We start from the raw sequence: 57,671 nt of genomic DNA on the forward strand, positions 1-57,671 counted from the left end.
ACTGCGTAACGCAGGAAGTGTATTGCTGACAAGTTGCTCCCCAGCAGAGCCTGTTTCCTCTTCAACTTCCTGATACAAATGTAGTTGTTTTTATGAAAAAAAAATAAAAACGAAAAATAATACTCCGAATATTTGGATTACAACATAGAAGTAACTGTTTAAATTTTATACGAATATTTTATTATACCTTTTTCTTCGTTCATTTTTAGTCTGTTTTCGGCTGTTTTTTCCTTTCTCTCAACTCAAATAGCCCGCTATTATCGTTTCGCGGAAGAAAAAAACATCTCCAAAACATCTCTAAAAATTTGAACGAATAAAATTTAAACAATTACTTAATGAAAAGAAATTATTATCACATTTTCTATCTGCCATCGCTTTGCAACTCTCTCCTCGCTTCTCTCCCTTTTTGGGGGGCAGGGTGGGGCAGGGAGTGCCCAAAGGGTAAGGGGCTGATAACTGTGTAACAAATCTTTCTCATTGCTTTAACAAAGATTAGGACATAAAGTTCTAATTTTAAGAGTCTGTTTAAATTTTATAGCAAATCTTTTTTATAGCTATTTTTAGATGGATTTTATCATTTTTGCTAGCCGGTTTAGCGGGCTAAACCAAGAGTAAAAAGGGAATTGAAAATCGGCGGAGCCAAAAATCCGCTAAAAAGAGCATAAAAAAATTGCTAAGAACTATTGACCTGAACCTGTAATAAAAATTTTCGCTAAAATTTAAACAGGCTCTTAATATGAAAAGGCTGCCCTTTTCTATTTCATATTTCTTGTTTCAATTACTTGTTGTAAATTCAGCGCTGGATATTTTACCCGATTTATTATTATAAGAATCTACTGCCGTTATTTCTATCGTATATTTTGTTCCAGACTCAAGTCCTGAAATATTAACATCAAGCGGATCAGGCGTTTCGCTATTCAGATAGAACTGTGAGAAGATAGTTATGGTTTTATATGCTTCTCCGTTGCCGTTCAGTATTTGCACAATGTAATGGTGAACGACTTCATCGTCGGTGGCCTGAGGAAACGAAACAACACATGCATTTGCTGTAATATTGCTTATCGCTGGTTTGTCTCCGCTGCTAAAGGATGGATTACTTCCTCCGGTACGGTTTGCATAAGTAAATGCTGTCCCATTATGTGGCGCTTTCACTATCCACCTGGGAAGAATCTCTTCATTACGGAATGTGTCCCATCTTTCCATTTCCACATCAAGGTTTTCTTTTGTTGTGGCAATGATACCTTCGGTAATCATTTCGTTTCCGGGAGGATGAACGCCTTCTGTAAATCCGGCTTCTATCTCGCTATATGAGGTATTACCAACATTTACAGACGAGAAATATCCCTGATGAATAGAGCGGGGATCGCTTACCGGAAAATGTGAGTGTCCGGAAAAAAGAATGACCTGAGGATATTTATGTAATATCGAAGATAAATCATTGACACCCCATCCTTCGGAAGATCCGGTTCCATATACTGTATTAAGAACACCTGCATGGGTAAATACAAATATAGGGCGACCGGGATATTTTTGGCTGGCATCTTCCAAAGAATCAGAAAGGAAATCTATTTCACTTTGAGTATAAAAGTAATTATCGTATGCACCTCTCAGGCTGATGGTAATGAATGGGAATCCTTTTATTTTTATATACTGATTTATCGGTTGCTTAAGTTTGTTCATAAATATTGATACCGGATTACCATCGTGCCATGCATGGTCGTGGTTTCCAAGCATATAAAATACGGATGTTGTCTTTGGTACATTTTCTTTAAAAACCTGTATCAATTCATCATATTCGCTTAGTCTTGAAGAATTAGTTAGATCTCCCACAACAAATATTGCATCTAATTGAGGGCTTTTACTGGTCATATTTTTCAGCGCCCTGCTTACTCTTTCCTTGGAATCGGAAAATAATCCGAAATGCGTATCTGAGATAACAGCGAAGCGGGGATAGGTAGTCCTTTTCTGTAATACGGGTATTACGACCGGGGCAATTTCTATCTTGGGATTTGTTGAAGTAATGGTCACTTCACCTGTGCGTTCAATATCACTGTCGGGCAATCCAGATGCTGTAAATTTGTAAATTCCTGATAACCCGCGATCGGATATTAATGAAGCTGTAATCCAGTCGGGAGTTTGTGGTTCAATTTCTATGTTAGTTAGTATATTGAGAGAGAATTCCAGATTTTCATCTGTTAACTCGATATTTTTTTCATCGATGAGGATAGTTGGGCTTGTTCCGAATTGGTTTACTTTTATTGTTATAGGAGAGAGTCCATCTGTTTTTACCGTTATTTCAGCTGAACGGATATTCGGGTTAGGATTGTTTGTTACTGAGATTATCAGGTTGCCCGTTTCTTTTTTGCTGTCTGTTTCGGTACGACACCAGTCTGTAGCAGAAGATGTAGTTGTAAATTTAGTGTTTGATTTTACAGTTATAGAGAAAGAGGAGGCTTCAGTTCCTACATAATGTATTGTCTCGTTTTGATCAATTTCTAATGTCGGCTGAATTATGTCTTTACTTTCACTGTCGCTGCTACAAGCTACTATAATAATAAGGCTAAAGATGATGGAAAGCAGGTATTTTGCATGTTTCATAATGATAAATGTAGTTTTACGCTAATACTAGTTTGTGAAAAAACGAAACTTTATATATGTCAGGTATGGTCAATATAAATCAGAAGATTCAATATTGGGCTTTTCGGCTTTTGTTTGAATTAAAAAGACTACGTCTTCACGTAGTCTTTTCATTCAAAAAAATGACTGTTATTTCTTTTTCCCCTGATTAGCGACAGCATCCATCAGCTTTTTGATTTCTTCAGGATCGCCAAGGAAATAGTCTTTTACAAGATTCAGGTCATCGTCGAATTCAAATACATAAGGTACGGCAGTAGGTAAGTTCAAACCTACGATATCTTCGTCTGAAATACCTCTCAGATATTTGATGATACCGCGTAAACTATTACCATGTGCTGCAACGATGATTTCGTCGTGACACATCAAAGATGGGTAAATAACTTCCTGCCAGTACGGAAGGATGCGATCTACTGTTTCCTTCAATGCTTCTGTTTCCGGAATATATGCTTTAGGCACATCTGCGTAACGAGGGTCTTGTGACGCAGAACGTGGATCTGACGGATCTAGTGGTGCTGGCGGAACATCATAGCTGCGTCTCCATACAAGAACCTGTTCGTCTCCGTATTTTTCTGCGGTTTCGGCCTTGTTCAGGCCTTGGAGCATACCATAATGTTTCTCGTTCAAACGCCATGTTTTTTCAACCGGAATCCAGTCCAAATCCATCTGGTCAAGGATGTTGTTCAGCGTTTTAACAGCTCTTTTGAGATAAGAAGTATAAGCAAGCGTGAACTTGTAACCCTCTTTTTTCAACAGTTGTCCTGCTTTAAGAGCTTCCTGAACTCCTTGTTCCGACAAGTCAACATTTGTCCATCCTGTAAAGCGGTTTTCTTTGTTCCAAACGCTTTCTCCATGGCGAATCAATACTACCTTTTTCATCTTTGTTTTTTATTTTAATTTGTGATTTTTCTCGCAGTGCAAAGTTATTTAAAATAGTTATAAGTTGCAAGTTATAAGTTATGAGTTAACGGGTAATTTAGCCGGATAAAGCAAACATTTTTCGGGCGTAATTCAGCTACATTTACATAATAGGATAGAGCTAATTTTAACTCATAATTTATTACTCATAAGTACAGAACACGAATTAGTTTATATTATTTTTAAATGTATATGTCTGATTATAAGCATTAATATAAATGCGAATACTATAAACTAATTTCAACTTAGTACTTAATTTATAATTATCTTATAAATACCCATTCTTTGTCGTCCGAAAGCTGCGGTGCAAAACAGTATCCTTCGGTATCGAACGCTTTCAGGTGCTCAATATCCGTTAATTGGTTTTGGATGATAAAGCGGCTCATCATGCCTCTCGCTTTTTTAGCATATACTACTATTTGCTTGTATCCTTTATCTGTCTGCTGTTTAAAAATAGGGGTTATTATTCGATGACCTTTAGGCAATAACTTTTTATTCACGGCCTTGGCGTATTCCTTCGATGCCAGATTTACCAGAATATTATCATCCCCTTTCATCTGTTTGGCGAGGTAGTTACTGATAGTATTGCTCCAGAACGCATACAGGTCTTTACCTTTATTGTTTACTACAGGTATCTGCATCTCCAGACGGTAGGGCTTTATCAAATCCAGCGGGCGCAGTACTCCGTAAAGCCCTGATATATGCACTAAATGCTTTTGGGCGAAGTCCATGTCTTTCTTTGAGAATGTTTCGGCATCCAGCCCTTTGTAGGCGATGCCGTTATAAGCAAATGCCGCCTGTTTCTTTGGCGTTTTGCTCAGGGGAAACGCATGTATATACTGATATACGTCGTGTGCCAGCTGAGGATTGATACTCATCAGAGAGGCTATTTCTCCGGCAGTGATACCTTCCATCGACTTATACAATTCTTTTGCTTCCTTCCCGTATAGCGGGTTAGTAGCGTCTTTTACCGGTGCCGGCGTTTCAAAGTCCTGCAACTTGGCAGGGGACATTATAATAATCATATCTTATTTTTTTACAAGTTCGTGATAATGCATATCAATGACTTTATTATTTTTTATAGCTGCATTCCTTAAGATGGCGATCTTTTGAAACCCTGCTTTCTGTAATACCCGCATCGATGCGGTATTATATTCAAATACAGGCGCAAACAAGCGAATGATAGGGGTATTGTTAAAAACATAATCAACCACGTCTATTACAACGTTTGTCATAAGCCCTTTGTTCCAAAAATCTTCTCCCAGCCAGTAGCCTATTTCGGCACTTACACGTTCTACGTCAGTTTGCGGCACAATGCCTACCATGCCTGCTACATTCCCGTCTATTGCGATGGCGAAATCCTCTACATTCTTTTTCTGATTAACAAATGTGATAAAGTCAATGGCATTCTGTCTTGCATAGGGATGTGGAAAATAGTCACGTACATTATTCCATATATTTATATTGTTGGCGTGTTTCGCTATTGAGTCCGCATCATCGATATTTAGCTGCCTTAATGTATATTTCTCCCGCCTGATTATCATAACTATCGAGGTAAAAAATTCCTTATTCTTCTTTTTATATAATATATGTATGCCCGTAATGAGTCTGTAGCTGTAAAAGTAAAACCGGCATCAGGCAATACTTTTTTCAAACCGGAAGTATTCACTATCCCTTCCCTGCCCATATACCTCAGGAGGGATTTCCTGTATTTGGAAGATTTCTTCTCCAAATAGTATTTATTGTATAAATATATCTTTTCCGAGATACGGACTTTGCTCTCTGTCAGGCATTGTTGCGTTATCTGAAATTCGCTGACGCCAATATTTACCAATATTTCCTGTGTGATGCCGAATGTATTGTTTCCGGCTGCAATAAGCCGTATATAGAAATCTATGTCAACAAGCCAGATAAGGTTCGTATCGAATGAATAGCCTTTATTCCTGAAAATGCAGACACTGGGTGCGCCAAACCTATTTCCTAAATATATAGATTCTGCTTCTTTGGCTACATTCTCTAAAAAAGCGTTACCGGCTATATGTACTTTTTGCTTATTATTGCTATCAATATCGCAGCTTGCCGAAAATGCGATGTCAGCTTGCGGGTTTTCATCCAGCAGTTTGACAAACTTACCTAAACTTTTGGGAGAGGTAAACCAGTCGTCATGATGCAGTATTTTAATATATTCGCCTGCCGCCTTTTTTATTCCTTCATTCCAGTTCAGTGGAGAGCCGAGGGCTTTTCCATTTCTGAAATATTTTATTCGGCTATCTGAATATCTGTCTATGAATTCTTGTAATGAGTTGTCAGGAGAATCATCGGTAATTATGATTTCATAGTCGGTAAATTCCTGTTCGAGAACAGAATCCAGGCAACGCCTGAGAAAGTCGATATGCTTGTAAGCCGGGATACAGATACTGACTTTCATTTTTTTATCCTTTTATTGGCAATATATTCAATCGCTTCCCTCAGTATTCTCGCTTTAGAGAAGTATAAGGAGCCTATGTATAATATCCCTACGAATATAATCTGGCAAATCATCAGAATAATAGGTTGAGATACGATATAGCACAGCAAATAACCACAGATGATACAGATAAGGGATATGGCGAAATATGGCAGCAAATCCTTGCCTAATTCTATAAGCCTGTAATTGATAAGTTTGCTGGAGATAATGCTGGAGATAATGTACCTGATAATATATGTTGACGATATGCCGGCAATGTAGTACAGGTAATCGAGCCCGAAGATAAAAGGAATGCTTATCGACCCGAATATGAGGATAGCATGGATTATTGTTAGTATAAGGATTATACCTGATTTCCCTTTAATGCGGAGTATATCCCCATTAGTGGTTTCCAGTCCCGAAAAGATACCGCCGATACATAGTAATTGCAGTATAGGGGCGGCAGACAGCCATTGTTCGCCTAGAATATGCATAAACGATTCGGCTACAAGTATTATCCCCATAAACATAGGAAATATAATAAAGGCCTTAATCCTGATAAATTTCCTGAATATATGCTTTAGCCTGTGCTCATCATCATGTATAGAGGATAGGATAGGGTAGGAGACACTATATACAGACCCATTCAGGACGTCATTTGCCGAATTGTAGTTACGGTATGCCAGATTGTATAGTCCGCCTATTCCCAGCGAATAGTACTTTCCTATTATATTCTGGGGTATATTTACCATAACAGAATTTATGATGCTGCCCAATACGAGTTTAGAACTAAAGCTGAATAGCTCCTTGAAAGATTCCTTACTGAATGAGCCGGAAGGCTTCCATTTACTAAAAATCCAGAGGCAACAGACTTTCAGGAAAGTCCATATTACCACCTGTGCAGCCAGTGCCCATACTCCGAAGCCGAAATAAGCAAGGACTAAAGTAATAGAGTATGAAACAAATACGGAGAACGTATTGATTTTAGTAATGAGTTTGTAATTGATTTCTTTAACGAGCCGCGCATTTTGTATTACGGCGAAAGAGTTGAACAGGAACGACAGGAATAAGAACCGGGACAAAGGCGTCAATATAGGCTTTTCGTAATAATCACTGATGAATGGCGCAAGGAAGAATAAAAGTAGGTATAAGCTGATACCAATAGATATATTCAGATAAAATACTGTTGTGTAATCTGATTGGGTAACATTCTTTTTCCGTATGATGGCGCTGCTAAAACCGCTTTCGTGCAGAATGTTGGCTAACCCTGTAAAGATAGCCAGCACTCCCATCAGTCCATAATTCTCTCTGTCTATCAGGCGCGCTAGCAGTATCCCTGCAACGAAGACAAATGCATTCTGGAATAGTTTGTCGAGAACACTCCAGCTTAGTCCTGAAACGGTTTTATCTTTAAGTGATTTTTCTTTCATTTGCAGAAATCAGTTCTGATGCAAAACTACTAAAAAAAAGCGATATTATATGATTGTAATTTATGAGAGGTGAAAAAGTGACAGGCTTTAAAAAGGCCGTTTGTCTATACTCAATCTCAATATTGTTAAAAAGTGACAAAAGTGACTCTTCTTTTATTGTTTTTATTGTTACTTTTTATCTGCAACAACAGAAAATTAAAATTCAAAACCGGTTCTTGGGTGAACAGAATATTATTTCAAAGATCTCTTTATATTAGACAATTCCAAAGCTTTATCATCACAAAATCAGAGTTAGTTTTCTAATAAAAAAAGTGCAACCATTTCTGATTGCACTTTCTTTTATAATCGAATAGTTGATTATTCAGCGTTCAATGTATAACGTTTGAAACCTGTAACAGCAAGTTCTTTATCGTGAGATTCAAGATATTGAGCTACTGTTTGCTTCGGATTCTTGATAAATTCCTGCTGAAGCAGTGTGAATTCTTTATAGAATTTCTGTAGTGCACCTTCAGCTATTCTTTCTATCAGGTTTTCAGGTTTTCCGGCTTCACGGGCTTTTTCTTTTGCGAGATTAATTTCTCTCAATCTTATTTCTTCAGATACATGTTCAGCCAGAAGAGCCACAGGATTCATTGCCGCGATCTGCATAGCAACGTCCTTCGCTACTTGTTCGTCAACATTTGGTTTGTTGAACCCTACGATTGCAGCAAGCTTGTTACCCGGATGGATATAAGCTACTACGGTAGGAGCTGTGATATGTTCGTAAATATTGAATTCCATTTTTTCGCCTGTAACACCCATTCTGTCTGTTACAAGGTCTGCAACACTGCGGCCATTAACTTGCGCAGCCTTTAATGTTTCAATGTCAGCCGGTTTGCTTTCCAAAGCGGCATCAAGGATAGATTTTGTCATTCCTACAAAATCAGCGTTCATTGCTACGAAGTCAGTTTCGCAGTTTACTGCTACTATTGCAGCAAAATCTCCTTTTGTTGCAGCAAGTACACATCCTTCAGATGCATCACGGTCTTCACGTTTTGCAGCGAAAGCCTGTCCTTTTTTACGAATTATTTCGATTGCTTTGTCAAAATCTCCTTCTGCTTCTGTTAAAGCATTTTTGCAATCCATCATACCTGCACCTGTCATTTTGCGCAGGTGTTGGATATCTGCCATAGAAACTGCCATATTCTTTCTCCTTTTATTTTGGTTTATAATTTTTATTATGGTTAACAAGTAAACAAAGTACGCGATACGAGTTTTGTTTTATACAAGCCAGCTTGTTAACCTGTATCCTGTCAACTCGTTTACTATTAAAAAAAGACTAAGTAATAATCTCTAAGAAGACAATCTTAGAGGCTATTTACTTAGTCTTTTATACTATTATTCTTCGTCCTCTTTCGCAAATTTGCTGGCTACTGCAGCATTTATTGCGTCCTGGTCTTCTTTTGTTACAGCTTTTTTCGCACCTGCTTTTGCTTTGCGCTCTCTTCTAGGAGTACCTTCTTCGTCCTGAGCTTCGGCAGCAGCGCTGTCAGCTTTTTCTATCTTTCTTTCCTCAAGGCCTTTTTTGATTGCATCGCAAAGGCTACCCAAGATAAGTTCGATAGATTTTGCAGCGTCGTCATTAGCCGGGATTACGAAATCGATATCTTCTGGATTAGAGTTGGTATCTACCATTGCAAATACCGGTATTCCAAGGCGGTTAGCTTCTCTTACGGCAATGTGTTCTTTCATTACGTCTACTACGAACAGGGCAGAAGGAAGACGTGTCAGGTCCTGAATAGAACCTAATGTTTTTTCAAGTTTAGCGCGTTGGCGTGTAACCTGAAGTCTTTCTCTTTTCGACAATGTGTCGAAAGTTCCGTCTTTCACCATTTTGTCGATAGTTGACATTTTCTTAACAGCCTTACGTATTGTAGGGAAGTTAGTCAACATACCACCTGGCCAACGTTCTACAACGTATGGCATATTAATGGATGTAGCCAAGTCGGTAACAACTTGTTTCGCTTGTTTCTTAGTGGCTACGAATAATATTTTTTTTCCGGATTTAGCTATCTGTCTCAGAGCGGCAGCAGCTTCTTCGGTCTTAGCTATTGTTTTATATAAGTCAATGATGTGGATACCATTGCGCTCCATAAAGATGTAAGGAGCCATAGCCGGATTCCACTTTCTCTTCAAGTGACCGAAGTGTACACCAGCGTCTAATAATTGGTCGAATTCTAATTTTGCCATTTTTAGTTTTTTGTTTCGTTTACTTTCTTTTTCTGTTAGCGAATTGTCGGGTAGCTCATTTGCAGAAGTCCCGGCAATTTAGATACTAAACGTAATTTCAGAGATGAGGCCGACTCATCATTATATATTAACCAACTTGTAACTTTTAAGCGGCATAAGCCGACAAAGCGCAATTGGGTAAGATAATATCCAAATTAACGTTTTGAGAATTGAAATCTTTTTCTTGCTTTTGGTTGTCCCGGTTTTTTACGTTCTACAACGCGTGGGTCACGAGTCATAAATCCTTCGGCTCTGAGAGCAGACTTATCTTCCGGATTGATCTTAACCAGTGCGCGGGCGATACCAAGGCGTGCAGCTTCTGCCTGTCCTTTATATCCGCCACCGTTAAGGTTAATCATGATGTCGTATTTTTCGGCAACAGCCAATTTGCTTAGCGGTTGTTTTACAACATACTGAAGAATAGTTGAAGGGAAGTAATTGTCTAGTTCACGTTTGTTGATAACAATTTTTCCGGTTCCTTCGCTTACGAATACGCGAGCTACAGCAGCTTTACGTCTTCCTATTGCATTTACTACTTCCATTAATTATTATTTAAGAGCGTTAATATCTATTGTTTTTGGTTGTTGAGCCTCATGTTTGTGCTCTGTTCCTGCATATACATAAAGGTTTTTAAGAAGGGCAGCACCAAGACGGTTTTTAGGTAGCATACCTTTTACAACCTTCTGTACTAAGCGGTCAGCTCCTTTTTCCATCAATACGGCAGGAGTTGCTTCTCTTTGACCTCCAGGATAACCTGTATATCTCAGATAAACGCGATCGTTCCACTTGTTACCTGTAAGCACTACTTTATCAGCATTGATGATGATAACATTGTCGCCACAGTCAACGTGCGGAGTAAAACTTGGTTTGTACTTCCCTCTCAGAAGTTTTGCCACTTTGGAGGCCATACGTCCCAGAGTCTGGCCTGTTGCGTCAATCACAACCCATTCTTTTTGTACGGTTGCTTTATTCGCTGAAATGGTCTTATAACTTAAAGTATCCACTTAATTAAAAATTAATTTGGTTAATGACTTTTTGATTTACACAACTTTTATCCGCTTATCGAGCTAAGATATAATAGGCGATAATCATTTGCAAATCAATTTTTTACGTTTTATTTCGTAATAATCGGCTCGCAAAATTACTATTTTTCATTGGATTAACAAAAAATAATGAAGGATTTTTGATGTGTTAGTGGTATATAAACTGTATTTGCAGGCAGTTATCATTTATAAGGTCAATTCATAAAGGCGGAACCATTTCAGGTGTTCATATCCGAGCCCTAAATCCACTGTTCCTATATATTCGTATCCATGCTTTTCGTATAAGGCTATCGCTACTGTATTATTTATGGAAACATCCAGCCGGATGGATTTCATATTCAGGCTGATCGCGTATTCTTTTGCGAAATTCAGCAATTGGGATGCGACCCCCTTATTCATGCTATCAGGTTTTGTAACGAGCGTATGGACTACTATGATATCCTTATAATCCGCGTCAATCTTCCATTTAACCTGATTGTACGCGTCTTCCGACTTATGGTTGAGGATAACGCTCCCGATGATTGTACCCTTATTTTCCAGAACGAAGAGGTTATTTTCTTCAATCCCTGTTACTGCGGTTTCTCTGACTGGATAGACGTGCTTTATCCATCCCGGATAGTTTATATTCGATTCGAGATAGTCATTCAGATCGTTATATAGATTTTCTAAATTATCTATATCTGAAACGATTCCTTTCCTGATAGTCATATCATATCGTAGAAACCGTTTATACAGCTACTTCTCCCTTTATATGCGGATGCGGGTCGTATCCTTCGAGCTGGAAGTCCTCATATTTAAAGTCGAAAATACTTTTTACATCCGGGTTGATAATCATACGTGGCAATGGGCGAAGGTCGCGCGAGAGTTGGAGCTTTACCTGTTCCAGATGGTTAGTGTATATATGCGCATCGCCTAGTGTGTGGATAAAGTCTCCCTCTTGTAAACCAGTTACCTGTGCCATCATTTTCAATAGCAAGGCGTAGGAAGCTATATTGAATGGTACACCCAGAAAAATATCAGCACTGCGCTGATAAAGTTGCAAACTCAGTTTACCATCCGCCACGTAAAACTGGAAAAAAGCGTGGCAGGGTGGGAGGTTCATATTCGGCAGATCGGCTACGTTCCACGAACTAACTATTATGCGCCTCGAGTCGGGATTATTTTTTAATGTATCTACAACGTTGGTTATCTGGTCTATATGCCCTCCATTATAATCAGGCCATGAACGCCATTGATAGCCGTAGATATGCCCTAGATCTCCATTCTCATCTGCCCATTCGTTCCAGATGCGTACGCCGTGATCCTGCAAATATTTTGCATTGGTGTCTCCGGCAAGGAACCAGAGTAGTTCGTATATGATTGATTTTAAGTGTAACTTTTTAGTTGTGAGCACAGGAAAACCATCGGCCAGATTGTAACGGCTCTGATGCCCGAAAATACTGATTGTACCTGTTCCTGTACGGTCGCTTTTCTCTACACCTTCCGAAAGGACACGTTTCAACAGGTCGTGATATTGTTTCATTTGTTTCTCTTTTAATTTTTGAATACAAAAGTAGGGGATTAAAAGTGAAAAACGAAATAAATAGCCTATCTCAAAAGTGAAAAATTATTTAGGAAAAATTTAGACCGGTTCTTAAAATACAAAAGCCCGGTTGTTTTTAAATTAACCAGGCTTTTTATCATCGTTCGCTTATTTATTCAGCGCTTTCTTCTTCGCTTACAGGTGCTATTAATTTGTAGCCTTTACCATGTATATTGATAATCTCGATACTTGGATCCGGCTTCAATAGCTTACGCAACTTAGTGATATACACGTCCATACTGCGGGCATTGAAGTAGTTATCATCTACCCAGATTTGTTTCAGGGCATGATTCCTTTCCAGAATGTCATTAGCGTGAGCGCATAGCAGAGCCAGCAGTTCGGCTTCTTTGGTTGTCAGTTTAGTACTTTCCCCGTTGATCGTCAAAATTTGCTTTTGAGTATCGAAGTTCATATTACCAAACTGGTAAATTTGCTGTTCTTTACTTCTTTTACCTTTCACACGGCGGAAAATGGCTTCGATACGAAGTACGAGTTCTTCCATACTGAAAGGTTTGGTGATGTAGTCATCTGCTCCGGCTTTGAATCCTTCCAGAATATCGTCTTTCATATTCTTTGCTGTCAAAAATATGATAGGTATTTCTGTATTGATCGCCCTGATTTCTTTTACCAGAGTGATACCGTCTTTTTTAGGCATCATGACATCCAGTATACACAGGTCATACTTTTCTTTGACAAAACCTTTGTAGCCGACTTCCCCGTCGGTATAGAGGTCAGTGTCATAACCCTTTGCCTGAAGATACTCTCTTAGCAACATACCAAGATTTTCGTCATCTTCACATAAAAATAATTTCAATTTTTCTTCCATAACTTACTTATTTACAGTTTACTTCTTGTTTTGTTTTTGTCGGACTAATCTTTAGTTTTCCTTATTGGCAGACAAATAATAAATTTAGTACCCTTTCCTAAATCACTTTCTGCTTTTATAGTCCCTTTATGATCTTCTATTATCTTTCTCACGTATGCCAATCCGAGTCCAAATCCTTTAACATCGTGCCTGTTACCTGTCGATACACGGTAGAATCGTTCGAAGATCTTCTTTACGTATTCTTTTTTTATACCGATGCCATTGTCTTCTATCGACATATATAGCTTATTATTGCTATTCCATGTTCGAATCATCAGCTCCAAAGGCACATCTTCCTTTCTATATTTTACAGCATTATCAAGCAGGTTGAACAAGACATTCGTAAAATGCATCTTATCGGCTTCTATTGTAGAATCGGTAGCCTCCAGGTCTATATCCAGATTTCCTCCGAATTTTTCTACTTTTAGCTGGAATGTATTGGCAACGCTTACGACTATATCATTCGCGTCTAATTCCTTCATTTTCAACGTGGCTTTCTGTTTCTCAAACAGGGACATCTGGAGTACTTTTTCCACCTGGAAACTCAATCGTTCCGTTTCATCATTTATTACGCCTGATATATGTTTAAATACTTCGGGAGACTTGGTTATCGACCCGTCTTTTAACATCTGGGCTGCCAGCGATATGGTTGACACAGGGGTTTTTAGTTCGTGGGTCATATTGTTCATAAAGTCACTCTTCATTTCCGATAAACGCTTTTGCCGGAATGTGATATAGATCATGATTATAAATGTAACCAGCAGGATAAATGTGAATATAATAGCCGGATACAGAAATGATACTTCACTGGACAGATAATGTCCTCTATCTGGGAAATAAACCTTTAAATAGGTCACTTTGTTTTGTGGATCGTTAGGAAATAATACTTGTTGATAGACATTTTTTTTATCCTTATCCAAAAAACGTGGCTGCCTGTACACCGGTTTATCATTTTTATCTACAACTTCGTACTGAAACGGTAACTCTATATTATTATTTTTTAATTCATACTTTATGTTGGTTTCCATATCCTTAAAGTTTATTCTTTCTTCCAATGGTACATCACTGGCAGATTTGAATATCCTGTTAAGAACATCGTTCATAATGTCTTTTTCGTAGAGATATCGCTTCATTTGCTCTTCCTGTAGGTCGAAGAACGTCTTAGAGATGGCATTTGTGCCTCCTTTTGGCGACTGAAACACCTGTTTAGGTGGTTTTGTCTGTACTGTGGTTACATTGTGTTCCATATAAATTTCAGTTCCGTCAGGTGCTGTTACTTTTGCTCTTTGCTGATGGGTAACAGTTTCTTCCTGGGGCTGATTTTTTAATGCCAGGGAACGTTTGTAGGCCGCTGCGTCTTTTTTCTGAGTTTCAATGAACGCTTCATCCAGATATTTTTTTGTTTGATCTAGTTCCAGATTTCTGGAAATTTGAGCTAAACTCCGGTTGACCGCTTCATTAAACTGATCACTCCTCAATCTGATAGATTCGCGGAGATAGGTTATTTGTAAGTACAACAGGCCAAAGAATGTAACAGCCATTATCGCTGCAAGTATCCAAATAGTTGATTTTTTCATTTTTCTTTGCTCCTCTTTCTACTTCAATCTTCTTTAGTCAGTTAAATATACGCTAAAATTATCAAACATTAACTTGCTTTGCTCTGAATAATTATTTAACAAATGAAAGTAAGATATTGTTTAACATTTGAAAAAATAAACATAAAGGATTTTTTTTCTTATGCAAACTTATAAATATTTTTTATTGTATAAGCGTAAATTTTAGACTAATACCAAAGTTACTGTTTGTTGTAGGGTATGAAGATGATGATATTAATGGTTTATTCAAAATACGATCGTAAAAAGCCCTCAATGTTAAGGCTCTGCTTAGTGTATAATCTGCCGATAGTTTTAGTGTAAAGATGGTTACTCCACTGGTTGCCTGTGTGTAGCTTTCTTCTATCTTACGCAGCAGCGATTCGGTTGTTTTGTACGACACATCCGCTTTGATATTCAGGTCGTTGTTGAAGTTTTTCGGAGTTCTGGAAGTGAGTCCGATGACACGGTTAAATTCATTGATACGGTACCCGAATCCCAATACGAATTCTTTTTCAAGGTATTCTATTATTTGATAGGACGACATATTCAGTGTAATCGTACGCGAATGGTTGTACTGGCTGTTTATGTTCATATTATTGTTCAGAATACCTTCTGCACCGATGAGCGGCCTGAATAGCTCCGTAATACCTACCGATGAGATATTGTATGGCGATGATGGGGTAGGGTTACCGCTGAGGATATCACGTATATATCCGAGGTCGCCACCTCCTCCGTCGGCCTGCATCCAGTCGGTAAAAGAGCTGTAGCTGCCCACCTGATAAAAACAACTATACAAATGGTTTAACCTCAACGACTTGAATTTCGACTTAATGAAAGGTATATTAATCAATCCGTCGTAGGTTATAGTCCAGTTGGGTAATAATGACAGAAGGGACGGGAACGCAGATAGCGAGGTTTTGCCGGCATCCTTCCCTGTATAAGCTGCTATGAAAGCGGGTATCATAACATCTGCCGAGTTAGGGTCTACAGCCCCGATTGCCGAAGAGTACTGTAATCCGCTATAACCTGTTTCACCCATAAATCCACCCATCGGGTATCTTGTCTGCGAATACTGTGATTCTAAGCGGTTTGTTATCGTTTCCCTGTTTTTCAGAAATTGGTCGAACGCGTCGGATTGGTAGTTGTTTTTGGCATTACTGCTCCTGAGCGCAGTCTTCAAGGCAATGGTGGTCATTGAGAAATTCCCGCCTAGTGTGCGAGGCATACCTTCGTACATGTATTGAAGTTCTGTTCTTTTATTATTTTCATAACTGGCGTTCAGCTCTATCTTGAAATCCTTGAAGGGCTCTATCTGCGCTCTGATGTCAAGCTTTTCGGCGCTGGAGTATACGGCAGGCGAAATGTTCATGGTGTCGTTCATCAACAGCCAGTCCCTGTTTAACGACTTATTGATAAATTCTTCCCCGCCCTCAAATCCGAAAGCAAAACCCAACCCCGGTACCAGCCCGTATTCATCAGAGCTTTTTTGTCCGAACATGTCTCCAACCCCGGGTATGAAACCTGAAATGTGCGTTTCCTTACGTTTTGAGTAATTGATATTTATCGTGCGTAAAGACATCAATCCCCTGGCTGAGTATTCGGCAATGTCAGTCAGTATTTTGGACGTACCGGAGTCCCCCGACTTATTTTCTATGTTGATTTGTATATTTGCAGAATCTTTGTTCGTTATCAGTATCGTATTTTCGTCCGTCTTTTTGTATTTTATGGAATATGGTTTCCCGTCCTTTTTTGCTAGTACTTGTATATTTTTCGTGTTTAGCCCATGCTTTAAAGTGTATGTAGTATCTTTTCGCAAAACTATATCTTGAGAAAAGCGTCTTTTTTCGGGCTGGCGTTTTGCTTGCTGGCGTTGGCTTGGCGACTGCCTTCGTCTGGAATCGAACCGCTCGTTAACTCTTTTGAGGAATCCCCATTTGTTGTACAGCGAAACCATATCGAGCCTGTTTGTAAGCTCTACGGTAATATTGTTGCTGATGGTATTTCCTATTTCAACATTATCTACTTCTGCCCCGCGATCCCATTGGTAGCCGCTTGTATAGCTTGCATTGGATGTGAGCCAGTCCATAGCAGGGATGTTGCGGAACGGGAACTGGTAAGTCACACGCGCTATCTGCCTGTATGATAGCGGGCTTCCCAGATTCTTGATGCTGTGCATCACAGAGTCTTTCCATATTTCGTAGTCGCCACGGTTAAGCTGTTTATTCACTTGCAGGAATGGTTCTTCTATTTCGGCTCTGGTTCCCGACTGGAAGGAGAATTTCAGGTTCTTTGTGAAATCCCAGCTTATGTTGAAATCCCTGTCCCAGAGGAATGACTGGCTCCATGATAAGAACTCGCTATTGTTTTCCCCTCCAAGCGAATAGCTTTCGATGTCACGCAACAATGTTTCGGTATAATAGCGGTTGATCCTGGAATCGAAAGATATATTGCTGGGCAGATAGTTGAAACCAAGCGATTTCGCAAATTTAGCTGCCCCGGATTTACTCTTCGTATTTTTGAATGGTTCCCATGTTTTTGCCAGTGGAACATAATTATAGCTGAATGTCAGGTTGTAATTCTTCGTAAGATCATAGACCGTACTCGGATCTTTTCTCTCTGTCTGGCTATATGAGTAGCCGAAACTAAAGTTTGCCGGGTCGTAAGGCATCGGTGTCTTACTTTGTATGTTTACTCTTACATTATTAAGGCTGAAACTTTTCGTTGTCGATTTTTCCTGCGCCAGGCTCTTTATCGAATCTTTCTCAGCTTTGGTATCTACCAGGCTCATCGATTCTTTTAGCGTAACGTCCTGATCAAAGGGATCATATTTAGGTGTTGTCGTTTCATTAGAGTAGGAGTAATACATGGGCATGCTCACTTTGGCCTTTTCGGGGAAGAACCGGCCTAATTCTAAATTGGCGGCAATGCTGTATGTATGGTAGTCATCCTGACGCCTTTCCATCAGGCTCTGGTCTAATGCTCCAAATCCGGCAGTCTCTTTTCGTCCTGATACGCTTATATTCCCTATGTCGGAAAGCGCTACATTCAGATTCCCCTGAGCAGCCCATCCGCCTTCTTCGTCATAATCGGTCAGGCGGAGTTCGTTTATCCATACTTCGCCCGATTTAACCCGCTTAGAGTCATTACGCACACCTATCATGATTACATATACATCAGACAAGGACGGGTTACCCATGACGCTGATTTTGTTATTCGGCTTGTCAGGGTCATATTCTGTGTATTCCGTTGTATAAGACACGGTTGAGTTGGCTTTGCGCTTCTCCCTGTTTCTGTTTAGTTTTATATCTTTTAGCAATTCAAGAGAGAGGTCGAACATATTATCCTGTGGCCATACTGCATACCTGTCATTGGTGTTGTTGTTGCTATAACTGCCTTCGGGTGTGATTGTCAGAGGGATTTCATATTCGTAATAGTTGTTCTTATAGTCTGAGCCTAAACGCATAAATACGGTCAGTTCGCCTTTTTGGAGGTCGGTTTCGTTTATCAGATTCTCTGCATGGACAAAGAGCTGTATGCGTTTGTAACGTCTCAGGTCGTAAGATGTATTTTTGTATATAGCGCGGGAATCTTCGGGTGTCAGATTTAAGACGCGCATTGATAGTGATTGCTCGTTTTCTTTGGTTACTTGAGTCTGGTCTGGGTCGATGGAACGGCTGATCCCCGGAGGCAATACATAATTGACCGGCTTACGGTCGGCGTTTTCTTCTATATTGACAGTAGAAACATCGATAGTACCGTTACCCAAAGCTTTGCCGTCAGTCAGGTCTTGTTCGTAGATGCGCCAGTCGCCACGTACCAGTTGTAGTGTCCCAAAACGGAGGAAGGTTGGCTGGTCGAAGCCTGTAAGGAACATTCTCATAAAGCGGATGCTCTTAAAGTCCTGTATATTCCCTTTTTTGTCTCCTTGCCGAACCGGAACTTTGAACTGATACCAGTTTACCCGCTCTTCTTTTCCGTTACGGAGTGTTACGTTCACTTCCCGTTTGTCTACGATATAGCTATCGCCGATCTCCATCTTGTCAGGGTCTAACGGAACTTTGTATTGGAAATAGGCTTCGTTTTCGTTCAAGGTATTGTCCTGATCTATATCTTCTACATCGGGAGTAGTACGTGCCGCAGTAGAGTAACTTTCCCCGCTTTGGTTTGTAGGCTTGGAATTGCCCTCAGTACCATTGTAATATTTATAACGATCCAGAATACTTTTTTCTTCCCTGTCGTAATCCGAACCACGGTAGAAGTGATACAAATCCCTTGAAGGCGTATTCAACGGAGAGAACTGGTCATCCTGCATCTCATTCAGTACGGCCTGTGACACTCTGGATTTGAACTCGGTCAGGAACTTTTTGTAAATATCATGTTCCATTTCCTCAAAACGGTTGAGGCCGTTGTATCCTACGTCCTGCTTTTCTCTGGCAGTATCACCCTGGTTGTCGTCAAATGCATATACTGTAGATTGCCGTGTCGGCATTTTACCCCAGACCGTATATTCGAAAGCGGCAGGATCTCCATCGACAGGAAGCCCGTTTTCGTAGAATTTTTTTCCATCTTTCAATATGTCTTCGGAAATTTCTCCAAGGTTGAAATATAAATCTCCCCCTTTGTTCGGATTTGCGCTGGTCGAATTATACACAAAAGGATCCATCAGCCAGAACTCGATATATTCGATGTTTGACGATTCAAAATCGCGTACATCCATTTTGCGGGTAATACCTGCCCAGCGTTTCGCCGGCTGTAATAATTTACCATCCGAATTCATTTGTGTAGCGTCCAGATTATATGGCCCCCGTTCGTCGGGGTAATAAGACAGGTTCAGCACCGGTATTGTAGCCGATTCGGTGTATTTTATATCTTTATTCGGATATATTTCGCTAATCCCTATCTCACGGACGTAGTGATTGGACAGGTCTTCAGCGCTTATGTGCCCCGGCTTGAGTGATGAACCTCTCCGTGTAAACAGAGGGTCTACCGAGAACCATGCCAACATCGCCCTGTTTTTGGCATAGGCAATATCTTCCTTGTCTTTAGGTGTGACAGGGTATAATAAATTCAGATCTTCTGTCGAGTTTTGTGGTGTGGAGGCCAGTGACCACGCGTACGAGCTTTTGAGGTCTATGCTCGATTGGGATGATTCGAAGTCGTCCAGATATGAATAGCCTCCGGTTTCTTTGTTCTGGTAATGTCCCGGTATCATGTGGGCAAATTCTCCCATAAAACTGATGTTGGACGGTTGTGTAGCTTCTACAAACGGAATTTTGTCGATCAGGTTGGTAAGCCACATCGATTCTGTCTTGAATGATGTATTCAACCCCCAGATAGTATTCTTTACTGCTTCTTCTCCGATAACCGTTTTTGTGGTCAGCGGTTTTTCGTACAGGTGCATGATGGTTCCGCCAATGTTGAAATTCTTCGTTATATCATAACTTAAATTTAACCCCATCAGCGTTTTCCGTTGCATGCCCAGCGCCCGTTCTTCCAGAGATGTTTGTATATTGGCATCCGAGTCTGTCAGGCTCTGGTTGATGATGGTAACCCTGCCGGATGTATAGTCTACGATGTAATCCGTACCTTCGGTAAGCGTCATGCCATTGGCCGTAACCTTTACGGAACCTTCGGGTATGTTTGTGGAACCCAGATCTATTTCTGAACTGTTGGTGGCTGAACCTCTGTAAGTCCCGTATATCTTGAATTTGTTTTTTTCGGCTATTTGTTTGGCGACAGTCAATGTAGAGTCGTACAATTCCTGATAAACATAGTTCTTCGCAATAGAGGAACTCCCTATTTTACGGGCAAGGTGTTTCCCGAATGGTTCGGCAACGGGGAAGTAGATACGTCCTGTTTGAGATTGTACGGTAAACCCTTCCACATAGTCGAATATACCATCGCCTTTGGTTCCGTCTTTTTGTGTAACTTCCTTGTTTTGTGAATTCAACCGGTCCAGGTTCATCACCTTTATCAGGAGCTGGTTTTTGATATTTCCCTCAGGTATATAGTTGATGTATGTACCCAGTGTATCAGACTGGTAAGATATATTCAGCCGGAAACGGTCTTGTTGAATGCTGTTCGCCCCCAGATAATATACGTTTTTCATCATCAGGTCCCATGTGTATGAACGTGGCGACAGCGAGACAGGCTTTAACAATTTTACAAATAAAGCTCCCGATTTATTATTGCCTGAATCATAATTAGCCGAAATATCTGTTGTAAGTTCTCCTGCCTGATATGTTTTTCCGCCCATTGTATACTGGTAGGCTACAGCCAGTACTTCATCCGCTTGCAGGGGTGTGTTTAATGATATATAGCCCAGCTGGGCATTATAGGTGTATTCTGAAGAGTTCAGCAAGCGCGCGCTTTCTACCTTTTCGTAGTCGAGGCCGCTTTCAAGGTAGCCATTGAATAACTCTGTAACCTGCGATATATTTCTTGCCGCGGCAAAACCGGACGTAATGCTGCTGTGCAGGTTGTTGGCCTCGTTGTAAGGCGTTTTTATGGAACCTGTGCCTGTCCATTTCGGATTCTTTATAACATCCCGCTCCGCGATATCGGCAAAGGCTACTATATTTCGTGACTGGGTGTAATCTCCTCTTTTATTTGTAATCCAAACTTCTATTTTTGTGATCGAAACGGGAGAACTTACATAAGGGATCTTGCTCATGGCATTGTCGTAATTATCCCTGAAGTAATGCCCTAGATAGAAGTGCCTGTTTTCCTCGTATTCGTCTGCCTTAAATGAAAATTCGGTCGTTTGCACACCTCCTTTTGTATTTACTGTCTGCGACTGGGATTCCTGTTGCGATATGACCGTGTTTATCCTGAGTTTACCGAATTGTAGTTCGGCATTGATACCGAATAGTGCGGTCCCGCCGTTAATGAGCGAGTTGGTTGTACTCATGCTCACGTTTCCGGCTTCTATCTTTTTTATTATTTCGTCTTCTTTCCCTTCGTAGCCCAGTTTTAGTTTCTTTGAATCGAAATCGAACAGGGCTTTGGTATCGTAATTCATTCCGAAGTTTACCTTGTCGCCCACAGATGCCGTAACGTTCATCTGGATGTCTTCTTTAAACTCAAAAGCTGTATGGCTCCTGTTGCGTTCCGAAAGGGTAGGGTTGTCTGTACTGTTATGCTTGATGCCCATAGTGGCCTCTACATATCCCTGGGTCTTTACCTTTACGCCTCCCGGCCCGAATAATTTATCGGCGGCACCGATGTCTAATTTTATATCTTTCAGCGAGAATTCATCTTTCTCGTCTTTGTTGTTGTATGCTTCCGTATTCTTTCCCCTGAAATATCTGCTCATGGATTGCTTCAGTGTATAATCCATATATTCGTCCGGACTAAGGGAGAATGGCGTGGCAACCTCATGATCCCCTACTTTTGTACGAAAGACATATAATCCGCTTACCGGATCATATTCCACCGAATTTTTGATGTTGTCAGGATCTTTTAAGTCTGCCGGAGGATTTGTATTCAGGTCTTTATATGTTTCTATCTGTGTTTTCTTTACCGGAAAAAGAGGAATTGTGTCATTGGTTTGCGGCACATAATTATCTTCTTCGGCAATATTCGCTTCGGTTTTGCCGGATATGCCGGAAAACAAGCTGATAGAGCTTATCAAAAGCGTAATGAAAAACAAATATTTAAAGTATTTTTTCAATTAAGCAAGATGAATAAAGGCTTGAGCCCTATTTATTTTATATCTAACAACTAGAATCAGTTACAACTATTATTGTGGCATTAAATAAATATATTGATTACTGAATAGAATAATCACAACATTTTTAATGCGGTCTTTATTATTTGCTCAACGGTATTATCCGGTTTGTCTTTTAATATTTTAGATACTACCTTTTGTGATGCTTGTTGAGGAAAGCCCAGCATAACCAGTGCGGCAACAGCTTCTTCTCCGGCCTGGCTGGTAGTGGCGGATATTTCCAATTGTTCGATGCCGCTTATTTTTATCTTGTCCTTCAGGTCTATAATGACACGCTGCGCAGTTTTCAGGCCAATGCCTTTGACCGTTTTCAGCATATCTGAATTTCCGGACGCAATTACGGAGGTCAGTTCCTGTACTGTCATCGATGACAGAATCATACGTGCCGTACTGGCTCCTATACCCGATACGCTTATCAGCAACATAAACAATTCCCGTTCTTGTTTCTCCGAAAATCCAAAAAGTTGGTGGGCATCTTCCCTTATGGCTTCATAAATAAAAAGCTTGGTGTTTTTCTGCCCCGAAAGACTGGTATAAGTATTTAAAGATATACTTACAAAATAACCTATACCGTTTGTTTCTATTGTAGCAGAAGCGGGGGTAAGTTCAGCAATCTCCCCTTTTATATAGTCTATCATAACAGGTTCGTAATTTTTACTAATTTATAACGGATTAATATTAAAAAAAGTATATTTCTCTATATGAACTTTTTTGTTCGTGTCAATTGGTTGAACCTCTTTATTTAATAGGCAAAGGTAAGATTTTTTGTATTACTTTTTATACCTTTGTCTGTTTCTAATTAATTATTTAATGTAAGAAACTGTTTAAATTTTATGCGAATATTTTATTATATCTTTTTCTTCGTTCATTTTTAGTCTGTTTTCGGCTGTTTTTTCCTTTCTCTCAACTCAACCAGCGGTCACAGGAGCGAAGCGTATGTAAAAACATCTCTAAAACATCTCTAAAAATTTGAACGAATAAAATTTAAACAGACTCTAAGTAACTGTTAGGAAATTTCACGAATTCTTTTTCATAAGAGAAAGGTTAAGAGTTCTTCGTTCATTTTTAGCTTGTTTTCGGCTAATTTTCTCTTTCACTCAGCTCAAGTAGCCCGCTACTATCGCTTCGTGGAAATAAAAATTATCTCAAAAACAATTCTAAAAATCAGAACGAGAAATTTCCTAACGGTTACTAAGAAATTTATACAGACCCTGAATGGATAAAATAAATTGAAAACCTCAAATACTGATTTATATGAAAAAGAATCTCTTATTCATTTTATTATTAATGTTAGCTATGACTACAATTCAAGCTCAAAACCCGTTTTTTTCGGCGTATAAAACGCCTTACGATACACCGCCGTTCGATAAGATAAAGAACGAGCATTACGAACCTGCTATAGAAAAAGGGATAGCAGAGCATCAGGCCGAAATCAATAAAATAGTAATGGTACGCTCTGTTCCCATTTTTGAGAATACAATAGTGCCTCTCGAAGAGTCGGGTAAATTGTTAAGCAGGGTTACATCCGTATTCTTTAACTTGCTGAGTGCGGAAAGTAATGACGAAATGTTGGAAATTGCCCAGCGTATACAGCCAAAGCTTTCGGAACATTCGAATGCTATAACTTTGAACGAAGGACTTTTCAGGAAGATAAAAACCGTGTATGACAAGCGTTTCGAATCAAACCTGACTCCTGAACAAATCCGTCTGGTAGAGAAAACCTATCAGGGATTTGAGAATAGTGGCGCTACACTTACCGGAAAAGACAGGGATACATACAAAGAACTATCGTCGAAACTGAGCCAGCTTACCTTAACTTTCGGGCAGAACGCATTAAAAGAAGGTAACAAGTTCGAAATGATTCTTACCGATGATGCAGACCTGGCAGGACTGCCGCAAATGGTAAAGGATGCAGCAGCGGCGAAAGCCAAAAGCAAAGGCAAAGACGGATATATGTTCGACCTTTCCGCCCCAAGCTATATTGCATTTATGAAGTATTCTACCCGCCGCGACCTGCGTCAGAAACTTTACATGGCATACACTACCAAGTGTGTAGCCGGTGGAGAATTCGACAATCAGGAGAATGTGAAAGAAATAGCGAAAACACGTATGCAGATAGCTAACTTGCTGGGTTACCCTGATTATGCGACTTATGTACTGCGCAATAAGATGGCTAAAGACAAAGAGCATGTTTATGGTTTGCTCAATGACTTGTTTGACGCATACGCACATGCTGCCCGTGAAGATGTGAAAATGGTGGAAGGCTTTGCTGTGGGTATGGAAGGAAAAGCGATTGACTTGCAACCTTGGGACTGGTCATTCTATTCTGAAAAACTGAAAGACGCAAAATATAGCGTAAGCGATGAGCTCGTTCGCCCATACTTCGAACTGGAAAACGTGAAGAAAGGTGTATTCGGCCTGGCTACAGACCTGTACGGAATCACATTTAAGAAAAATACTCAAATACCGGTGTATCATCCGGAGGTGGAAGCATTTGACGTACTGGACGAAAAAGGAAACTTCCTGTCGGTGCTTTATACCGACTTCCATCCGCGTGAGGGAAAACGTCAGGGCGCATGGATGACCGAGTTTAAAGGACAGTATATAGAAAAGGGAAAAGATTCGCGTCCGTTTGTTTCCATTGTGATGAACTTTACTCGCCCTACGGCTACCGAACCGGCTTTGCTTACATTCGACGAGGTGGAAACATTCCTTCACGAATTCGGGCACGCGCTGCATGGCATGCTTACTAAATGTACATACGAAACATTGTCGGGAACAAATGTACTGCACGACTTTGTGGAACTTCCTTCACAGATAATGGAAAACTGGCTGACCGAAAAAGAATATCTTGATAAGTTTGCCGTTCATTACAAAACAGGAGAAAAAATACCGGCCGACCTTGTGAAGAAATTAGTGGACGCTGCTAACTATAATGCAGGCTATCTGTGCTACCGCCAGTTGTCGTTCGGATTTCTGGATATGGCATGGCATACATTGCAAGAACCATATACGGGCGATGTGATAGCGTTTGAACGTAAAGCAATGGATAAAACAGCTTTGCTTCCGGTAGTGGACGGTACGAATATGTCTACATCGTTCAGCCATATATTCTCGGGCGGATATGCTGCCGGATATTATGGTTACAAATGGGCAGAGGTGCTGGATGCGGATGCTTTTGCATTGTTCAAACAGACAGGTATCTTTAATAAAGAAACAGCCCGTTCGTTCCGTCAGAATATCCTTGAAAAAGGGAATACGGAAGAACCGATGAGCCTGTATATCAAATTCAGGGGGCAAGAGCCTACTGTAAATGCATTGCTGGAAAGGAACGGAGTGAAGAAATAATTTTTGTATATAAATAGAAAAGAGGGTGGAATAAAACGGATTATTCCACCCTCTTTTTGTTTATTATCGAGCTGTTGCTTTTGCTCTTTCTTCGTGGCTCATGGCTGCGAGTCTTTTCACTTCGTTTATATCCAACCCGAGTCCTTCGGCTACCCGTGTGCCGTATTCTTCGTGTGCTTTGTAGAATATAGCAGTCTGGCGGAGTTGGATTCGTTTTGCCGCATTCTTTATATGCGTCACAATATTACCTACCAGATTAGTCTTGTCATAATCGGATAATACTCTGCCATAAAGGTCGCCTGCCTGAACATAGTCAGCATCGGAAAGAACGTATTCATGACGGTCTGCCATTCCTTTTACATCAATTGGCGGAGTCGCGTATTTCTTATCCGGTTCGGCTCCTCCAAAACTATTCGGATAGTAATTAGGGCCAGTATAGCTGTGCATGTGCATTGCCCCATCGCGCTGGTATGTATTTACCTGTGCTTTCGGTGCATTTATAGGAATCATATCGAAGTTGGTACCTAAGCGGTGGCGGTGTGTGTCGGGGTAACTGAAGACACGCCCTTGTAGCATCTTATCAGGAGATATAGCGATACCCGGAACAAGATTTCCCGGGGAGAAAGCTGCCTGTTCTACTTCTGTAAAATAATTCTCAGGATTACGGTTCAATACCATCTTGCCTACAGGAATCAGCGGATAATCTTTTTGAGACCATACCTTTGTCACGTCGAAAGCATCGAATTTGTAGTTTGGCGCGTCTTCCGGTTTCATAATCTGTACATAGACACTCCACGAAGGAAAATCTTTATTTTTTATACTGTCGAACAAATCGCGTGTAGCGTGGTCGGGATCTGTTCCGGCTAGTGCGGTTGCTTCTTCCTTTGTCAGGTTCTTAACTCCCTGATCAGTCCTGAAATGTAACTTAATCCAGTAATGCTCTCCCTTTTCGTTATACCACATATAGGCATGGCTGGTATATCCGTGCATGTGCCGGTATGAAAATGGGGTACCCCTGTCGGAGAACAGGATAGTTGCCTGATGGACACTCTCGGGAGTCAGTGACATAAAGTCCCAGAACGCATCGGCATCGTCAAGATTTGATGTAGGGTTCTTCTTTTGAGTGTGGATAAAGTCCGGAAATTTGATAGCGTCGCGGATAAAAAATACAGGTGTATTGTTTCCCACCATGTCGTAATTCCCATCTTCTGTATAAAATTTTACAGCGAACCCGCGAGGATCTCTTGCGCTATCGGCAGAACCACGTCCTCCTCCTACTGTAGAAAAACGTACAAATACGTCGGTCTTTTTTCCCAGTTGTGATAAAAATGAAGCACATGTGTACTTTGTTAAATCATTTGTAACTTCAAAATATCCATGAGCACCTGCACCCTTGGCGTGCACTACACGTTCAGGTATTCTTTCCCTGTCGAAATGCGCCAGTTTTTCAACAAGGTGCGTGTCTGATAACAGTGTTAAATGGGGGTCTTGAGTAGTCATCGAAGCCTGATCGGTACTTACCGGAATACCCTGGTTTGTGGTCATCCTTTTTTTCTTTTCTTCCATAAATTAAGGTTTTTGGTTATTCGTAAAGTGTTAAAAAAGTATTAGTTATAACATCTAAACAATAACAGGAAGAAATAGTTCATTTGTAAGAAACTGTTTAAATTTTATTCGTTCCAATTTTTAGAGATGTTTTAGAGATGTTTTAGAGATGTTTATTTACATACGCTTCGCTCCTGTGACCGCTGGTTGAGTTGAGAGAAAGGAAAAAACAGCCGAAAACAGACTAAAAATGAACGAAGAAAAAGGTATAATAAAATATTCGTATAAAATTTAAACAGTTTCTAAAATAAAAAAGGAAATAACAAATGTTATTTCCTTCTCCGGGTGGAAGACGGGGCTCGAACCCGCGACCTTCGGAACCACAATCCGACGCTCTAACCAACTGAGCTACAACCACCATGTTTGCAATTGCGGTGCAAATATAGGCATTTTTCTTGTATTAGCAAGGGTTAAGGCAAAAAATATTCCTCTTTTTTGTCTAAACATTTTGGTTACTAAATCTATGTTCTTTTGCTACAGATATTTCAAAATGAAAATGTATTTTTGCTACCTAAGTAACTGTTAGGAAATTTCACGAATTCTTTTTCATAAGAGAAAGGTTAAGAGTTCTTCGTTCATTTTTAGCTTGTTTTCGGCTAATTTTCTCTTTCACTCAGCTCAAGTAGCCCGCTACTATCGCTTCGTGGAAATAAAAATTATCTCAAAAACAATTCTAAAAATCAGAACGAGAAATTTCCTAACGGTTACTAAGAGCCTGTTTAAATTTTAGCGAAAATTTTTATTACAGGTTCATGTCAATAGTTCTTAGCAATTTTTTTATGCTCTTTTTAGCGTGTTTTCTCCTTTTTACTCTTGGTTTAGCCCGCTAATTAGCTCCGCTGACCGTTGGTTCGGCTAGCAAAAATGATAAAATCCATCTAAAAATAGCTATAAAAAAGATTTGCTATAAAATTTAAACAGTTTCTTAAACAGACTCTTATAATATTATAGATAAATGAGTGTACTAAAAAACTATGCTTTTACTATCCTTCTGCTTTGCGGAATACTGATAGGAGGTATTTGCGGGATTATTTTCGGAGAGGGAACAGCCGTTGTAAAGCCCATAGGGGATATTTTCCTTAACCTGATGTTTGTGCTTATTGTGCCGCTTGTATTCTTCAGCGTGGCATCATCTATTTACAACATGCGCGATTCCAATATGGTGGGCAAGGTAATCGGCAGTATTGTCTTTGTCTTTCTTTTTACAGGGGTTGTGGCTGCGGTTATATCCTACCTGTTCACTTTATTATACAACCCCCTTGAGGGAATAAGCCAAGCTGAGTTATCACTCGGTTTGCCGGAGCAAACGGTTAAGCAGATGACTTCGGGCGAAATATTCGTCAATGTCTTTACTGTATCCGATTTTCAGCAGTTGTTTACCAAATCCAATCTGTTGCCTCTGATTATATTTTCCATTTTCTTTGGTTTGGCTACAGCCTTTTCGGGAGAGAAAGGGAAGCTGGTTGCCGACTTCTTGAACGCTTCTACCCATGTCATCATGAAAATGATGGATATTATTATGAAGGCTGCCCCCATTGGTTTGGGCTGTTACTTTGCCGATACGGTGGGGAAACTTGGCGGACAGATATTAAGCGGATACATGCATGTTTTTATCCTTTTCCTTATTCTTACGGGGATTAGCTTTTTTGGACTGAACTCCCTCTATGTATTCTGGGCAGGAGGAAAGAAAGGTTTTATCGAATTCTGGAAAAATATACCGACGCCTTCTCTTACGGCCATTGCCACATCGTCCAGTGCGGCATGTATTCCGGTGAATATAGAAGCATCGAAGCGAATAGGTGTTCCGGCAGGAATCGCCGAAACAGTGATTCCGTTGGGGACAAATATGCACAAAGACGGGTCGATTATAGGCGGAGTCCTGAAAATCATCTTCCTGTTCACCATCTTCGGGCAGGAGATAACCACATCATCCAATATGTTTATGATTATAGGCGTAGCGGTTTTGGCGGCGGCTGTGGTTGGCGCTATCCCTAGCGGCGGCATGACCGGGGAGTTGCTTATCTGCTCTATCTTTGGCTTTTCGCCTCAGTTTGCGGCTACCCTGATGATTATAAGTACAATAATAGATGTACCCGCCACGTTGCTAAATTCAACGGGGAATGTTGTTTGTGCCATGATGGTTACCCGTCTGGCAGAAGGAAAAGACTGGGTAAAGAAACGGGTAATGAATGTCTCATAAATTTATCTATTATATATGCGAATCAGGGGTTGAAAGCAGTTCAACCCCTGCCCGAAAGGCAGAATCTTCATAAGCGTATGCAAGCGCAGCGTAGCTTACGGAGCAAGGGACAATTACACTCCCCCTGCCCGAAGCAGCAGGACACACAGTATGTCCTGTCTTTCAGACAGCTGGTATTGCTCATCCTTTTTCCGCAGGTCGATGACCCGCGGTTATGAAGATTTGGCTTTTCAAGCCATTTTTCAGCTCCCGATTGGCATTATATATAAGAGAGCAGACAAGTAGCAAGAGAAGAAAAAGTAACAATGAAAAACTCATGAGAAGGTGTCACTTTTGTCACTTTTTAGCTGTAATGTGTTCAATGTGAGTCTCCTTTGTTTTTTTGTGCCTGTTACTTTTTCTGAATGGATGGTTGATAATGGACAGCTGAAGATGCTGAGTAGTTGGCATAATTTGTATAAAGTATTTGATAATGCAGAAAACAATGGATATTACAATTGATAATAAAGTATATAATATTACTATAGAAGGTAATGTTGATAAATGTACAGGCTTTATATATTATACATTCAGATTTGATGCAGGCAATTGGATTGCAATATCCAAATTTGATGGAGAGGAATGGAAAATAGCTAATAAGTGCATAAATGATAATAGTTTAGCCGATTTACTGGGAACGTTGATTAATAATGAGATTAAGTAACTGTTTAAATTTTAGCGAAAATTTAACAGCTACTTCGTTAAAAATGAATTTTTTTTATAAAATAATTTTAAGTACGCAAAAAAGCTGCGCACCCGTTTTTGAATCTTTGTAATGTCAAACAATTAAAAGAGTGTCGTTAGACCTTAACATTAAAATTAAGAGAAATGAAATTTAATTTTACAAACAAAGGAAAAAACAAGGTGATAAATTATGAAGGCGCACAAGCGTACCGTCTATCGCCTGAGTGGCAATTGTACACAGCTGCTGTTACCTCTGCGTTGAGTGACAAGTTTTATGAAAGCGCACAGGCACGAGTTAAAACAATGCGTGATTTGATAAAACGTTGTGACCCGGTATTTGTAGCACAGTTGGCAGTCTATACCCGCCAGAAGATGAATCTGCGCTCGATAGCATTGGTGTTGGCTGTAGAATTGGCAAAAGTACACCGTGGAGATTCTACCGTAAGCAAAATGGTATCGCAAGTAGTACAGCGTGCCGATGAAATAACAGAACTATTGGCATACTACCAGTTAGCTAACGAAAGACAAGATACAAAGAAACTAAACCGTCTGTCGAAACAGCTACAGGCCGGGTTGCAGAATGCGTTCAACCGCTTTGACGAATACCAGTTCGCGAAATACAACCGCGATGCGGAAGTGAAACTGCGTGACGCATTGTTTCTTGTACACCCTAAGGCAAAGGATGAAAACCAGCAGGCTTTGTTCAATAAAATAGTGGATGATACGCTGGAGACTCCTTACACTTGGGAAACAGAGCTTTCTGCATTGGGACAAATGAAGTTTGATTCCGATGCCGAAAAGGAAGCCGCGTTCCGCATCAAGTGGGAGGAACTGATAGACAGCCATAAAGTAGGTTATATGGCATTGATGCGCAACTTGCGCAACATACTGGAATCGAATGTTTCGAAAGAGCATATCATAAAAGTATGCGATACATTGGCCTCAGCAGAAGCTGTACGCCGTTCAAAACAGTTGCCATTCCGTTTTCTGGCTGCATACCGTGAAATATCGAAAGTGAAGTCTGCATACGCAAGCCGTATTTTAGATGCTCTGGAAAAGGCCGTTGCTGTATCCGCTGAAAACATAAAAGGCTTTGATGCTGAAACAAGTGTGCTGATAGCCTGCGACGTATCGGGTTCTATGCAACGTCCGGTATCGGCAAAAAGCAAAATATTGTGTTATGATATAGGCCTGATGCTGGCTATGCTATTGAAATCACGCTGCGAAAATGCCATAACCGGTATGTTCGGAGATAAGTGGAAAGTAATAAATGTTCCTACAAAAGGGGTATTGTCCAATGTGGATGCTTTCTACCGCCGCGAAGGAGAGGTAGGCTATGCGACCAATGGTTATCTGGTGATAGAAAACCTTATAAAGAGAAAGCAGCAGATAGATAAAGTTATGATGTTTACCGACTTGCAATTGTGGAACAACAGAAATGACAAAAAGATAGTTGACCTGTGGAGCGAATATAAAAAGATATCGCCAAACAGTAAGCTATATCTGTTCGACTTGTCAGGCTACGGAAATACTCCGTTGGATATCACTCAGAACGATGTGTACCTGATAGCCGGCTGGTCTGATAAAATATTTGATATCATATCGGCTATAGACAATGGCGGAAATGCTTTGGATGAAATCAGGAAAATAGAATTGTAAAAAGGGTTTTGTGAATGTCGTGGCATAGAGTTACATCGAATTCAAAATTTGCCGGCCTCTTTGCGATAGTTACTTCACAAAACCTTTAAAGCAATCATTCCTTAATCTTGACATATACCAGTTGTGAATGTCCTTTCTCTGTTTTACGTTCGTCTATCTCGAAATACTTTTTCTGAGATTTTACCAGAGCCGTAAGTTTAGAGAAACCGTAGTTACGGGGGTCAAAATCAGGACGTTTCTTAATAACAAGGTTACCTATATCTCCCAGATAAGCCCAGCCATCATCGTCGGCAAGGTCGCGCACAGTGCTCTTTAACAGATTGATAAGTTTTTTATTTACAGGCTCTATATTCTTTTCTTTGTCTTTTTTAGCTGTAGATGCCGGTGTATCCTGCTGGTCATCAGAGTCTCCGATAATTTCAATATAGATGAACTTGTCGCAGGCAACGATAAACGGACTGGGAGTTTTCTTTTCCCCTATCCCGATTACCTGCATGCCTGATTCCCTCAGCCTTACTGCAAGACGGGTAAAATCGCTGTCGCTGGATACAAGGCAGAAACCGTCTACTTTTCCGCTATGGAGAATGTCCATAGCATCTATAATCATGGCGGAGTCGGTAGCATTTTTCCCTGTAGTATAGCTATATTGTTGTATAGGCGTGATTGCATGTTCGAGCAAGGGTTGCTTCCAACCCGAAACGGTTGGTTTTGTCCAGTCGCCATAGATACGTTTTATAGTCGGCACACCTATTTTGGCTATTTCGTCAAGCATCCCTTTTATATTCGAATATGGCACATTATCCGCGTCTATTAACACTGCAAGGTTTAAATCTCTTTTTTCTCTCATTTGATTATAATTTTCACTAAATTACTATTTTTCTATCTGATAATAATAACGATAATAAAGAAAACTTGTTCAGGAAACAGCCAAGCCGGATCTACAGAATGTTTTCATATTTCGACAAAACAGTTATTTGGAGTATATTTTAAAAATTCTACCGGTTACGCAAAAAAGTTGCACTACATTATATTTTCTTTGTACAAAAAAACAGAAAACAGTAGATGAAAACAACGATAACTGGAAAACTGCAAGAAATAGAACAAAGACATAGAATAAGAATACTCTATGCCTGCGAATCGGGTAGCCGCGCATGGGGTTTCCCCTCCCCCGACAGCGATTATGATGTCAGATTTATATACGTGCGTCCGTTAGATAGCTACCTGTCAATAAAGGAGACGGATGATTATCTGAACTTTCCCCTGACAGACGAATTAGACATAAATGGTTGGGATATAAGAAAAACCATGAAGCTGATAAGCCGTTCCAATACAACGCCTTTCGAATGGATACAGTCTCCCGTAGTTTATTACGAGCAGGAAGGGTTTAAAGATGAGGTATGGAACCTGTGTCAAAATTACTTCTGCCGTAGAAGCAATATACATCACTATCTGGGAATAGCTAGAGGCGCAATGGCTTCGATAAAAGATGAAGAACTGAAAATAAAGAAACTATTCTACATATTACGTCCTCTGTTAGCTGCCATGTGGTGTATAGAAAAGAACAGCATAGCGCCCATGAATATCTCTCCCCTGTTAGAGTTAATAAAATAAAATACTATCTTTAATACAGGAAAAAAGTACAGCTAAAGAGCGTTATATAATAAAACCTGCGCCGGAGATAAAAAGCTGGATAGACAAAACTTTTGATTATTGTTGCAAGACTTCGGAAAAATATAATAAGCAATATTTCGATATAACTCCGGCGGACATGCTATTCAGAAAAACAGTAACAGAAAAATGACAATACAGGATATAAAAGATAAAGGGCTTTTGCTATTTGAATGTATAAGTGGCAGTAAAGCCTATGGACTGGATACCCCGACTTCGGATACCGACCTGAAAGGAGTATTTTACCTGCCTAAAGACCAGTTCTTCGGACTGGACTATGTAGCGCAGGTTAGCAATGAAACCAACGATGAAGTATATTATGAATTAGGGCGTTTTGTAGATTTACTGTGCAGGAACAACCCCAATATACTGGAAGTACTGGCATCTCCTGAAGATTGTATATTGTATAAACATCCCCTGATGGAGAAATTACATATCAGCACGTTCCTGTCAAAGCTTTGCAAAGACACCTTCGCTGGTTATGCACACTCCCAGATAAAAAAAGCCAGAGGATACAAAAAGAAGATTGTTAACCCGGTAGAAAAAGAACGGAAAGACGTACTGGATTTCTGTTTTATCCTCGAAGGTTACTCATCTGTACCCGTTAAGGAATGGCTAAAGAACAAGGGATATGCACAAGAAGGGTGTGGCCTGAGTTCCATCGCCCATACCAAAGGCTTGTATGCGCTTTTTTATGATATAGATAGCAAGTTTAGCTATAAAGGTATCGTTCACAGCCCTGTGGCTAACGAAGTATCGTTATCATCAATACAGAAAGGTGAGAAAGAAATAGCCTATCTGTCATTCAACATAGAAGCATATTCCCTGTATTGCAAAGAGTACAAAGAATATTGGGACTGGGTTGCCAACCGTAACGAAATGCGCTACCAGGGTAACCAGCAACACGGAAAGAACTATGATGCCAAAAATATTATGCATACCATACGCCTTTTGCAGGTTGCCCAAGAGATATTCCGTGACGGCAAACTAAACGTTAAACGCCCTAACAGAGTGCAACTGTTGGATATAAAATCAGGGAAAATGGAATATGACCAATTACTCGTTATGGCTGACGGGCTGATGCAACAAATAAAACGGTATGCCATAGATAGCGACTTGCAGGATATCCCTGACAAAGATATGGCAGAGAAGATACTGGTAGAAATAAGAACTGAGTTATATAAATGAGTAAAAGACAGGATTTAAATACCTTTTCAATATTTATTTTTAAAAAAATATAATTAAACTTGTTAGATTTATTGATTTCAGAAAGAAATGTATAAACGATGATCCTTTTACGTTATTTTTGGGTAGTCTGATAAACAAATAGATAAAACAAATGAAAAATGATACGAGCCTAAGATACTATTCCTTCTTTGTACATGTCTGGCAACGAGTTAAAGGTAAGCCACTTGGAGATAAAGTCCAGGCCTACTATGTCGATTTTCTGAACAGGCACGACTATGGAGATAACTTATTACCTGTCACATTCAATCTGTTTATAGAAAAGGATATAGATGTAGATAAGCAGGATGATAATGTCTCCGTTTCTTCCTATATGGGTATTCCGCCAACAGCCCGCCTCAATGTCCATATCGACTACGATTATTATGCAAATGCAGATGAAACGGAGCGATACAAGGCTGCTCTGAACGGGTTATTGTATATACTCCGCTATTGGCTGAAATACCTCAAACAGCACAAAAGTACACCTCTGGAAAGGATTATAGAAGATTATACAGATACACTACGTGCCGACGGATTATTACTTTCAGAAGATGTTATAAAGAAAATATACATCAAAATAATTACTCCATTCCGCTTCCATTTTATGAATTATCGCTGTCAGGGTATACGGGAAAAACAAATATTATTCAACACCAATCATATTGAGAAGTTTCTGAATAATAACCTCTACAAGATAGATTTTGGAAAATCTGTAAATACTGTCTATTTTTCTTACGATATATTAGACTATGCCCGACAGGACATTGATAAATATATCGATAATGAGAAGAAGTACCAGTATGGGAAAAGCAAAGACCTGAGCATAATGGAGCAATATGATAAAAATTTGTTTTATGATGAGTTTTTTGATATATCGAAATGTGAGCAGGTTGCATATCTACACAAAGGTATGTTAGAAGCCATATTCCGGATAAAGGACATGAAACGTAAACCAAAAGATTTTGATGTAGACAGGTTCTATGCTGAAATCGACAGGTTGATGACTGAATATGAACAGGAACATTGCATTGATTAAATAAAAGATAATATAGATGAAAAAAATTATAATCAATATATCTGTTGTAGTGCTATTGCTGAATTTTTTGCCTCTGAAAGCGCAGGAAGTACTTACTCCCGATTTACAAAAGCTATATGAATATACAGACTCATATTTCGTAGATTTAAGGGCTACGAAACAGCCGCTTATCGGAGTATCGGCAAGCCGTACCCAGAGTGGAGGTTCCAGTGTAGGCGGAACTTATATTCAGGCTATTCTCAAGGCTGGCGGCAAACCTGTTATTATTCCGGTGATGACGGACGGCAAACTATTGAGGGATATTGTAAAGGATCTGGACGGATTGGTCATGATAGGCGGAGAAGACTTTGACCCGCGATATTATAAAGAGAAAGCCATACCCGATATGAATGTGATAGATTCCGTTCGGGATATTTATGACCTTGTATTGTTAAAACTGGCTACAGACCGCAATATACCCCTATTGGGGATATGCCGGGGCGAGCAGGCTATCAATGTAGCTTTCGGCGGTACGCTCTATCAGGATATACCTAGTCAGCACAGGGATAAAAGTATAAAGCATAGCCAGAGCGAACCAAGAGATAAGGGCACACATACCGTTTCCATCACAAAGGATTCCCAACTGGCCAAAGTGTTGGGATTGACCGAAGTTTCCACCAATACATACCACCATCAGGGAGTTAAGGCTGTCGCTCCCGGTTTCAGGGCGGTAGGGAAAACGTCGGATGGTATTGTTGAAGCGATAGAAGCATATCCTGACCGTAAAATCATCGGAGTGCAATGGCATCCCGAAGGACATGTCTGGGGGGGAGATACAACCATGTTGAAGTTATTCAGTTTTATAGTAAGTGAGGCCACGACCTTCCGAAAGGCAAAGGAACTGCATAAGCGTATCTTTACTATTGATACACACTGTGATACGCCTCTGGAATTTAAGAAAGCAGGCTTCGGTATTGGCAAACGTGAAAGCAATCAGGTAAACATTCCCAAGATGGAGGAAGGCATGCTCGATGCTATCTTCTTCGCCGCCTATACAGGACAGGGAGCACGGGATAAGCTGTCGTCGCAAAAGGCTGTGGATAAGATAGAAAGGCTGATAAAAGGGATACACTCACAAGTTGAGAATAACAAGGATATCTGTGAAATAGCCTATACAGCGAGTGACCTTGAGCGTATAAAGCAGTCGGGGCGGAAAGCCATCTTTATAGGGATCGAGAACGGTTATGGAATAGGGAAGGATATATCGAATATTGCCCGTTTCAGGGATATGGGTGTAAACTATATTACGCTTTGCCATACCAAGGATAATGATATATGTGACACATCGAGCAATACACATCGTGAGTGGAACGGCTTGAGCCCTTTTGGTAAAGAGGTTATAAAAGAAATGAACCGTCTGGGTGTTATGATAGATGTATCGCATGCCGGGGAAAAGACTTTCTGGGATGTAATCGGTTTGTCTGCCCAGCCTGTTATCGCTTCCCATTCAGCGGTTAAGGCTTTATGCTTTCATGACCGTAACCTGACCGATAAGCAGATGCAGGCCATAGCTGAAAATGGAGGTGTGGTACAGATTTGTCTGGTAGACTTGTTTATCAATAAGGACAGGAAGAAGGCCTCGTTGTCTGATGCTATCGACCATATAGATTATGCAGTCAGGGTAGCCGGGATAGACCACGTTGGCATCGCTTCCGATTTTGATGGTGGCGGCGGGCTTATTGGCTGCAATGGCAGTAACGATATGATTAACATTACGGTAAAGCTTCTTGAGAGAGGTTATTCGGACGAGGATATAGCTAAGATATGGGGCGGTAATTTCCTTCGTGTAATGACTACTGTACAGGCGGCGGCTGAAGGTAAATAAAAACATAAGATAACCTGCTGTATAAAAAATCAGGGTAATAAGCCGAAAAGGCCTTACTTCCGACGTTTTGCTCTCAACTACATGCTTTCACATGTCAGGAATTGCACCTGAGTTTCCGGATTGGAACGAAGAACTCCTTTTCTACGACACCTGATTTTATGAAGGAACAGAAGTAACAGGCGAAAAAAGCATAACGGGGCATAGCTTGCCGGAATCGAACCGGATAGTCTCGCCGGATTTACGGCCTCACTATTCCTCCCCTAAGTTGGTGCCGAAGTATCTTTTTTCTACGACATTCTGTTATGTTAAATAAACAAGGTAACAAACGCAAAGAGCAAACTTTGTCCTGCCTTGGACGATGCGGGAGTCGAACCCTTTGTCAATTGTTGGCGATAGCATACCGAAGTAACTCTTTCCTACGACACTTGTTGATAGTTATATAATAAGTAAGGCGACAAGCGAACAGAGACTATATCCTGCTCTAACCTTTTGAGCTACATCCTGAGATGGCGGGACTCGAACCCGCAACCCGGGCAACCACAATGCGAAGTAACTCTGTTCTACGGCACTTACTTTATATTATTGTTTATATATCAATCTCTCTTGATTGATGATACAAAGGAAATACAGCGGTATGCAGCCTTTTTGCGCGATTAAATATTTCTTTCAGGAAATTCGATTTTTAACATCCGGGGAACCTTTCTATCTTAGATGCTATAAAACGGCGTGTAATTCTAAAATAACGCATGGAGAGCATATAAAATAGGCCGGTCATGGTTTCAAAATCGGTATTAGTCAATAATGCACTACAGATTATTTTCATATATTTGTGTGAGCGGCCGGATGTACACCAGTCCTTCCGGATATTATGTTTCAGACATGCCTGTTGCGCTAAGTGGCAGGTAGAAGTAAAACGAATAAATATAAAATGAAAAAAGGGTGTATCCTTATCATCGATGATAACAAAAATGTGCTGAGCGCTTTGCGTATCTTATTAGATAATTATTATGAACAGGTGCTTTTATTACCTTCTCCAAATACATTGGTGCACACACTGAAAGAGAAAAATCCGGATGTTGTACTGCTGGATATGAATTTTTCAGCGGGTATAAATAATGGGAACGAAGGCTTATTCTGGTTATCTGAGATTAAGAAGGCAGACCCTGAAATACCGGTTGTGTTATTTACGGCATACGCCGATATAGAATTGGCCGTAAAGGCTTTGAAGCAAGGAGCTACAGACTTCGTTGTAAAACCGTGGGACAATACGAAACTATTGGCGACTTTGCAATCGGCATACGAACTAAGGGCTTCGAAGAAGGAAGTGAAAAAGCTGAGGGAGAAACAATCTGTCCTCAATCAGGAACTGAATAAAGACGATATATGCTGGGGGCGATCGGAACCGATGAAAAACTTGCTTTCGCTGATAAATAAAGTGGCTCAAACTGACGCCAATATCCTGATTACCGGAGAGAATGGAACAGGAAAAGAACTCATCGCACGGAAGATACATTATTCGTCACACAGAGCCAATGAGACGCTCATTAGCCTTGATATAGGTTCCATTACAGAATCCTTGTTCGAAAGCGAGCTTTTCGGCCATGTGAAAGGCGCGTTTACAGATGCCAGGACAGACCGTGCCGGGAAATTTGAGGCAGCGGACAAAGGAACCCTTTTTCTGGACGAAATAGGAAATCTCAGTTATCCGTTGCAGGCTAAGTTATTGACGGCGCTTCAGTCCCGTCAGGTTGTGAGGGTGGGGGATAATAAGCCTGTTCCTGTCGATATCCGGTTAATATCGGCGACAAATAAGGATTTATTCGAATCGGTAAAGGGCGGAGAGTTCCGTGAAGATTTACTATACCGGATTAACACGATACATATCGAAGTGCCGCCACTAAGAGAGCGGAAAGAAGATATTGTGTTGTTGGCTGATTTTTTTCTGAACAGGTTTTCGAAAAAATATAACAAGTCCGGTATGGTTCTGAGTGATAAGGTAATAGCGAAACTTGAAGGCTATACGTGGCCGGGCAATGTACGCGAACTGCAACATGCTATAGAGAAGGCTGTAATATTGAGCGATAGTAATGTATTGCAGGATTATGATTTCCATACCCGTGCGGTTGAAGACCGGGCATCTGTTATAGAATCTATTTCGATAGAAGAGATGGAAAAGATACTGATAGAAAAATCGTTGAAGAAACACAATAAAAATATCTCCGTAGTAGCTGAGGAACTGGGTATTACACGCCCGACATTATATAATAAAATGAAGAAGTACGGAATATCCTGAAATATCAGATTATGTTCAAATCTATTTTATACCGGCTTATTTTCTTTACGGCATTGCTTATCCTTTCTGTTGCAATGTTTACATACTGCATCACTATAGGAGAATATATTTATTCGTTGATTCCGGGTTTACTGGTATTCGAAAGCCTAAATGCCATGTATTATCATTACAAGAAATATGACGAAAACATACTTTTCTTGTTGAACGCGCTGGATAATGGCGATTATTCTTTCTATTTCACAGAGAATAAGACATCGAGGCGCGAGAGGGAGCTTAATAATATGCTGAACCGGATAAGGGTAATATTGACAAACGCCAGAAAAGAAGTAATAGAAAACGAGAAGTTCCTTAGCCTTATAGTGGAGAGTGTTTCCTCCGGTATTGTGATATACGACGATAAAGGGAATGTGAATACTGTAAATCAGGCGGCAAAAGAACTGCTCGGATTACAGGTCTTTACACATTTGAGCCAGTTGAGATATATAGACGATAATTACCCGAAGCTGTTCAAGGAACTTCAGGCAGGGGATAATATACAGATAAAGCTGATAAACGAGAGGGAAGAAATACAAATAAGCCTGAATGTATCAGACATTAAGCTGAACAGGGGCTTAATGAAGGTCATTATATTTAACAATATAGAGAATGAACTGGAAGCTAAAGAGATAGAATCGTGGATACGTTTGATCCGGGTTATGACCCATGAGATAATGAATTCTATAGCGCCCATCACTTCTCTGACCGAGACCTTGTTGTATTCTCATAAAGAGAACAGCCAAAACAACGATACCTTAAACAGGAATACGATAGAAGCGCTGGAAACGATAAATACCACGGCTAAAGGCTTACTTTCCTTTGTGGAATCTTACCGCCGTTTTACTGGTGTGCCAAAGCCACAGCGGAACCAATTTGAATTAGTGTCATTGCTGGGGAAAGTCTCTCATCTTGAGTCATACCGTTTTGTAGAGAAGAATATATCATTCGAGATAGTCGCGCCATCGGAGGTTATGTTATTTGCGGATGAAACTCAGATAACACAGGTATTGATGAACCTGATTAAAAATGCGGAGGAAGCAATAGAGGCCGAAGGAGAAGGGAAGATACTGATAAAGGTAATTGATAATCAGGACAGAATACAGATTGATATTTGTAATAACGGCAAACCTATACCGGCGGAGGTTGTACCTCATATCTTTATTCCGTTTTTTACTACCCGCGAATCGGGTACGGGTATTGGACTGAGCATTTCCCGGTATATTATGCGCCTGCATGGTGGTAACCTAAAACACCACACCAAAGATAATTGGACTATCTTCAGCATGGTGTTTTGACCCATTAACTTAATTATTAAATATTATTCGCTCTTTATGGAATCTATAGGGTTAGCTGAGGCTGCCCGCCAGCTTTGTACAGAGATGGATGCTACCGAAAGGACTACGACTAGTAGGCCCGTCAGGGCAAATACCCACCAGCTGAGTGATATCCTGTACGGATAATTTTCGAGCCACTGTTGCATTATATAATATGCAATGGGAACAGCTATGACAAATGCCATCACAATCCAACGGATAAAGTTCATGTTCAGCATTGCCATGATTTCCTTTTCTGTCGCGCCGTTTACCTTCCTTATTCCTATTTCCTTTTCTTTTTGCCGTACATAATAAAGCGACATGGCCAGAATGCCCATCAGTAAGATAACAAAAGTGAGTATAGTGAAGGCAATCAGTATTTTTGATGTCTTTTCCTCTTTTGTATACCACTCTTGTACTGTATCGTCTGCGAATTTCGCGTCAAAAGGTATTCCTCCGTTAAATTCAGAATATACCTGCTTTATTTCGTCAGCTGTTTTGAAAAGATCAGCCCCTGTTTTTATCTTTACTATTATAGACCATGGCCACCATCCGTCCTGTCTTAAATTAAGCATCAGCGGGCCGGTTTCGGTGTGCAGAGACCTGAAATGAATATCGTTTGTAATCCCGGCTATTTGCACAGAATTTCCACCCTCTTCGAAGTTAACTGTATGGGAAATACTATCCGGTTGCAGCGCATCGTATCCTTTTTGGTTTACCCATACTGTATTATTGGATGGGGTTATCCCTGTCGGCTTTATTTTTATATCGAAAATTTCGAAAAAGGCCGTGTCAACTGAAAAAGTTTGAAAGCTTAGCGACTGCCCCTTGTACGAGAACGAGTTATTGTTTCCCCCATCGAGAGGGCTGCCACTAGGGAATGAAACCTTGTCTACTCCCGCTATTCCTTCCAGCAGGCTGCGTAAGGCCGGTATACGTTCAGGTTCTATCGTGTTATCCAATTTTAATATATTGTCTTTATTGAAGCCCAAGTCATAGTTTTTCATAAAGAACGTCTGTTTGATGATAAAGGCGCTACAAGTAAGAAGGGCGATAGCGACTATATATTGGAACGAAATCAATATTTTGGAATAGACCGATTTTACTTTCAGCATATATGTTCCCTTAACCACCTCGATCGGCTGGAATTTAGATACGATCATCGCCGGAATTAATCCGGATATAAGCCCGATAATAAATATTGAAGCTATAACCAAAAGACTAAACGGGATATTTTGCAATTGCTGCCCAAGACCAAGGTCTGTACTCAATACATCGTTGAAGAACGGTTCGGCAAGAAAAGCGAGGAACAGCCCGATAAAAAATGAAACGAACGTCATAATTACCGATTCGGAGACAAACTGGACAATTATACCTTTCTTGTCGCAACCTAGCAGCTTTTTCATAGCCGCCTCTTTTCCTCTCTTTCCCGCCTGCGAAACCGACAGGTTGATATAGTTGAGAATAGCTACTACCAGAATAAGGATTGTGATAGTGAGATATATGGAAACAAGCGTTTTACTGTTTGTCCTGATCCCTGAAAAGTTTGTATGTACACCGCTGAAATAAACTTCGGTGAGGGGGATAAAAGTAACTTCCTTAGCGAATCCCTGAGTGTACATCCAATAGCTGCTCTTATGAAAAAGTTCCAGAATCTGTGGAGTCTTAGCCTCTAAGTCGGCTCCCTCTTTTGCCATAAAATACATGGTAAAGGAAGAGTTATTCCATGTTGTTAAGATATCTCCACCCCAGTTTTTTTCTATCATCTGATAGTTGACCACAACTTCATTCTGTGGTATTTGCGAATTTTTCGGAAAATCTTTCATTATTCCCGTTATAGTCAGGGACGTGCTGTCATCCAGATTGAGGGGTTTGCCTATCGGGTCTTCGTCCTGAAACATCTTTTTTGCAAAAGATTCGGTGACAACAGCGGATTTCTTCGTAGCCAGAACTTTCGAAGGTTCGCCCTCTACTAAGGGGAAGGAGAACATATTGAAGAATGCCGAATCGGCAAATAGCGTTTCCATATTCACTTTCCCGTTAGGCGTCTCTATTGTTACATTACGGCCTACAAGGCGGGTAAAGGATTCAACTTCCGGAAGATTGTCTTTAATTAAATCGGCTGCCGGATTGGCAAAGTTTGCCTTTTCTTTAGTCTGGGCAAGTAAGAATATCCTGTCTTTGTTCTTGTGAAACTGGTCTATCGACAGTTCCTGTTTTACATATATGCTGAGTAGTAAAACGAACATCAGAGATATTGCAAATCCCATGATCGTAACCAATGTGAAGAATTTGTTGTTACCCAGAAATTTGCGATATGTTTTTAAATTTGTTAACCACATAATTTTGTCGTTCTTTAGTGATTAATATTTAGAGTTTATTCGCAACTTCAGTTACTATCTGTCCGTCAAACAGGTTTATGATACGGTGCGCATAGGATGCATCGTGTTGTGAGTGTGTTACCATAATGATTGTAGTGCCATCCCTATTCAGGTCTGAAAGCAGGTTCATCACTTCCTGCCCGTTCTTCGAGTCGAGATTACCGGTAGGCTCATCGGCCAGAATCAGCTTGGGATTGGCTACTACGGCGCGGGCTATGGCTACGCGTTGTTGCTGTCCGCCCGATAACTGGTTAGGGAAGTGCCCCGAACGGTGGCCGATATTCATTCTTTTGAGGGCTTCTTCCACTCTGGCCTTACGTTCCGAACTTTTTACTTTAAGGTAAGTAAGCGGCAGTTCTACATTTTCGAATACAGTCATTTCTTCTATCAGGTTGAAACTTTGGAAAACGAATCCGATATTGCCTTTACGTGATAAAGTGCGTTCCCTTTCTTTCAGATTCCCGACTTCTGTACCATCTAATTTATACTCTCCGGAAGTGGGGTTGTCCAACAGGCCCAGTATATTCAGCAATGTTGATTTACCACATCCCGAAGGTCCCATAATAGCAATAAATTCACTCTTGCTTATATCTAGTGAAACACCGTTTAATGCTGTTGTTTCTACTTCTTCTGTACGAAAGATTTTTTTCAGGTCTTTAATTTGTATCATGATAATATATATTAAGTTCGTTATTAAATTATATTATATCTATTTGCGTGTTATCTTATTCGGTTTTCAGTACATCTGCAGGGTTCTGCGACAGGGTCTTTATCGTAACCCCTGATGTAACTATTATAGTAATGATGAATTGAAGCAGAACGGGGAGTATAAAGACTGACCAGTTGAGCGAAGCCCTGTTGGCATAATTACTCAGCCATTCCGAAGCGAAGTAATATACGACAGGTATAGCTATGATGCCGGCAATAAGAATCCACTTCAATATATCTACCGAAAGTAAAGCGAATATAGATTCGGAACTGGCTCCGTTTACTCTTCGTATCCCTACTTCTTTCTTCCTGCGCATTGTGCTTAGCATGTGCATCGCCAGCAGGCCGATAGCCGAGATAAATATTGATAATATCGAAGCTATTATCAATATTCGCGACTGTACATCGAGTATATCAAATTTGCTGGTATATACATCCTCTAGCCATGTGGGGTTGAGTATGTAGGTAGAATCAAAGTTGCTTAATACGTCTCTTATTGTTTGTTCTACTTCGTTACGCGACATATTATCGTCATATTTGATATATACATTTCCACCACCTCCTATATACCGGAGAACTATAGGGGTGATAGGATTTTCCAACTCATCGTAATAGAAGTCTTTGACAACAGCCCTTATTTCTTTCTGCCCTTTATAGTCCACTGTGGTGCCAACAACAGGGTAGGTCAGGTTCAGGTCTTTGATCGCGGCTTCGTTGAGTATCACTGTCTTTTCATTCGTAGGATCATCTTCCCTGTAAAATGTACCTTCTACCAGTTGTAATTCCATTAGTTCGCATATACCGGTATGAATACGGTACTCACTTATCGATTTTTGAGTACTTTCGCCGGGCAATGAAATTCCTTGTCCGCTCGGCCCTCCTCCGAAGGTATGATGAGCCATACTTACCTGTTTTATTCCGGGCTTTTTCTCCAGTTCTTGTTTCAGGCTGTTATATCCTTGCCATATCTCCTTACTCATGCCCATTATCAGTACATTCTTTGGGTTGTAACCCAGCGGCTGCTTCCGTAAATAGTCTGTTTGGTTATTAACTACCAGAATGAAGGATATGATAATAATGGTTATTATAGCCTGAAAAGTGATGGAGATACCAGTCAGTTTCCGTTTCGAAAAATGTATTCTTTTGGCCAGAATATCCAGAGTATTGAACTTTGTCAGATAAATAGTCGGATAAGACGCAGAAAGGAATACAGTAAGAGAGAACAAAAGTATTGTGGCGATAATAAAAACAGGATTGTACAATTGGGTCAGGTCAATATCCCTGTTTATTATTTTTGCAAAATGAGGAGTACATATTATTAATAATATGAACCCTATGGCAAACGCGATAAATACCACAGTCAGTATTTCGGAGAAAAATTTCTTGGATATGTCTTTTCTCGTTGCCCCATTGGTCTTTCGTACACCTATCTCCAGTATGCGTGTTTCTCCCTGCGCTATAAATAAATTCACAAAGTTGGTTATCGCCAGTAGTAATATAAACGCGGCGATGATGGATAGCATCCAGATAAAACTCATACTGCTTTTCTTCCCCAAGGTGCTGGTTGCCTGTGTTTTTAAGTATAGGTCGGTTAATTTTTCAGTTTTACCTACAGCACTTCCTCCAAATCCTTGTAAAAACTCAGAGACCATAACCGTATACTCTTTCTCTATCGAAGCCCGTGTGTCTTCTATGGAGACTCCCTCCTTTAGCTTATAGAAAGTGAAAAACTCTATCGATGGATAGCTTTTGGTATTATTATCCATAGCCGAAAGAATCTCGAACCGGAAATGTGTGTTTAAAGGCAGGTCTTTTACAATACCTCCGATAGTATGTGTTTCGTCGCCCATATCTATGGTTTTATGAATAGCAGCAGCCGCGCTTCCGAAAAGCAGGTTTGCATATTTTTCGGTAATTACCAGTGATAAGGGAACGTTCAGTACATCTTTATTTCCTTCGATAAACTCAAGGCCAAATACATCACAGAAGCCGGATTCGGTCATAAGGGCGGGAACGTCGATATAATCTTCGTTATTGTACTTAAAGTCAATAGCCCCAATCTTATATATCTGTGTAGCTGCTTCTATTCCAGGTACTTTCAGAGGGATTTCGACCAGTGCTTTCCTTGTAGCGATTGGTATTTCAGAGACGTTTCCGTTCCGTTCCATTACGGTATTCAGGCTGATGATACGCTCGCTGTCTTTTATGTGTTTATCATAGCTCAGCTCGTTTGTTACGAAAAGAATCAGCATAATGGCTGATGCCAGCCCTATTGCCAGTCCGGCGATGTTTATCCACAGGAAGAAACGAGTCCGCTTGTATGCTCTTAATATATTCATAATGTGCTTATTTAAGTGTTAACTCTTCTACATTGTTGTATGAATCATACGATGAGGTTATAACTTTTTCTCCGGGTTCCAGCCCGCTTGTCACTTCGTAGTGAGTAGGATTTTGGCGCCCTATCGTTATACTCCTGCGTATAGCCTTGCTGCCATCGGGTGTAACTACAAAGATCCATCTGCCACCCGTAGACTGGTAAAATGTTCCGCGCGGAATAAGTACGGCTTCTGTAGGCTGCCCCAGTTGCAGGTTAATATAGTATGTCTGTCCTGTACGGATATTATCAGGACGTTCGCCTACAAAGGTAAAGTCAGTTTTGAACGATTTATCCCTTACTTCCGGATAAACTTTTCGTACTTGCAGGTTATATTTTTTGTCCTGCCTTTCAAATGTAGCGTCGAGGTCTTGTTTTACCCGGTCTATATAGTGTTCGTCTATAAGGGCTTCGATCTTGTAATCGGACAGGACGCTGATCTGCCCGATACGGTTGCCGCTGTTTATCGATTGCCCGATTTCTACCTCCAATAACCCGAGCTGCCCGTTTACCGGAGCTTTTACATCCAGATTGTCGATTCGCTGGCGTCCTAATACGAGGTTCTGGCGAATATTGTGGAGGCTTTCTTCCATTTGGGCTATCTGTATGCCTCTATACAGGGAGTCTTGCTTTTGGCGTTCCATAACGAGGTTCCTGCCATTGACCGCGAATTCATAATCTTCTTTAGCCTGTAGGTATTCTTCTTTCGAGGTTAAATTTTCGGAATAAAGCTGTTTATATTGTTCGTATTTTCTTTTTTTTCTTTCCACGTCCATGTCCAGTTGCAGCTTCTCTTTTTTCAGGTTCAGCTTCTCCTGTTCCATTGAGACCTGCGTATTACGGAGAAAGTTCTGTTTCTCGGCCAACTGTGCCTCACTGTCGAGAATGCTTAGGTTTAGCATCGGGTTTGTAAGGCGTATGATGACTTGTCCCTGATGTACCATCGAACCTTCTTCTACCAGTTTTTCGGCAACCATCCCTCCTTCTATTGCACTCAGCTGTATGGTGGTAATGGGTTGTACCTGTCCGTTGACACGGGTGTAATCGTTAAATTCCCCTTTCGATACATCCTGGATTGTCACTTTGTTTTTATCAACATTCAGTTTAGAGGCATGATTCCCGAATATCATCCAGCACATGGCAATCAGTACAACGATACCGACAGCGATATATGGGATGTGTTTCTTTTTTAAGCCTTTCTTTTTTTCTAGTATAGTATCCATATTCTTCTGATTATTCTGTTATATATGATTGGCCTTTATAATAGTTTACAAGTTTTCTCTTGAGGTAATATTTAAGCATGGCGTTCAGTTCTTCCGTTTTTGCCTGAAACAGGCGGTTGGCACTGGTATGCAGTTCGAGCGGGCTGATTAATCCTTCCTTATATTTACGCAGGTTTGCATCCTGAGCTACCGACATGGCCTCCGTTTGTTTCTTTGCCTGATAGTATTCGTCTACCTGTCCGTTCATGTCGGCTACAGCCTGTTCTATTTCGCTGTATATGGAGCGAAGGGTTTCGTCTTTTTCATTTTTGGCGATTATAACCTGCTGTTTGCTTCGCTTTACTTTTGCAGAACGGGAAAAACCATTAAAGATAGGTATGGACAGGCTAAACCCGATATAATGCCCTCTTCTGTCCTTAAACTGATTTTTGAAAGACGGGTATTCACTTCCATCCATGTAGCGGGAGAAGTTTGTCGAATATCCGGCATCGACCGAGATGGTTGGGAATAAGCTGCCTTTCGATGTTTTATAAGATAATTCTTCTGCTGCGAGAGTAGACTGTGCTACTAAAGCTTTAGGCAGAAAAACAAGGGACTGGTTGTATATTTCCAATGCCGTTTCTTCGGTCTTTACTATTAGTTTGTCGGACGTATAGTCTTCTATAGCAAGGTTTTCATCTATCGGGAAATTCATTTTTTCCTTCAACCTTATCATTTCTATTGTCAGCAGATTTTTTTGACGTGTCAGGCTATAGTTGTCGGCGGCTTCCTTGGCCTGCATTTCTGCCACATCGGGAAAGCCTTTTACTCCCAGTTCTTCCATCCGTTTTATTTGCCTCAGGTTTTCAGAACTTTCTTTCAGTTGTTGTTCGGCAAGTTTTACCGATTCTTTATAGTAGAGTACATTGAAGAAAATTTCCATTGTTTCATAGGCAATCATGTCATTGGTATCCTGCAATTGCTGCTTTCCCATCAGCTTATTCATCTTTTGCATTTTTACCCTGTTGATATTCGCCAGTCCGTCAAACAGCACTAAAGAGGTGTACAGGCTATAATTATTACTGAATGAATTTATATTGGTATATGTATTTGTTTCGGCATCGAGCCCGCGGCCAAAATTGAAATATGCATTTGTGCTCGCATTCAGTGAAGGCAGTAAATTCCCTATCGCTTCGAGATAGTTTTGTTGATAAATATTGTTTTTGGCTTCTTGTTTGTTTTTTCGAGGACTATTTTCAATTGCATATATCATGCATTCCTCCAATGTCCATTTCTTTTCTTGAGAAACAGCTTCTATTGCTAACAAAATTAAAATAAAGAGACAAATATGTTTCATAGTGCATCATGTGATTTTCTCAATATGAATCCAATATCATGCCATATTTGTTAAGCTTCTTATAATCAGGAGTTTGTTTTTAGATGGTATTAATGAAGAGTGTAAAAAAATATTACAGTAGATGATATTTTTTTACAAATTTATTGTCCCGAAGGGACTGAAGGTGGATAACCACGGGTAAAAAACCCGTGGTAGAGACTGACTGGAAAATATGCCTCCGTAGGAGGCAAATAATAAAAATAAATGCCATTCGCCTCCTGCGGAGACGGTCTCTCCCTATCCGCTTTTTCCACAGGTTTTACCTGTGGTTATCCATATTAGCTCCACTTGGTGGACTTAGAAAGTGTTTCAATTCCTTTCTTGTATCTTTTGATAGAGATTGCAATATTGTTGTTAAGTTTTGTGCCCCTAATGAGATTCGAACTCACATTCCCTCTCGGGCAGTACGGCTCTAAATACGCTTCCCTACTTATAAACTAATACTTTCGGTGCATCTGTAAAATCTACCTATAACCGCGCGCAGCCGTTACAGGGCTATCCGTACACTCTATGGTAAGATTAAATTTTTCCACAGGCTTTTCCTTTTAAGCTACAGGAGCAAATAATAAACGAGGTAACAGGCGAAAAGAGACTGTTTATCCTGCTCTACCACTGAGCTACACTCCCTGATTTTTTTATATTAGCGGAAGTGAGGGGACTCGAACCCCTGTCCCGGGCATTAAAAGTGCGAAGTAACCCTCTTCTACGACACTCGTTTTATATTTTCAAAAATAAACAAGGTAACAACTGAAAAAAGATGTTTTCTTCCTGCGCCCACCGAGGTACTCCCGTTTTTATATTCAGAAGTGAGAGTAGCGGAATCGAACCGGCACGCAGTGTGTCTTAATGCGAAGTACCTTTTCTCTACGACACTTGTTTAAGTTGTATTTCAATGATCTCTTGTTTGATGATACAAAGTAAAAGCAGGGGTGCGCAGCCTTTTTGCGTTAGGTGAAAAAATGATTAAATTTTAGCGAAATATTTTATTCGAGATTCTTTTTCGTTCATTAGAGTTTATATTCAATAAAAGAGTAAGATGCATATTTTTAGGAGTTTTAGTTGCCACGACTTTCAAGTCGTGGATAATAATACAGATAGAAAACGACTTTAGCCAAAACATTTTGGCTAAAGCCATTATCTGATTAGACTATTATCCTCCGGCTAAAGCAGGAGGCAATTAAATCACAGAGAATAAACCATATATAATCTTATTGAATATAAACTCTATTTTTAGTCTTTTTTTTGGCTATTTTTTTCATTCATATATTAAGTGTTATTTTTGTCATGTTATAGGCGATTGCCCCTGCAATACTCTTGATGAGGGATTGTTTTATCGGAGCAGCAACGAGGGGGGCTGGTAGCTAAAATAGAAAAACAAGTAAGGCAACAGGCGAAAAGAGACTTGCCTTGCGGCTACGGACGTTCTTACCCCTGAGGGCAGTGAACCGGCATTCGACATCTCAGAGAGACTTACGCTGTTTGCTTTGCCCTGTCGGATTTCAACCCCACTTCGCGGAATCGGTTGCCCGAATCTAAGCTACCTTAGGCCCGTTATCGAAGTAACCCTTCTCTACGACACTTACTTGTTATGGATACAAAGATAATGCTTATTTCCATTTATTTACCTGTTCGGAGATATTATCATCGGTAAAATTGGCCGAAAGAGCTTTTACCCGTGCTTCAAGAAGTTGTTTCCGTCCGTCTACAGTTCTGGTATAGATAAGTTCACACGGGCCTACTTGTTCCATCCATTGCCGTGAGAAATATTGAGCCATTTTCTTATTCCTGCCCAGAATTTCGGGTACGGCATGATAATCCCTTTTTATCTGTTCTGCCAGGAATTTGCTTTTACGGATGATTATATAGCGTGGGTTTTCTATTACATTCACGATTTCCTGCATCGAATCTACAAATACAGCCTGCTCGAATGTACTGCCCCCTTCAAGGTAACAATAAATAGCTCCGCTCTCGTCCGAATATCCGACAGCCCTGAGCCTTGCAGGATCAGATATCATCGTACCCTGCCTGAGCAATGCAGCAAGGAGAGCATTCCCTATTTGCTGTATATCTTTTGCTATATCCCTGTATTTGATATATAATTTAAGTGTCCGGTAAGTTTGCCTGCCACAAACAAAAAGTCCGGTAAGAGCCATCAGTATAAAGAAATAATAGAAATCCTTCGGTGTACGCAGCGCCTTAATGTTTTGTAGCAGTGATTCGATAAATTGCGAGCCGAATGCAACCAATACCAGTCCTAGATCTGCCATAAGGTACTTTATCGTATTGGTCATATATAGTTTTTTCTGCTTTGTATACTCAATACCTTTTTCGCTGTAGAATGGTATTTTAATCTCCTCTACTATCTGTACCCCTCCGGCAATGGCTTTTTCCCATTTTTCCTTTAAGGTATGCCTGCTTCCCGCTTCTTTGAGAGTAACGATATTGATACCCCTTACTATTTCTTCGGTATAGGAGTCCCTTAAAACATTAAGGCGTTGCACACCGTTTTCGATAGTGGGTTCCTCATTATTAGAGAGTCCGACAAAACTTCTGAACCGCCTCCCCATTACTTCAAGGTCTGTACCGCCATTCTCTACGGTAGGGTCTATACAGACCAGATGCCAGATGTTGCTTGTTTTCGATAGGTTGTCTTTTTGAGTACGGATGGCGCGTCCACGCATCTGATTGGATAACACAAACGAACCCACAAAGCTGGCAAGGACAAGGCTGTTGATCGCAGGTGCATCCCATCCCTCGCCCAGCAGGGATTTAGTCCCTATCAATATTTCTATTTCCCCTTCCTGAAAGAGCTGGGTAATAATTTGTACCAGTTTGTTTTTTAATGCCGCGTTCGTTTTAATAATCCTGTAGCCTTCGATATACTCGTATGTTAGCGGATCCAGTTCTGTAAACCCGAACTTTGCACATAACTCGTGAAAACGGCTGATTGCATTGATTGGGATAATGGAGATGGAACCGGTAAGCACTCCCAGCTGTTTATTATCATTGTTATTCCGTCGTAAATACTCAAATATAGGAATAACGCCGATTTTGTTTATTTCAGCGCTGATATTGTTTACCATCAGGTATTCGCTCCGTATAAAGTCGGACAGTATAACCATCCGCAATTCTGATTGTAAATGGCTGTGTTCGAAATCTACAATTTCTTTTATACTGTTAATCTTACTGTTGCTGGATACAAGCAATTTGTTTATCCGCTGATTGTAAAGCAGGTTGACTTTATTCCGTTCGAGTACTCCATACCGTCTTAATTGGTTCATCAAGCTTTCTTTCTCTTCTTCAAACCCGTTAAAGAGTCCTTTTCCCTGGAAGAGAAAGAAATTCAAAAGAATCTCTATACGTTCATATAATAGTTCCGGAATTTTTACTTTCGATAATTCTTTTTCTTCTTCAATCCCGGTCACAATTTTCAGGTGGGTAAGAGGAATTTCTATATGGTTAGCATGTAAAAAAACGATACATGATGTATATATCGGTAAATTGTCGTAAATCCAGTCAAGATAACTTTCCGGTTGGTTCCATGCAGGAATACTTGTAATCGCCTTTATAAGAACATCCGAATGGGTCAATTTCTGATAAAGGTCGTTCATGTCTTTCCTGAACTTGTTTATCTTCTGGTATTCATCTACTGTAGGCATCGAAAAGTAGATATGATCCTGATGGGGACAAAGGTCTCCTTCGATAATCAGTTCGGGAATTGATATTTCGGTATCTATGCTGCCGTTCAGGTCGAGGTACCGCCTCCATTCGGTATATGTAACATCATAGGGTGGAGTGGCGGTAAGCCCTACAACGAATGGGTCTAATTGCTCCTTAACCTTGATCAGGGTATGCCACCATTCGTTCATCAGGTGGTGCGCCTCATCTACAACAATCGTCCCTATATCAACGGATTTAAGCCCTCTGACAATAGACGCGAGATTCGACTTATTATGTGGTTTGATCGTAGTGGTTTTCTTAGGGGAATGTTCTTCTTCCGGTTCATCTTCTTCGTTTTCGGCTTGTCCGCTACAGGCAGAGTGCAGTCCCTGATAGGTAACAACGGTCATAAAAGCAGGCCTGCGTATATCTGTCGATATCCATTCCGGCACTTTATGTGTGTCAAGGAACAGTTCGCAGAAGCGCTGTATCCATTGATTGCGTATGGTAAGCGAAGGGGCAAGTATCAAAGTCGGTTTGTTTAGCCTTAAAGCGACTTCCAGCCCTAATACCGTCTTTCCCGAACCGGGAGGGGCTACTACATGCAGATGCCTGTCTTCTAAGTGGTAATCAAGTTCATCCAATACTTTTTGCTGGTATTTTCTCCAAGGGTATTTAAATTTTGTATCGGATGGAAAGGTTTTCATTGTTTAGTTTGAAATTGAGGGGTAAAGATAATATTTTTCAGGACAAAAGCATGAAAATAATATCCTTTGTCAGAGGCAGCGGCTTGTCCCTGCCTGCTTATTACATCTGTGGGCAACCACAAGGATTGCCCCTACATACATCTGATTTTTTTAAAAATTCCCATAATTTACCTGAAAGCAAGGCAGTTTTAATTTCTTACGCCACATCTCTACTACCTGATCGCGGTCGTCGAGTACAAATTCGATGTAATATTTATCCTTAATCTTGGCATCGAATATTTCTTTTTTTATAATCGAGTCCTTTCTGTAATCTTTACTTTCACGCATCCATAACTGATGGTAAGGGATGCTGTGCATTTCGAGAAAACGTAAGGTCGGTTCGCTGTACCGGTCTTCACGCCCTGAGACTAACAGTATCTGATAGCCTTCTTTTGCAAAAGCTTTCAGTGTATTGGCAACAGGTTCGTTCAGCTTATCCTGATCGCTTCTGGATGCGTCGAACGGATTGCGGTCGTCCATCAGGGCAAGCGTACCGTCAAGGTCGCAGATAATCGCCTTTGGTAGTTTGGTATTCTGCTCTAAGCGGTCTTCATGCTTTTTTATCATCGGGCGAAGAGAGAAGTCGAACGTCTTTTTCAATTCTTCCAGTTCCTTGATATAACGTTTCTGCACATTTGCAGGGATATATTTGCCTGTTTCCTTGTTTCGTTTATCGCAGCGTTCGGCCAGTTCTTTAGCATCAGCTTCGAATACTTTGAAGGAAATATCCGCCATCGTATTGAACTTGTCGATATAATGATTCAGATATTCTGCACGGCAGTGTGTAGCATCTATCAGTACATTGCACCTTTTTCTCAGCAATGCTTCTATCGACACATCGAGCATATCCGTTATCAGCCCTTCTTCGCGTGGCGATAGGTTGGAGTATGTAAAGTGCATCATGCGGAAATCGTCGCGGCACAGGCGCATCCAGTTTTCTTCGGTACGTATATGGTATTTTGCAAATGTGGATTTTCCCGATCCGGGCGCTCCGATTAAGATTAATATTTGTGGATTTTTTCTCATCGTTTTTTGTATAAATAATGATCTAACTGTTCTATAAACTTTCCAAGCTCTATGATGTTCTCTTCCGAATTATTTCCCAACGGATATAGTTCGAATGAAAAATAGTGGTCAGGACTGTGGAAATGTTCAAAATAAACTTCAATATTTTCTTTTCTGAAAGTAAAAGAAACAGTCCAACTTGTTATTTCATCTTCTGATTTTTCATCCGGTGCTATTGTAAGATCGATAGCTCCGACAACTTCCTCGTAAGTCAGATTTTTATCTTCGAAATAAAAAATATATCTGTTGTTAAACTTTTTTTGTGTATAAGTCATAATTACAATCTCATATCCAATCCGGCTTCAACCCTCTCACCCATAATACGGTCGAAAACGAGATTTTTCAGCAGATAGTTTTCTTTGTTGATGTCTTTGTACTTTACTTTCAGCAATTCCCGGTTTATCATCCAGTCGTTGATAGAACATTCCAATTTACGATCGACTTTTCGTTTCTGAAGATAGTAATCATACTGGTCGTGAAAGTTTACTCCGTAAATCATTGTCAGGTATTGATTGTTCCTTACTTTGAATGCCGGAGGCATACTCTTTATAAAAGCCTGACGTGGTTTGATCACAATGCCCTCTTCCATATTCTGCTCTAAGGTAGCAAACCATTTGTAGACTTCCTGCACTGTATGGTTAAATTCTTCATCATTGCGGATATATAAATTCAGATATTCATCGTCATTCACTTCTTTGTAACTAAGGTTGTCGTTTACAATCAGTTCGCTGCCGTCTTCATATACTCTTTTCAGGATATTGAACGGTTTGAAGTGTATCGCCCCCTTTTTCCCAAAGTGATTTATCTGTGCTTCGTAAATATCTATACTTGTCTTGTAAGTATCAAGTTCGAGCACATTAAAAGCTTCCAGCGATTCATACTGGCGGATAATATGATGAGGATACTTTTCTCTCAATTCCTTGAGAGAAAGAGTATTCTTATCTTCAATAAAGTGTATGTAAGGTTGGGAAGCCTTTACTTTTGCAATTTTTTCGTATACATCCGAATGCGCTAAATGAGTATAGTGATTCTGGTGTACATTCAGGTATCCTTCAAACTCATTTTCAATCAATCCTTTACCCAAAGCACTCCACGGCATCAGTTCCGATTGGATGATAAGCATGGCCGTATCCGTCCAGTCGATACGGCTGTGCAGTCCGCGGCAGGCTTCTACAGCAGCATCAAGGTCTATATGGTCTATTTTGTGCCCGTTGCGGCTAACGAAATAGGTTTCTTCAAGATTCTTTTTCAGGTATATATCACAATAAGAACCCATATACTTCTTTTGTACTACTATTTCCTGCACTCCATTTTTGTAGAAGTAGCGGATGCCTTCGTAGATACTTTCTATCTCGTTTCGTTCGATTGATTTTGGAGCAGGGGATATGGTTGGAGAAAAAGCGTTTACCTTATTCTCACAAAACCAGTCTATTCTATTTTTTAGTCGTTTTAAGTCTTCCATTTAATTCTCTTTTTGATAACTGTTAACTGATAACTGTTGACTGATCACACACCCTTGTGTTGGCTGAATACCATTCAGGCTGTCTCCTAATTGGAAAAATTCTACTTTGTATTGTTCCGGTTTTCCTGTATAGAGAATACAATCTTCGACCAGTTTCTCAAACTCTTGCCTTGTTAGTTCAAAGCGATGGTCATCGTGTCGAAGCGCTGTCTCCATATTGTAGAACTGATTAAATTCTACATTCGGAGTGGTAATGATCAGTTTGTTAAAGTTATAAGACAATGCTTTCTTTATCAATATATCGGCTTCCTCTCTCGGGTTGTGTTCTATTACTTCCGTTAACAGTATGTTTACCAATTGGTTGGATGTAAATTGTTCCAGTGAGTTATAGAATACAAGGTTATCCTCCTCATATCTGCGGGCGATGTTTTCGCTCAGCCGTTCAAATTGCGGGTCTTTATCGACAGCATAATACGGCGCTTTAAATTCCTTCGCCATCATCTTCTTGTAATAGGTAAATTCTCCACAACCAATATCCAGTATAGGTATATCCAGCTCTAACTGATTTGTTATAAACCAAGTACGTTGCAGGTATGTGCCTTGTAGTACGAGGTTGGCTTTCAGTCCGTTCCCTTCCAGATATTTTTCAAATACAGGTTTCAGTTCGTTAAACTGTCGTTCCGATTTGATAGCCTTCATAATGAAGAGATAGAACACGAAGTATGGCACTTCTTCGATATTAGTCAAAATACGCCCGTATTTCTGCGCCAGCTGGTCATCGATATATGTAAACATACCGTAGTCGTTGGTCACATGCGTAAATAATGACACCAAGGCCAACAGGTTGAAGGCTTCGAAAACAGATTTGGCTGTAATCGTCAGCTTAAAAATACGGTTAGTCTGTTGCTCCGCCTTTACTCCATCAAAATATTTTGATGGCAGGAACCGCCCGTTGCGGAACCAACTGGAGTCGATATAGAATGACGGTATCTCTATCGTGCAACTTTCGGTATCGGCAACACCTTGCGTAATGCCCAGCCATGTAATCTGTTTTTCTGAGAATTCATTCTTTTCCTTCAGTATATGGCCGAAAAGTTCATTGCAAATATGCAGTACAGCCAATGGTGTGCAATAACTCTGATAATCTATCTGGTTGCTTTCTTCGGGCAGATAGCTGTATTTGGTATCTTGGAAA

At 40.3% G+C, this 57,671-nt stretch carries 38 protein-coding genes and 1 tRNA gene (1 of these 39 running past the window's edge); 10 read left to right on the top strand and 29 right to left on the bottom strand.

The window, feature by feature from the left end; all coding sequences use genetic code 11:
* Positions 1 to 774: 774 nt before the first annotated feature.
* From D0T84_RS02870 to ruvA, 16 genes are all read right to left on the bottom strand, one after another.
* Positions 775 to 2,598: a metallophosphoesterase gene (locus D0T84_RS02870; RefSeq protein WP_163305826.1), complete on the bottom strand. Its 1,824-nt coding sequence runs from the start codon at positions 2,596 to 2,598 to the stop codon at positions 775 to 777.
* A gap of 168 nt (positions 2,599 to 2,766) precedes the next feature.
* Positions 2,767 to 3,513 (bottom strand): 2,3-diphosphoglycerate-dependent phosphoglycerate mutase, encoded by a 747-nt coding sequence (gene gpmA / locus D0T84_RS02875; RefSeq protein WP_163305828.1) that lies wholly within the window; start codon positions 3,511 to 3,513, stop codon positions 2,767 to 2,769.
* Between the two features lie 302 nt (positions 3,514 to 3,815).
* Positions 3,816 to 4,577, bottom strand: a complete 762-nt coding sequence (gene yaaA, locus D0T84_RS02880; RefSeq protein ID WP_163305830.1) for a peroxide stress protein YaaA — start codon at positions 4,575 to 4,577, stop codon at positions 3,816 to 3,818.
* Positions 4,578 to 4,580: 3 nt separating this feature from the next.
* Complete coding sequence (locus D0T84_RS02885) at positions 4,581 to 5,096, bottom strand: GNAT family N-acetyltransferase (RefSeq protein ID WP_163305833.1); 516 nt, start codon at positions 5,094 to 5,096, stop codon at positions 4,581 to 4,583.
* Positions 5,097 to 5,098: 2 nt separating this feature from the next.
* A complete protein-coding gene (locus D0T84_RS02890; protein WP_163305836.1) occupies positions 5,099 to 5,980 on the bottom strand; it encodes a glycosyltransferase family 2 protein in 882 nt (293 codons plus the stop codon).
* Entirely contained in the window at positions 5,977 to 7,428 is a 1,452-nt protein-coding gene (locus D0T84_RS02895; protein ID WP_163305839.1) for a lipopolysaccharide biosynthesis protein, read from the bottom strand. Before D0T84_RS02895 ends, D0T84_RS02890 begins: the two co-directional genes overlap by 4 nt.
* Before the next feature lie 357 nt (positions 7,429 to 7,785).
* Positions 7,786 to 8,610, bottom strand: a complete 825-nt coding sequence (tsf, locus tag D0T84_RS02900; protein ID WP_163305842.1) for a translation elongation factor Ts — start codon at positions 8,608 to 8,610, stop codon at positions 7,786 to 7,788.
* A 195-nt stretch (positions 8,611 to 8,805) separates the two neighbouring features.
* Positions 8,806 to 9,657 (bottom strand): 30S ribosomal protein S2, encoded by an 852-nt coding sequence (gene rpsB, locus D0T84_RS02905; RefSeq protein WP_163305844.1) that lies wholly within the window; start codon positions 9,655 to 9,657, stop codon positions 8,806 to 8,808.
* Between the two features lie 194 nt (positions 9,658 to 9,851).
* Positions 9,852 to 10,238: a 30S ribosomal protein S9 gene (gene rpsI / locus D0T84_RS02910; protein ID WP_163305847.1), complete on the bottom strand. Its 387-nt coding sequence runs from the start codon at positions 10,236 to 10,238 to the stop codon at positions 9,852 to 9,854.
* A gap of 6 nt (positions 10,239 to 10,244) precedes the next feature.
* Positions 10,245 to 10,700 (bottom strand): 50S ribosomal protein L13, encoded by a 456-nt coding sequence (gene rplM / locus D0T84_RS02915; RefSeq protein WP_163305850.1) that lies wholly within the window; start codon positions 10,698 to 10,700, stop codon positions 10,245 to 10,247.
* Between the two features lie 225 nt (positions 10,701 to 10,925).
* Positions 10,926 to 11,447 (bottom strand): GNAT family N-acetyltransferase, encoded by a 522-nt coding sequence (locus D0T84_RS02920; RefSeq protein ID WP_163305853.1) that lies wholly within the window; start codon positions 11,445 to 11,447, stop codon positions 10,926 to 10,928.
* 19 nt (positions 11,448 to 11,466) lie between these two features.
* On the bottom strand, positions 11,467 to 12,261 hold the full coding sequence (locus tag D0T84_RS02925; RefSeq protein WP_163305856.1) for a thymidylate synthase: 795 nt from the start codon (positions 12,259 to 12,261) through the stop codon (positions 11,467 to 11,469).
* Positions 12,262 to 12,433: 172 nt separating this feature from the next.
* The gene (locus D0T84_RS02930) at positions 12,434 to 13,147 is read right to left on the bottom strand and encodes a response regulator transcription factor (protein WP_163305858.1); all 714 of its coding nucleotides are present in this window, start codon (positions 13,145 to 13,147) and stop codon (positions 12,434 to 12,436) included.
* 44 nt (positions 13,148 to 13,191) lie between these two features.
* Complete coding sequence (locus D0T84_RS02935; RefSeq protein WP_163305860.1) at positions 13,192 to 14,763, bottom strand: sensor histidine kinase KdpD; 1,572 nt, start codon at positions 14,761 to 14,763, stop codon at positions 13,192 to 13,194.
* Between the two features lie 181 nt (positions 14,764 to 14,944).
* Positions 14,945 to 22,432: a cell surface protein SprA gene (gene sprA / locus D0T84_RS02940; protein WP_163305862.1), complete on the bottom strand. Its 7,488-nt coding sequence runs from the start codon at positions 22,430 to 22,432 to the stop codon at positions 14,945 to 14,947.
* Between the two features lie 134 nt (positions 22,433 to 22,566).
* A complete protein-coding gene (ruvA, locus tag D0T84_RS02945) occupies positions 22,567 to 23,148 on the bottom strand; it encodes a Holliday junction branch migration protein RuvA (protein WP_163305864.1) in 582 nt (193 codons plus the stop codon).
* Between the two features lie 616 nt (positions 23,149 to 23,764).
* On the opposite strand from ruvA, the gene D0T84_RS02950 reads away from it, so the two are divergent.
* Entirely contained in the window at positions 23,765 to 25,858 is a 2,094-nt protein-coding gene (locus tag D0T84_RS02950; protein ID WP_163305866.1) for a M3 family metallopeptidase, read from the top strand.
* 63 nt (positions 25,859 to 25,921) lie between these two features.
* Here D0T84_RS02950 and D0T84_RS02955 read toward each other — a convergent pair whose 3' ends face one another.
* Both D0T84_RS02955 and D0T84_RS02960 read right to left on the bottom strand, forming a co-directional pair.
* Positions 25,922 to 27,424: a catalase gene (locus D0T84_RS02955; RefSeq protein WP_163305869.1), complete on the bottom strand. Its 1,503-nt coding sequence runs from the start codon at positions 27,422 to 27,424 to the stop codon at positions 25,922 to 25,924.
* Positions 27,425 to 27,746: 322 nt separating this feature from the next.
* Positions 27,747 to 27,822: transfer RNA gene (locus D0T84_RS02960), tRNA-His, on the bottom strand.
* A 596-nt stretch (positions 27,823 to 28,418) separates the two neighbouring features.
* Here D0T84_RS02960 and D0T84_RS02965 point away from each other — a divergent pair.
* From D0T84_RS02965 to D0T84_RS02975, 3 genes are all read left to right on the top strand, one after another.
* Positions 28,419 to 29,663 carry a dicarboxylate/amino acid:cation symporter gene (locus D0T84_RS02965; RefSeq protein WP_163305872.1) on the top strand — a complete coding sequence of 415 codons (1,245 nt, stop codon included), beginning with the start codon at positions 28,419 to 28,421 and terminating at the stop codon, positions 29,661 to 29,663.
* A gap of 472 nt (positions 29,664 to 30,135) precedes the next feature.
* On the top strand, positions 30,136 to 30,366 hold the full coding sequence (locus tag D0T84_RS02970) for a hypothetical protein (RefSeq protein WP_163305875.1): 231 nt from the start codon (positions 30,136 to 30,138) through the stop codon (positions 30,364 to 30,366).
* A 164-nt stretch (positions 30,367 to 30,530) separates the two neighbouring features.
* Entirely contained in the window at positions 30,531 to 32,045 is a 1,515-nt protein-coding gene (locus D0T84_RS02975; RefSeq protein WP_163305878.1) for a TROVE domain-containing protein, read from the top strand.
* Between the two features lie 94 nt (positions 32,046 to 32,139).
* On the opposite strand, the gene D0T84_RS02980 is transcribed toward D0T84_RS02975, so the two are convergent.
* Positions 32,140 to 32,892 carry an NYN domain-containing protein gene (locus tag D0T84_RS02980; protein WP_163305881.1) on the bottom strand — a complete coding sequence of 251 codons (753 nt, stop codon included), beginning with the start codon at positions 32,890 to 32,892 and terminating at the stop codon, positions 32,140 to 32,142.
* 215 nt (positions 32,893 to 33,107) lie between these two features.
* Between D0T84_RS02980 and D0T84_RS02985 the strand changes: the two genes are divergently transcribed.
* The 6 genes from D0T84_RS02985 (at position 33,108) to D0T84_RS03010 (ending at position 41,464) form a co-directional block, all read left to right on the top strand.
* On the top strand, positions 33,108 to 33,656 hold the full coding sequence (locus D0T84_RS02985; RefSeq protein ID WP_163305884.1) for a nucleotidyltransferase domain-containing protein: 549 nt from the start codon (positions 33,108 to 33,110) through the stop codon (positions 33,654 to 33,656).
* A gap of 186 nt (positions 33,657 to 33,842) precedes the next feature.
* Complete coding sequence (locus tag D0T84_RS02990; protein WP_163305886.1) at positions 33,843 to 34,901, top strand: DNA polymerase beta superfamily protein; 1,059 nt, start codon at positions 33,843 to 33,845, stop codon at positions 34,899 to 34,901.
* A gap of 151 nt (positions 34,902 to 35,052) precedes the next feature.
* Positions 35,053 to 35,976 (top strand): hypothetical protein, encoded by a 924-nt coding sequence (locus D0T84_RS02995; protein WP_163305889.1) that lies wholly within the window; start codon positions 35,053 to 35,055, stop codon positions 35,974 to 35,976.
* A 16-nt stretch (positions 35,977 to 35,992) separates the two neighbouring features.
* Positions 35,993 to 37,840: a gamma-glutamyl-gamma-aminobutyrate hydrolase family protein gene (locus tag D0T84_RS03000; RefSeq protein ID WP_163305892.1), complete on the top strand. Its 1,848-nt coding sequence runs from the start codon at positions 35,993 to 35,995 to the stop codon at positions 37,838 to 37,840.
* 928 nt (positions 37,841 to 38,768) lie between these two features.
* Positions 38,769 to 40,133 (top strand): sigma-54 dependent transcriptional regulator, encoded by a 1,365-nt coding sequence (locus D0T84_RS03005; RefSeq protein ID WP_163305896.1) that lies wholly within the window; start codon positions 38,769 to 38,771, stop codon positions 40,131 to 40,133.
* Positions 40,134 to 40,144: 11 nt separating this feature from the next.
* Positions 40,145 to 41,464 (top strand): PAS domain-containing sensor histidine kinase, encoded by a 1,320-nt coding sequence (locus D0T84_RS03010; RefSeq protein WP_163305899.1) that lies wholly within the window; start codon positions 40,145 to 40,147, stop codon positions 41,462 to 41,464.
* 23 nt (positions 41,465 to 41,487) lie between these two features.
* On the opposite strand, the gene D0T84_RS03015 is transcribed toward D0T84_RS03010, so the two are convergent.
* The 10 genes from D0T84_RS03015 to D0T84_RS03060 all read right to left on the bottom strand — a co-directional run.
* Positions 41,488 to 43,824 (bottom strand): ABC transporter permease, encoded by a 2,337-nt coding sequence (locus D0T84_RS03015; RefSeq protein ID WP_163305902.1) that lies wholly within the window; start codon positions 43,822 to 43,824, stop codon positions 41,488 to 41,490.
* A gap of 28 nt (positions 43,825 to 43,852) precedes the next feature.
* The gene (locus D0T84_RS03020) at positions 43,853 to 44,533 is read right to left on the bottom strand and encodes an ABC transporter ATP-binding protein (RefSeq protein ID WP_163305904.1); all 681 of its coding nucleotides are present in this window, start codon (positions 44,531 to 44,533) and stop codon (positions 43,853 to 43,855) included.
* Positions 44,534 to 44,588: 55 nt separating this feature from the next.
* Positions 44,589 to 46,910 (bottom strand): FtsX-like permease family protein, encoded by a 2,322-nt coding sequence (locus tag D0T84_RS03025; RefSeq protein ID WP_163305907.1) that lies wholly within the window; start codon positions 46,908 to 46,910, stop codon positions 44,589 to 44,591.
* 7 nt (positions 46,911 to 46,917) lie between these two features.
* Positions 46,918 to 48,168 carry an efflux RND transporter periplasmic adaptor subunit gene (locus D0T84_RS03030; protein ID WP_163305910.1) on the bottom strand — a complete coding sequence of 417 codons (1,251 nt, stop codon included), beginning with the start codon at positions 48,166 to 48,168 and terminating at the stop codon, positions 46,918 to 46,920.
* A gap of 10 nt (positions 48,169 to 48,178) precedes the next feature.
* Positions 48,179 to 49,474 carry a TolC family protein gene (locus D0T84_RS03035; protein WP_255495143.1) on the bottom strand — a complete coding sequence of 432 codons (1,296 nt, stop codon included), beginning with the start codon at positions 49,472 to 49,474 and terminating at the stop codon, positions 48,179 to 48,181.
* Between the two features lie 1,676 nt (positions 49,475 to 51,150).
* Positions 51,151 to 53,910 (bottom strand): DEAD/DEAH box helicase family protein, encoded by a 2,760-nt coding sequence (locus D0T84_RS03040; protein ID WP_163305916.1) that lies wholly within the window; start codon positions 53,908 to 53,910, stop codon positions 51,151 to 51,153.
* Positions 53,911 to 54,060: 150 nt separating this feature from the next.
* Positions 54,061 to 54,975, bottom strand: a complete 915-nt coding sequence (locus D0T84_RS03045; protein WP_163305919.1) for an AAA family ATPase — start codon at positions 54,973 to 54,975, stop codon at positions 54,061 to 54,063.
* Positions 54,972 to 55,289 carry a hypothetical protein gene (locus D0T84_RS03050; RefSeq protein ID WP_163305921.1) on the bottom strand — a complete coding sequence of 106 codons (318 nt, stop codon included), beginning with the start codon at positions 55,287 to 55,289 and terminating at the stop codon, positions 54,972 to 54,974. The genes D0T84_RS03045 and D0T84_RS03050 overlap by 4 nt, the downstream gene beginning before the upstream one ends.
* A 2-nt stretch (positions 55,290 to 55,291) precedes the next feature.
* Positions 55,292 to 56,476, bottom strand: a complete 1,185-nt coding sequence (locus D0T84_RS03055) for a hypothetical protein (RefSeq protein WP_163305923.1) — start codon at positions 56,474 to 56,476, stop codon at positions 55,292 to 55,294.
* Positions 56,477 to 57,671, bottom strand: the 3' portion of a protein-coding gene (locus D0T84_RS03060; RefSeq protein ID WP_163305925.1) for a hypothetical protein. It continues 146 nt past the right edge of the window; 1,195 of the gene's 1,341 nt are visible here — the last part of the coding sequence; its start codon lies off the right edge, out of view; its stop codon occupies positions 56,477 to 56,479.

Origin of the sequence: Dysgonomonas sp. 521 (assembly GCF_010501055.1) — a bacterium.
Lineage (GTDB): Bacteria > Bacteroidota > Bacteroidia > Bacteroidales > Dysgonomonadaceae > Dysgonomonas.

Coding starts and splice junctions, on each gene's coding strand:
- D0T84_RS03005 (WP_163305896.1), top strand. CDS start 38,769: ATGAAAAAAGGGTGTATCCTTATCATCGATGATAACAAAAATGTGCTG.
- D0T84_RS02930 (WP_163305858.1), bottom strand. CDS start 13,147: ATGGAAGAAAAATTGAAATTATTTTTATGTGAAGATGACGAAAATCTT.
- yaaA (WP_163305830.1), bottom strand. CDS start 4,577: ATGATTATTATAATGTCCCCTGCCAAGTTGCAGGACTTTGAAACGCCG.
- rpsI (WP_163305847.1), bottom strand. CDS start 10,238: ATGGAAGTAGTAAATGCAATAGGAAGACGTAAAGCTGCTGTAGCTCGC.
- D0T84_RS03055 (WP_163305923.1), bottom strand. CDS start 56,476: ATGGAAGACTTAAAACGACTAAAAAATAGAATAGACTGGTTTTGTGAG.
- D0T84_RS03040 (WP_163305916.1), bottom strand. CDS start 53,910: ATGAAAACCTTTCCATCCGATACAAAATTTAAATACCCTTGGAGAAAA.
- D0T84_RS02950 (WP_163305866.1), top strand. CDS start 23,765: ATGAAAAAGAATCTCTTATTCATTTTATTATTAATGTTAGCTATGACT.
- D0T84_RS03000 (WP_163305892.1), top strand. CDS start 35,993: ATGAAAAAAATTATAATCAATATATCTGTTGTAGTGCTATTGCTGAAT.
- D0T84_RS02980 (WP_163305881.1), bottom strand. CDS start 32,892: ATGAGAGAAAAAAGAGATTTAAACCTTGCAGTGTTAATAGACGCGGAT.
- D0T84_RS02935 (WP_163305860.1), bottom strand. CDS start 14,763: ATGAAAAAATCAACTATTTGGATACTTGCAGCGATAATGGCTGTTACA.
- ruvA (WP_163305864.1), bottom strand. CDS start 23,148: ATGATAGACTATATAAAAGGGGAGATTGCTGAACTTACCCCCGCTTCT.
- D0T84_RS03030 (WP_163305910.1), bottom strand. CDS start 48,168: ATGGATACTATACTAGAAAAAAAGAAAGGCTTAAAAAAGAAACACATC.
- D0T84_RS02985 (WP_163305884.1), top strand. CDS start 33,108: ATGAAAACAACGATAACTGGAAAACTGCAAGAAATAGAACAAAGACAT.
- D0T84_RS02970 (WP_163305875.1), top strand. CDS start 30,136: ATGCAGAAAACAATGGATATTACAATTGATAATAAAGTATATAATATT.
- D0T84_RS02895 (WP_163305839.1), bottom strand. CDS start 7,428: ATGAAAGAAAAATCACTTAAAGATAAAACCGTTTCAGGACTAAGCTGG.
- D0T84_RS03015 (WP_163305902.1), bottom strand. CDS start 43,824: ATGTGGTTAACAAATTTAAAAACATATCGCAAATTTCTGGGTAACAAC.
- D0T84_RS03045 (WP_163305919.1), bottom strand. CDS start 54,975: ATGAGAAAAAATCCACAAATATTAATCTTAATCGGAGCGCCCGGATCG.
- gpmA (WP_163305828.1), bottom strand. CDS start 3,513: ATGAAAAAGGTAGTATTGATTCGCCATGGAGAAAGCGTTTGGAACAAA.
- D0T84_RS02965 (WP_163305872.1), top strand. CDS start 28,419: ATGAGTGTACTAAAAAACTATGCTTTTACTATCCTTCTGCTTTGCGGA.
- D0T84_RS03010 (WP_163305899.1), top strand. CDS start 40,145: ATGTTCAAATCTATTTTATACCGGCTTATTTTCTTTACGGCATTGCTT.
- tsf (WP_163305842.1), bottom strand. CDS start 8,610: ATGGCAGTTTCTATGGCAGATATCCAACACCTGCGCAAAATGACAGGT.
- D0T84_RS03020 (WP_163305904.1), bottom strand. CDS start 44,533: ATGATACAAATTAAAGACCTGAAAAAAATCTTTCGTACAGAAGAAGTA.
- rpsB (WP_163305844.1), bottom strand. CDS start 9,657: ATGGCAAAATTAGAATTCGACCAATTATTAGACGCTGGTGTACACTTC.
- D0T84_RS03050 (WP_163305921.1), bottom strand. CDS start 55,289: ATGACTTATACACAAAAAAAGTTTAACAACAGATATATTTTTTATTTC.
- D0T84_RS02885 (WP_163305833.1), bottom strand. CDS start 5,096: ATGATAATCAGGCGGGAGAAATATACATTAAGGCAGCTAAATATCGAT.
- D0T84_RS02975 (WP_163305878.1), top strand. CDS start 30,531: ATGAAATTTAATTTTACAAACAAAGGAAAAAACAAGGTGATAAATTAT.
- D0T84_RS02955 (WP_163305869.1), bottom strand. CDS start 27,424: ATGGAAGAAAAGAAAAAAAGGATGACCACAAACCAGGGTATTCCGGTA.
- D0T84_RS02995 (WP_163305889.1), top strand. CDS start 35,053: ATGAAAAATGATACGAGCCTAAGATACTATTCCTTCTTTGTACATGTC.
- D0T84_RS02925 (WP_163305856.1), bottom strand. CDS start 12,261: ATGAAACAATATCACGACCTGTTGAAACGTGTCCTTTCGGAAGGTGTA.
- D0T84_RS02890 (WP_163305836.1), bottom strand. CDS start 5,980: ATGAAAGTCAGTATCTGTATCCCGGCTTACAAGCATATCGACTTTCTC.
- D0T84_RS03025 (WP_163305907.1), bottom strand. CDS start 46,910: ATGAATATATTAAGAGCATACAAGCGGACTCGTTTCTTCCTGTGGATA.
- D0T84_RS02920 (WP_163305853.1), bottom strand. CDS start 11,447: ATGACTATCAGGAAAGGAATCGTTTCAGATATAGATAATTTAGAAAAT.
- D0T84_RS02870 (WP_163305826.1), bottom strand. CDS start 2,598: ATGAAACATGCAAAATACCTGCTTTCCATCATCTTTAGCCTTATTATT.
- D0T84_RS02990 (WP_163305886.1), top strand. CDS start 33,843: ATGACAATACAGGATATAAAAGATAAAGGGCTTTTGCTATTTGAATGT.